Raw genomic sequence first — 57,671 nt, 5'->3', positions numbered from 1 at the left:
CACTTCGTGATCGGCAAGGCGTCGTTCGACACCAAGGCCCTCGCGGAGAACTACGGTGCCGCCTACGACGAGATCATGCGCGCCAAGCCGTCGGCCGCCAAGGGCCGGTACCTGAAGAAGGTCACCGTCTCGAGCCAGACCGGTCCGGGCGTCCCGGTTGATCCGGCCGTCAGCCGGAACTTCGCCGAGGCCCCGCAGGCCTGAGTTCCCCGTCGCAGCGCCCCCGGCCACCTCGTGGCCGGGGGCGCTGCGCATCGTCGTCGGTCGCCGTTCGCCTCGCCCGGCGGCGCGGCCCGCGCTAGCGTCATGCCCATGGAGCCTCGTGGACGCAAGATCAGCATCATCGGCGCCGGTGCGGTCGGCACCGCCATCGCCTATTCGGCCCTGATCCGCGGAGTGGCGCGGCAGGTGGCGTTGATGGACGTCAACGCCGAGAAGGTGGCCGCGGAGGTCCTCGACCTCTCGCACGGCCTGGAGTTCGTGCCGCGGGCCGCGGTCACCGGCGGACCGGATCCGTCGGTGTGCGCCGGCTCGGACGTCATCCTGTTCACCGCCGGCGCCAAGCAGAAGCCCGGGCAGAGCCGGCTCGAACTGGCCGAGGCCACCATCGCACTGACCCGCACCGCGCTTCCGCCGATCGTCGAGGCCGCCCCGGACGCGATCGTCGTGATGGTCACCAATCCGGTGGACGTGGTCACCTACGCCGCCTTGAAGTTCACCGGGCTGCCGCGCACCCGGCTCTTCGGCTCGGGCACGGTCCTCGACTCCTCGCGGCTGCGCTTCCTGCTCTCCGAGCACTGCGGGGTGTCGGTGCAGAACGTGCACGCCTACATCGCGGGCGAGCACGGCGACTCGGAGGTCCCGCTCTGGTCGTCGGCCACCATCGGCGGCGTCCCGCTGCTCGACTGGGAGCCGCTGCCCGGCCGCGAACCGCTCTCGGCGGCCGCACGCGAATCCATTCACGCCGAGGTGGTCGGCACCGCGTACCGGATCATCCAGGGCAAGGGCGCCACCAACTACGCCATCGGGCTGGCCGCGGCCCGCATCGCCGAGGCGGTGCTGGCCGACGAACACCGGGTGCTGCCGGTCTCGACCCTGCTCGACGAGCCGGTGCACGGCATCGCCGATGTCTGCCTCTCGCTGCCCACGGTGGTCGACGCCGACGGCGCCGGCCGGCGGCTGCCGGTGTCGATGTCGGCCGACGAACTGGCCGCGCTGCGGGCCTCGGCAACCACTCTGCAGGACCTGCAGCGGCGTTTCGGGCTCTGACCGCCCCGGCCTGTGGACGCGGCCGCATCGTCGGCCGGGACTGTGGACGGCGGCGCGGCCGGCCGGCGCGGCGATCGCTACCGTGGCACACATGACCGACGAGAAACTGCTCACCCGGATCGGTGGTCTGCTGCGCCAGGCCGAGGGCACCGACAACGAGCACGAGGCGCAGGCCTTCATGGCCGCGGCCCAGCGGCTGGCGACGGCATCGTCGATCGATCTGGCGGTGGCCCGCGCGCACGATCCGGCGCTGCGTAAGCGGTCGGTGCCGATCACCCGGAAGATCACCGTGGGCCAGGCCGGCAAACGCGGGCTGCGGACCTTTGTGCAGCTGTTCGTGCAGATCGCCCGCGCCAACGACATCACCTGCGATGTGGCGTCGAACTCCACCTACGTCATCGCCTACGGCTTCGAGGCCGACATCGATGCGGTGCAGGCGCTGTACGCCTCGCTGGTGGTGCAGATGGTCGCGGCGAGCAGCGCCTACCTGAAGTCCGGCGAGTACAAGAACCAGACGGCCCGGCAGGTGGTGACCCGCACGGAGGGGCGCCGGCGTCGCCGGGTGGTCGAGGAGAAGCCGCTCTCGCCGATCACCGCCCGGCTCAACTTCCAGTCGGCCTTCGCCGAGCGGATCGGGGCCCGGCTGGCCAGGGCCCGGGACGAGGAACGCGAGCAGGCTCTGGCCCGGGACCAGGCCGAGGGCGCCGCGCGGTCGTCCACGGCGATCGCCCTGCGCGACAAGGAGATCGAAGTGGCCGACTACTACTCGAGCGCCTCGCAGGCACGCGGCACCTGGCGGCCGAGCAGCGCCAGCGCGGGATACTCGTCGGCGGCCCGCCGGGCCGGGGACCGGGCCGGACGTCGTGCCAGACTCGGGACCGAGCGCGAATTCGGCGCTCCCCGGGGAGCTTTGGGGCAGTGACCCGCGATGCCGCCCGCAGCCGGTTCTACGCCACTGAACGGCTGGTCCTGGACCTGGTGGAGCGGGCGGGCCCGGCCCACACCGTCCAGCTGGCCGGGACCACCCTGACGCTGCCCGTCGAGGCGCGCTTCGGCTCGGTCGAGGACATCCAGGAGTACGCGGATCGCGTGCTCGCGCTGCCATCGGTGCGTGAGCACTTTCCGCGTGCGCAGATCCCGATCACGGTGCGGCGCCGCAGATCCGGTGCCGCCGCCCACTATTCGCCGGGGTCCGCGGAGATCGCCGTTCCGGACGATCGCGACGGCCGGTGGGCGCTGCGCGAGCTGGTCGTCCTCCACGAGCTGGCCCATCACCTCGACGATGGCGACGGACCTGCGCACGGCCGCGCCTATGCGAACACGCTCATCGACCTCGTCGGGCTCGTCCTCGGACCCGAACTGGCCCTGGTCTACCGGGTCCTCCTCGGTGATGCCGGGCTGCTGTAGCCCGGGGAGCGGGCAGCCCACGACCCGCGTCGCTGCCTCACTTCCAGTTCGCGGCCTGGGCTCAGGCCGCGAACTCGAAACACGACCGCGAGATCAGCCCGCGGTCATCGGGCGCAGCTGACTCTCGGTGGGCACCGGCTCCGCACCGAGGTCCCCGTCGGTGAGGAAGGTCAGGTAGCTCGGCTTGTTGGGATCGAGCACCAGCTGCTGGCGGCGTCCGCGGGCCTTGATCAGGTCCGGGACGATGGTCAGGTAGCGCGGCAGCGAGGCGGCGTACACGTCCACCCGCAGCCGGTGGCCGGGCGCGAGCACCGCGTCGGTGGGCACCGTGTCGACGTCGATCCGCACCGGCTCGTCGGGCGGTACCGGCAGACGCCGCTCCCGGGTGAGGAAGTGCACCGCGTCGATCAGGGTGCCGCCCTCGGCGTAGGTGCAGCGGGAGGTGTCCAGTGCCCGGTTCGAGGCGGTCAGCGCACCGTTGGTGAGCACCGTCGACGTGCCGTCCGGGGCCACGTCGTTGACGGTGACCGCCCAGATGCCCTCATGCGCGGTGGTCGAGACGTTCAGCCGCAGATTCATCGGACCGGAGAGCTGCGTGGGCCGGGTCACCGGTTCGCTGGTGAAGCTGAGCGCCCCCGCCTCCTGGAAGCTCGCATCGGTGGAGAACTTCTCGCCGAACGCGATCGGCAGGCCGGCGAGCACCTGCGACAGATCACGGGAGACGAAGCCGCGCAGGTCGGGCCGGATCCGCAGCGACCGGCGGCGGGACGCGGCGGTGGTGCCGAGCCGGCCGTCGTGCCGGGCGTGCGGCGCGGTGCCCGACTCCTCCTCGGTGAGGAACAGTCGCCGCGGCCGCACCTCGGCGCGCGGATAGCTGCTGCCGCACGACCAGCCGCCGCCCTGCTGCTGCATGGTGACCGGGCCGTAATCCTCCACACCGTTGTCGATGCCCTTGAGCCAGCGGTCGAACCAGGCGCGCTCGAGCACGTCCAGACGCGGCGGCTGACCGGCGCCGCCGTGGTCGCAGCCCGGATCGAGGTGGTAGCCGTCGGCGATCAGGGCCTGTTTGCGGCCCGGCTCCATCTGCAGCTGCGAGTACACGCGGGTGGCGCTGCGGCCGAACAGGTCGTGCCAGCCGCCGACGGTGAAGGTGGCGGCGGTGATCTTCTCCAGATCGGGGGCGCGCTCCGCGAAGTACGGGGCGTCGAAGATCCGGTCGTCGCGGGCGGTGAGGAAACCCCACAGCAGCGACGGGATCTCGCTGGCCGGCGAGGCGAGCCGGTCGTGCAGCCAGCGGGCCTGATCGCCGCGCAGGGTGTCGCCGAGCACCGTCGCCGGATTCGGCAGCCACTTGAGCGCGTTGACCATGGCCAGCCAGATCGGGATGAACGACGACGGCATGCCGCCGGTGATGTAGATGTCGCGGACCACGTCGGCGGTGCCCTCGACCGCGAAGATCGCCTTGAGCGGCTCCGGGTCGAGTGCCGCCGCCTGGATGGCGTTGATCGCCGAATACGACCAGCCGGCCATGCCGACGGCGCCGTCGCACCACTCCTGTTCGGCGATCCAGTCGATGAGCTCGACCGAGTCCTGCTGTTCGCGCGGGCTCAGGATCTCCCAGCGTCCGTGCGAGGCGCCGGTGCCGCGGACGTCCACCAGCACCTGCGCGTAGCCGGACTGCACCAGATTGCGGTTGATGCCGAAGACGTCCCACAGGCCCAGACCCAGGGTGCGCACGATGCGGCCGGCCCCGGCCAGCGGGCCGTCGTCGTAGCGCATAGAGCCGGTCACCGAGCGCACGGCGCGGCCGACGCCCGGGCCGTGCAGGAAGTTGTCCAGACCGTCGAGGACGGCCCGGTTGTACGGGTTGATGTTGAGGACGGCGGGGAAGGGGGCGCGCACCGGCTTGCCCAGGCGGGTGGCCGGGCGGACGACGGTGGCGCGCAGCCGCACGCCGTCGCTCATGGTGATCGTGACGCTGCGATCGATGTGCACCCGCGGATACGCCGGGCGCCCGTCGACGGCCTCGAGCCAGGCCATCGCATCGGCCCCGCCCTGCGCGTCCCGGTATTCGGGAACGGCGGTCACCCGGGTGCGCGCACCGGCGGCGGTACCGCGCTGCGGGCTCTGGTCGTCGAAGTCGAGCTCAAGCGTCACGAGTGCTTCCTCTCGTCCCGGCGCCTCTCGGGTGAGGCGCCGACCACGGCGGCGAAGGGGCCGTGATGTGTCACAGCTCACTTAACCGCCCGAGTACCAATTAAGCACGAGTGGTTTCCAGATTGTTAATCGGGGGTCACAGTATCGGTGTGTTCGGGTGACCGCGCCGTGACCGAGGCGGCGGCCGAGAGCACCATCGCGGCCGACAGCTGCACCGACAGATCGCGTTCGGGGACGGCCGAGGAGCCCACCGCGCCGCCGTCGAAGCGCCCGGCGGCGCCGGCCGCGTCCGGGATCACCGCCGGCCGACTCCAGTCCGCGGCGAACAACGGCCGCCCGGCGACCTCGGCGCGGCCCTCCCACGCCGCCTCCGCACTGGCCAGGACCAGGGATGCGGCCTGCCGGCGCAGGGCCTCGCCGCCCGGTGCCGTCTCGGGCAGGTCGGTGGCGATCAGTGCCAGGTAGCGGGCCAGAATTCCGGCGAACAGGCCGCCGTCGCCGCCCCCGCCGCCGCGGATCACCCCGTCGGTGGTGAGCTGCCCGGCCACCGCGGCCACCAGGGCGGTCATCCGGTTCAGGAAGCGCTCCTGCCCGGTGCTGCGGTACAGCTCCAGGTCCAGGCCCAGGGTGACGCCCTGACAATAGGTGTAGACGTTGCGCACCATCCGTCGCGAGCCGTCGGCCTCGAGCCACTCGCCGTCGGCGATCAGTCCGCTCGGCAGCAGCATGGTCGCGGCGATCCAGTCGCTCATCTGCGCGGCCCGCTCCAGCCGGCCCCGGCGCGCCAGGAAGATGCCCGCGGGGCCGTTGGCCGGCACATTGAAGAAGTGGTCGGTGACCCGCCACGGGATGCCGCCGCCGAGTTCCGGCGCCCAGGCGTCGGTGAAGACCCCGGTGAACAGCCGCTGGGCCCGCTCGTGGCGCAGCAGAGCCGGTGGGGCGCTGTGCCGGTCGAGACGTTCGACGGCCAGCGCCAGCCAGGCCATGTCGTCGTAGTAGTCGTTGCGCCAGCGCCCCGCATTGCGGATCCGGATGCCGCGCAGCAGGGCGCGGGCCTCGCCGGCGGCCCGGCGATCGCCGCGCGCGGCGGCATCGGCGAGTAGATCCACCAGGTGGGCCTGCCACCAGTAGTTCCACGACGCGGTCAGCCGCCGGCGCGAGCCGAAGCGGCCGGCCGGCGGCCAGGCGGGGGCGCCGATCCGGGTGCCCGGCACCACGTGACCGAGCCGGCGCAGATGGCGCTCGCGCAGGGCGTCGAGCGCCTCCTCGGCACGGCGGAGGATCCGGGCGGCGTCGTCGCCGGACGACGATTTGGCATCGGTGCGCATGGCCGTTTAGCCTAGAGGGCGGTGCGTCGGCCCATCGGGTCGGCGCGTCGAGTTCAACCAGAGACCGTTGGTCGTCGGGATGCGTCCCGATCGAAGGCCCGATGAGAATCGGCGGCCCACGCAGGATGAACGTGGAACACCCCGTCCGGCGTCGCCGCCGGAGACCGTGCGCCCCGTGCTTCCTGCCCGGGGCGTTTTTCTGTGTCGGGGGTTCTATCGATCGCCACCGCGTCACGTGCTCTGGGTCGCGACGTTCCGGTCTGGCCGGAACGCGGAGAAGACACGAGAGGAGGCGAAGTATGGCGAACCCCGAAAAGGTCACTGCGGTTGCAGAGATCGTCGAGCAGTTCAAGGGCTCCACTGCGGCGGTCATCACGGAATACCGTGGTCTGTCCGTCCCGCAGATCTCCGAGCTGCGTCGCTCGCTCGGCGACGGTGCCACCTACTCCGTCGCCAAGAACACCCTCGTCAAGCGTGCTGCCGCTGAGGCAGGCGTGGAGGGGCTCGACGAGCTGTTCACCGGTCCCACCGCGATCGCCTTCATCGAAGGTGAGCCGGTGGTGGCAGCGAAGGCCATCAAGACCTTCGCCAAGGAGAACAAGGCTCTGGTCATCAAGGGCGGCTACATGGACGGCAAGCCGCTGTCCATCGCCGAAGTTGAGGCCATCGCCGACCTGGAGACCCGCGAGGTCCTCCTGGCCAAGCTCGCCGGCGCCATGAAGGGCAACTTGGCACAGGCCGCCGGGCTGTTCAACCAGCCCGCTTCGCAGGTGGCGCGTCTCGCCGCCGCCCTGCAGGAGAAGAAGGGTGGCGAGGGCGAAGCCGCCTGAGCGACCTGACGATCACTCCACCCGGCCGGACCCCGGCCACATCCAGACGAGCCTGCACCGCAGGCAACCCGTAAGGGACTTAAAGGAAGGACGCCATCATGGCGAAGCTCACCGCTGACGAGCTCATCGAGCAGTTCAAGGAACTGACCCTGCTGGAGCTCAGCGAGTTCGTGAAGAAGTTCGAAGAGGTCTTCGAGGTCACCGCCGCCGCTCCGGTCGCCGTGGCCGCTGCCGGTGCCCCGGCTGCCGGCGGCGACGCCGGTGCCGCCGCCGAGCAGGACGAGTTCGACGTCGTCCTCGAGGGCGCCGGCGACAAGAAGATCCAGGTCATCAAGGTCGTCCGCGAGGTCGTCTCGGGCCTGGGCCTGAAGGAAGCCAAGGACCTGGTCGAGGGTGCCCCGAAGGCGCTCCTGGAGAAGGTCAGCAAGGAAGACGCCGAGGCCGCCAAGGCCAAGCTGGAAGAGGCCGGCGCCTCCGTCTCGCTGAAGTGACCTCGTCACTCAGGTGAGACCGTCGCCGTAGCGCGACTCCAGCCGATTACGGCTCAGCGCGAGGCCCGCAGGGATTCCCTGCGGGCCTCGCCGCATCCGCGGGGCCGGCGGGAATCGGCGGCGATCGGTGGCGCGGGCCCCCGGCCGGACCGTGCGCCGGGGGTGGGGGAGGACCTTTCGGGCGGGGCGAACGGGCCTCTGCGGCGCAGCTGGGCGGGTGTATCGGCGGGGTCTGCGGGCGTGACCCGATCGGGTGTGATCCCGCTCGCCCTCGGGTTCGGATCGGGGACACGTCTCACCTTGTGCGCCGCCGCTTCTTGGGTTACTCTCAGCGAGTCGAGAAGTTACCGCACGGTAGGTTTCACTCCTCTCCTCCAGGGGGGATGGCCGACCGCTCGGGCTCGTATCGCCGGGTGGGCGCTGTGCGTTAAAGTGACCGCAGCCACAAACGGCGCGCCGAGTTAGCGGAAACACCGCGAGGTGGTCGGGACCATCGCGACATCTTGTCGGCGCAGATGACACGTCTGGAGGGACGCAGTGGGAGTAGAGGTTGCAGTCGAGGGCTTGACTAAGTCGTTCGGCTCACAGAACATCTGGCGCGATGTGTCGCTGACCCTGCCTGCCGGCGAGGTGAGCGCGCTGCTCGGCCCGTCCGGTACCGGTAAGTCGGTCTTCCTCAAGACTCTGATCGGTCTGCTTCACCCCGAGCAGGGCTCGGTGGTCATCGACGGCACCGACATCACCCAGTGCTCGGCCAAGGAGCTCTACGAGATCCGCAAGCTGTTCGGCGTCCTCTTCCAGGACGGCGCGCTCTTCGGTTCGATGAGCCTCTACGACAACATCGCCTTCCCGCTTCGTGAGCACACGAAGAAGAAGGAAGACGAGATCCGCCGCATCGTCATGGAGAAGGTGGAGCTGGTCGGTCTGGCCGGCGCCGAGGACAAGCTGCCCGGCGAGATCTCCGGCGGTATGCGCAAGCGCGCCGGCCTGGCCCGCGCCCTGGTGCTCGACCCCCAGATCATCCTGTGCGACGAGCCGGACTCCGGTCTGGATCCGGTCCGCACCGCCTACATCAGCCAGCTGCTGATCGACATCAATGCCGAGATCGACGCCACGATCCTGATCGTGACGCACAACATCAACATCGCCCGGACCATCCCGGACAACATCGGCATGCTCTTCCGCAAGGAACTGGTCATGTTCGGCCCGCGCGAGGTGCTGCTCACCTCGGAGCAGCCGGTGGTCAAGCAGTTCCTGGCCGGTGACCGTTTCGGTCCGATCGGCATGTCCGAGGAGAAGGACGAGGCCGTCGCCGCCGCCGAGGCCGCCATGCAGGCCGCCGGCATCCACGGCGGTGGCACCCAGGACGACTTCAGCGAGATCATCCCGCAGGTCCAGCCCAACCCGGGGATGCCGGTGCGGAAGGCGGCGCTGCGGCACCGCCAGAACGTGCTGAACATCCTGGGCACTCTGCCGCCGCAGGCCCAGGCCGCGATCATCAAGTCCATCGAGCAGGAGGACCGTCGCGCGGCCGAGACCCCGGAGACCTCCGCCACCCTGGCCGCGATGGCCGGCCACGAGTTCCACGTCCCCAACGGGGTCGACTACGGCACCACCCGGGTCTCCACCCCGACGATGGTCGCCGAGACCGAGGTCATCGAGACCCCCACCGAGGTCATCGAGGACGTGTGGGTGCGCGAACAGGACTCGCCCACCGGCCCCATCGAGACCGTGGAAGAGACCGAGATCATCGACCGGGACGGCCGAGGGAGTAGTCAGGCATGACCAGTGCCACCACGCGTGGCGTCAACAGGATCGCGAAAGCCGGTGACGGGGCGTTAGCCCAGACCGGCAACATCGTTCAGCTCTTCGTCGACGTCGCACGCCAGCTGTTTGTGCGCCCCTTCCAGTGGCGTGAGTTCATTCAGCAGGCGTGGTTCATCGCCAGCGTCACGATTCTGCCGACGGCCCTGATCGCGATCCCCTTCGGCGCCATCGTCTCGCTGCAGACGGGCTCGCTGATCAAGCAGCTCGGTGCCGAGTCGTACACCGGCGCGGCGAGCGTTCTCGTGGTGGTGCAACAGGGGTCGCCTCTGGTGACCGTGCTGCTGGTCGCGGGTGCGGCCGGCTCGGCGGTGGCCGCGGACCTGGGGTCGCGGACCATTCGCGAAGAGATCGACGCCATGGAGGTGCTGGGCATCAACCCCGTCCAGCGCCTGGTGGTGCCCCGTGTGCTGGCCATGGTGCTGGTCGCGGTTCTGCTCAACGGCCTGGTGGCCGTCGTCGGTATCGCCGGCGGTTATGTCTTCAACGTGATGGTGCAGGGCGGTACGCCGGGTGCGTATCTCGCCTCCTTCAGCGCCCTGGCGCAGCTGCCCGACCTCTACATCTCCACCCTCAAGGCGGCGATCTTCGGTCTGCTCGCCGGTGTGGTGGCCGCCTACAAGGGGCTCAACCCGAAGGGCGGCCCGAAGGGCGTCGGTGAAGCGGTCAACCAGTCCGTGGTGATCAGCTTCCTGCTGCTCTTCTTCGCCAATCTGATCATCACTGCGGTGTTCCTGCAGATCGTCCCGCCGAAGGTAGGTTAGACGTGACCCGTGGTGTGACCGTCTCCAAGAGCAGGCCCGAGTACCTGCTGTACGAGACCAAGAAGCAGCTGGCCAAGCCGATGAAGCTGCTCGACGGTGCCGGCGAGCAGATGTCGTTCTACTCGCGCACGCTGGCCTGGATCCCGAAGACCCTCGTCCACTACACCCGCGAGGTGCTGCGGCTGCTGGCCGAGGTGGCCTTCGGTGCCGGTGGCCTGGCCGTCATCGGCGGCACGGTGGGCGTGATGATCCTGATGTCCGGCTTCACCGGTGTCGTGGTGGGCATGCAGGGCTACGCGGCCCTCGATCAGATCGGTTCGCAGGCCCTCACCGGCTTCCTGTCGGCCTATGTCAACACCCGTGAGGTGGCGCCGCTGGTCGCGGGTCTGGCGCTCAGCGCCACGGTCGGCTGCGGCTTCACCGCACAGCTCGGCGCCATGCGGATCTCCGAGGAGATCGACGCGCTCGAGGTGATGGCCGTGCCGTCGATCCCGTTCCTGGTGAGCACCCGCGTGATCGCCGGCTTCGTCGCCGTCATCCCGCTGTACGTGCTCGGCCTGATGGCCGCCTATCTGGCCTCCCGTGTGGTCAACACCGTCTTCAACGGGCAGTCCACCGGTTCCTACGATCACTACTTCAACTTGTTCCTGCCGCCGGCCGACGTGCTCTGGTCGTTCGGCAAGGTGCTGATATTCGCCTTCGTCATCATCCTGGTGCACTGCTACTACGGCTACTACGCCAGCGGCGGCCCGGCCGGAGTGGGCGTGGCCGTGGGACACGCGGTACGTGCAGCACTGGTGCTGATCGCCGTGCTGGACTTCTTCCTCGGCCTGGCGATCTGGGGCACCACGACGACGGTTCGAGTCGGAGGGTAGAGGAAACGTGGCAGCCACAATCAAACGCAGACTGCTCGGTCTGCTGTTCTTCGTCGTGGTCGCGGCCCTGCTGGCGCTGTCGATCCTGATCTACCAGGACCGCTTCAAGAGCTACACCGAAGTGGTCTTCGAGACCGGCAACGCCGGCAACGCGCTCACCAAGAACACCGACGTCAAGGCGCGCGGGGTGCTGGTGGGCACCGTGAAGGACGTGCAGGTCCAGGAGGGCGGCGACGTCCGCGTCAAGCTCGCCCTGGATCCGGACAAGGCCCGGGAGCTGCCGGCGGGCACCACCGGACGGGTGCTGCCCAAGACCCTGTTCGGTGAGCGCTACGTCTCGCTGGAGATCCCGAAGAACGGTTCGGGGCACCTGACCGCGGGCGCGGTGGTCAAGACCAACAGCGCCGGGAACGCTCCCGAGGTGGAGGATCTCTTCGATCATCTGCTGCCGGTCCTCGAGGCCATGCCTCCGCAGGACCTGTACGTCACGCTCACCTCGATCTCGCAGGCGATCGGCGGCAAGGGCCAGGAGCTCGGCCAGATGATCAACAACCTGAACACGATCTTCGAGCGGGTCAACGCCAACATGCCCGCTCTGCAGGGCACCCTCGAAGGCCTGGCCTCGTTCTCGCAGACCTACTCCGAGGCGCTGCCCAACATCATCGACGGCCTCGACACCCTCCGGGTGACCAACCGGACGATCGTCGAGAAGCAGGGCGACCTGCGCGGTCTGATCCAGACCCTCGGCGTCGCGGCCACCGACACCACCACGTTCCTCAACACCAACCGCAGGGACCTGATCCACCTCGGTGTGGACTCGGAGACGCTGCTGGTCCAGCTGGCCCGGCAGTCCCCGTCGTTCGGCTGCATGTTCAACAACTTCGCCACTCTGATCCCGGACTCGAAGAAGATCGTGGGCGTCGGGACCGAGAACCCCGGCGTGCGGGTCAACCTGCAGTTCGTCAACCCGCGCGGACGCTACCTGCCCAACCAGGACGAGCCGCGCATGTGGTGGACCGATCCGCCGGCCCGCTGCTTCGACCTGCCCACGGACGGCCGTCCGTTCCCGCAGTACCCGGGCGGGTCGCTGCCGGACGGCTCGTACCAGCCGCCGTCACGCAACCCCGGACCCAAGGTGGTCAAGGAGCTGCCGCAGCCGCAGTTCAGCGCAACCCCGGCCGGTGACGGCATGACCGATGAGGCCTACCTGAATCAGATGAAGCTGATCTACGGCGCCAGCAGCGGTGTGTACCCGTCCGAGGTGCCCACCTGGATCACCTACACCACCGCCGGTGCCCTGCAGGGAGCGGAGGTGAACCTCAAGTGAAGTCTCTGGTCGGCCCGCTGATCAAGCTGGGCGTCTTCGCCGTGGTCACCATCCTGGCCACCGCCGTTCTGGGCATGCTGATCGCCAACGCCGGTGGCGGTGGCGGCACCACCTACAAGGCGACCTTCAACGACGCGGCCATGCTCAACCCGGGCGATGATGTGCGTATCGCCGGTGTCCGGGTGGGGCAGGTCGAGTCGGTGAAGATCGTCGACCGCAACATGGCCGAGGTGGGCTTCAGCGTCGACCGGCGCAAGCTGCCCCGCGGCACCCAGGTCTACATCCGCTACCGCAACCTCACCGGCCTGCGGTATGTGGCGCTGGAGAAGGGCGCCGGCAGTCCCGAGGACACCGTCGGCAAGGGCTACACCTTCCGGTACGACTCGGATCCGGCCAAGACCAGCACCCATCCGGCGGTCAATCTGACCGAGCTGTTCAACGGCTTCCGGCCGCTGTTCAAGCAGATCACCCCGGAGGACGTGAACACGCTGGCCGAGACCACCATCAAGGTCTTCCAGGGCGACATGGACACCACCATCGGCGACCTGATCAGCCAGACCTCGGAGCTGACCAACTCGCTCGCCGACAAGGACAAGGTGATCGGCGAGCTGATCACCAACCTCACCAAGGTGCTCGACACGGTCAACAAGAACGACCAGCAGTTCTCCGCGTTGCTCACCAACACCGAGAAGCTGGTCGTGGGATTGGCCGCGCAGCGCGACTCGGTGGGTTCGGCGATCACCTCGGTGGCCGGACTGACCGACCTGACCGGGTCGCTGCTGCAGCAGACCCGGCCGTCGATCCAGGGCTCGCTGTCCTCGCTCAAGGTGCTCTCGGACAAGATCGCCGCGCGCGACGACGAGGTGAACCAGATGCTCGACAACCTGCCGGTCAAGCTCGAGAAGATCGGCCGTGCGGCCACCTTCGGCTCCTGGTTCCAGTTCTACCTGTGCGGTATCGACATCCGGGCGGGCAACGGCAAGTCGACGCAGCTCACGCAGCCGATCATCGGGCTGCCAGACATCAATCACGTGCTCTACACCAGTGCGGCACCGCGCTGCTGGCGGGACGGAAAGGTCAACGGGGGGTGACACACAGCGATGACACACTCTGAGAACACTCCGGAGGAGACCTCGGCGGCCGACGCGCCCACCGAGGTCATCCCGACCGAGCCGAAGAAGAGCCGGCGTTTCGCCGGCCGTCGCAGCGCCAAGAGCATCGGCGCCCTGGGCCTGGCGATGCTGATCATGGTCTCGGTGGCGTCCTTCTACCTGAAGGATCTGCCGCTGCTGGGCGCCGGCGCCCAGTACACCGCCGAATTCTCCGAGGCCGCCGGCCTGAAGAAGGGCAACGAGGTCCGGGTCGCGGGCATCAAGGTCGGTGAGGTCACCGGCGTCGGACTCGACGGCAACAAGGTGAACGTCGACTTCCGCGCCAACAACACCTGGATCGGCGATCGCACGCAGGCCTCGATCCAGATCAAGACGGTGCTCGGCCAGAAGTACCTGGCGCTGAACCCGCAGGGCAGCGAACTGCTCGATCCGGATACGCCGATCACCGACACGGTGGCCCCGTACGACGTCATCGAGGCCTTCTCCGACGCCGCCGACCAGATCGAGAACGTCGACACCAAGCAGGTCGCGAAGGCGCTCAGCAGCATCAGCAACGCCTTCGAACAGACCCCGAAGGACATCGGGCCGGCCCTCGACGGCGTCGCCCGGCTGTCCAACACGCTGGCCAGCCGCGACGACGAGCTGCGCAAGCTGCTCAAGGCCACCAAGGACTCGTCCAAGATCCTGGCCGACCGCAACGAGGAGTTCACCAAGCTCGTCGCCGGTGCCGGGGTGCTGCTGCAGGAGCTCAACAACCGCCAGCAGTCCATCTCGAAGCTGCTGTCGTCCACGGAGACCCTGAGCAAGGCGCTGACCGGGATCGTCAAGGACAACCAAGCGCAGATCGGTCCGGTGCTCGACTCGCTCAAGCAGGTCACCGACCTGCTCAAGGGCCAGAACGACAACCTGCGCAAGACCATTCAGAACATGGGGCCGTTCTACCGGCTCTACGCCAACGTGCTCGGCAACGGTCGCTGGTTCGAGTCGGTCGTGACCAACCTGCTGCCCCCGGCGCTGCCGGCGCAGAACACGCATCGGCCGCCCAACGCGCAGACCGAACTCAATAACGGCGGAACGGAGGCCGGCGGATGACCAGTCCTGACCAGACTGCGGAGAAGACCGGAATCTTCAGCACCCGCAACGTCGTGATCACCGCGCTGATCGCGATCCTCGCCCTGATCGTCGCCGCCATCGGCTGGTGGGCGTTCTCGGTGCTCTCGTCGACCAAGGTGAAGGCCACCTTCTCCTCGGCGGTGGGCATCTACGAGGGCAGCAACGTCCGCATCCTCGGCGTCGACGTGGGCAAGGTGACCAAGGTCGATCCGCAGGGCGAGAACGTCGTGGTGGAGATGCGCGTGGACCGCGGCGTCAAACTGCCGGCCGACGTGAAGGCCGTGCAGATCATCCCGTCGATCGTCGCCGACCGCTACGTGCAGCTGTTCCCGGCGTACGACGGGGGACCGGAGGCCGGCGACGACGTGACGCTCGGCACCGACCGCACCCGCGTGCCGGTGGAGATCGACCAGATCTACGCCAACCTGCAGAAGCTCTCCGATTCGCTCGGCCCGGAGGGGGCCAACAAGAAGGGCGCCCTGAGCGACTTCGTCGAGGTGGCCGCGAACAACCTGGACGGGAACGGCGCCAAGCTCGGCGATGCGATCACCAACCTGTCCAAGGCCGCCACCACGCTGTCGGACTCGCGCGGCGACATCAGCGACACGATCAAGAACCTCGACGTCTTCGTCAAGGCGCTGAACGAGAACGACGCGCAGGTGCGCCAGTTCAACACCCAGATGGCCTCGTTCAGCAGCTTCCTGGCCGGCGAACGCGACCAGTTGGGCAAGGCGCTCGACACGCTCTCGTACGCCCTGGTCGACGTGGCGGACTTCCTGCACGACAACTCCGACAAGCTCGGCCGCGCGGTCAACGACCTGCTGCCGACCGGGCAGGCGCTGCTCGACAACAAGGAAGGTCTGCTCGAGATCTTCACGGTGCTGCCGCTGACGGTGAACAACCTGATCAACGCCTACGACGCCGAGTCCGGCACGCTCGCCATGCGGCTGGCCATCCCGGACCTGCAGAACCCGCTCAAGACCAACTGCGGGCTGCTCGACATGAAGAAGCTGATGCCGGGCAACGAGCTGGCCGAGGACTTCAGCAAGAAGATGCGGCCGTTCATCACCCAGTGTGAGGACATCGCCGACCAGGTGAACGACGGTGTGCTGCAGCCGATGCTGCCGGTGCTGCCGTTCGGCATCATGAGCGGCAACAAGCTCCAGCAGAGTCCGGCGCCGGGCACTGTTCCGGGCAACCCCGATCCGGCACTTCCGGGAGGAAACTGATGACGTTCCGTAGAGCACTGCGCCTGCGCGGACTGCGTCGGAGCGCATCGGGAACCACCGGTTCGCGTACGGCGCGCGCCGGTTTCGGGGCCGCCCTGGTGGCGGTGGTGGTCGCCGCCAGCGGCTGCGGTCTCAACCCGCAGGCGCTGCCGCTGCCCGGCGGCGTCGACCTGGGCGACAACCCGCGCACCTACAAGGTCGAGTTCAGCAACATCCTCGACCTGGTGCCGCAGTCCGTGGTCAAGATGGACGGCACCCCGGTGGGCCGGGTGACCAAGATCGAGGTGCCTCAGGACTCCTGGAACGCGGTCGTGGAGATCAAGGTCCAGAACCGGGTCGACCTGTCCGACGAGGCCTTCGTCAGCATCCAGCAGACCAACCTGCTCGGTGAGAAGTTCGTCGCGCTGAGCGAGCCGGAGAACTCGGAGTCGCTGCCGCGGCAGAACCCGAGCCAGGTCATTCCGATCCAGGGCACCGACGGTGAACAGCGCACCCGCACCACCACCGACATCGAGCAGCTGCTCGGGGCGCTGTCCCTGCTGCTCAACGGCGGCGGCATCAACCAGCTCGAGCCGATCATCACCGCGATCAACACGGCCACCTCCACCGGCGACCAGCCGAGCAATGTGCGGGCCCTGCTCAAGTCGGCGGACACCCTGATCGCCGGCCTGAACGAGCAGCGCGACAACATCCTCGACGCGATCGACGGTGTGGCCGCCCTGTCCGAGCGGGCCGCAGGCCAGACCACGCAGATCGACCGGATCCTCAAGGAGCTGCCGGCCGGTGTGCAGGTGCTCGAGGAGCAGCGGCCGCAGTTCGTGGACCTGCTGACCAAGCTCGACGCGCTCGGCGACGCGGGCACCGCGGTGCTCAACAAGGCGCACAAGCAGATGATCAACGATCTGAAGGCGCTCAAGCCGATCCTCACCGAGCTGGCGAACTCCGCCGACGACGCGATCACCGCCTTCCCGTTGATGCTCACCCACCCGTACCCGGATGATCTGCTGCCCGGTGTGCACGGTGACTCGACCAACCTGTTCATGACCGTGGACCTGCGGCTGCTCAACCAGCTCGAGGCCCTCGGTGTGGGCCAGGGCAATCCGCAGTACCGGGCGCCGTCGGTGCACGCGCCGAAGATCAATCCGCTGAACCCGTACACCAACGGCAACGGCCCGCGATACGGCTGGCCGACAATCACCCTGCTGCCGCCGGGACCCAACTGGCGGAAGGGGCCCAACACCCCGCCCCCGCCGGGTGGTACGTACCCGATGAATCCGGTGCCGCAGAAAAAGAAGAAGAAGTCCAGTTCGTCGACGACCACCAAGAAGCCGGCGAGCACCACCAAGGGCGCCAAGAAGCCGGCCTCGGCCGGGCTGACCACCGATCCCGGTGACGGCTACATGAACGAGCTTGTCCGGGTGATCGGAGGCGACGATGCTCAGTAGGTTCGTCAAGATCCAGCTGATCGTCTTCACGATCGTCGGCCTGCTGGCCCTGGTCTACGTGGGCGCCACCTACGCCCGGCTCGACAAGCTGGCCGGACTGCGGCAATACGACGTCACCGTCCGGATGACCGGCGATCAGTCCGGCGGCATCTTCCCGAACGCCGAGGTCACCTACCGCGGCGTGCCGGTGGGTCGGGTGGGCGAGCTCAAGCTCACCGACAACGGCGTGGACGTGATCTTGGACCTCGACTCCAACGCCCCGAAGGTGCCGGACTCGGCCGTGGCCGTGGTGGCCAACCGATCGGCGATCGGTGAGCAGTTCATCGATCTGCAGCCGAAGAGCGGCAGCGGGCCGTACCTCAAAGGCGGCTCGGTGATCGACGCCTACAAGCTGCCGCCGCAGCTGCAGAACGTGCTCGACGATGCGATCACGCTGACCGAGTCGGTGCCGACCGATGATCTGCGGACCGTGGTGACCGAGCTGGGCAAGGCCTTCAACGGGCAGGCCGACAATCTGACCCGGCTGATCGATTCGCTCGAGAAGCTGTCGAAGACCGGTGTGGACGATCTGGATCAGACCATCTCGCTGATCCGCAACGCCGACCCGGTGCTCGGCACGCAGGCCGAGCAGTCCGATGAGATCCTCTCGTGGTCCAAGAATTTGGAGCTGATCACCGCGCAGCTGGCGTCATCGGATCCGGCGGTGCGCCGCATCCTCTCCGACGGTCAGCTCACCGCCACGGAACTGTCGTCGTTCCTGCAGAAGCACGGCGACAATGCGACGAAGCTGATTCACCAGCTCGGCGAGACGGTGCACACCATCGAACCGGCCACGTACGCCACCGGCGCACTGTTCGCCATGCTCTCGGCGATCTCGGCGGGCAGCCACAGCCCCGGCGGGGCCGACGGCCAGATCCACTTCGGCATCGTGCTCGAGACGAACAATCCGGCCGAGTGCACCCGGGGCTATGAGAGCACCGCGAAGATGATCAAGGACATCAAGGCCAAGAACCCGGACTTCGACATCAACACCGACGATTTCCCGTTCAACACCGAGGCCAACTGTGATGTCCCGGTGGGCAACCCGACCGGCGTGCGCAGCGCCAACCGTGCCGACCTGGCCAATCCGGCGTACCCGCAGCCGTGGGACAACATCCCCAAGAAGGATCCGGACAAGCTCAACCTGAACCCCGTCGCGCAGCAGATGGCCGCGCTGATGGGCATTCACGACAAGTGAGAACGACGATCCGCCGCCGCCGCTCGGACGGCGGCGGATCGGCGTCTTCACCATGCATTTCACCCGTTAGGTCGCAATTGAAGGATTCGGCCGCAAGTAGATACAGTGGCGGCCGATGACTGCAGAGAACACGAACGACCAGGACGGCGTCGCCGACGGCGACGACCCCACAGCCGGGTCGACCCCGGGGGAGTCGAGCACCGGGGAGTCGAGTGCCGGGGAGTCGAGTGCTGGGGCGGGAGAGGCCGCCGTGCCCGATGCCGCCGATCCTGACACCACCGACGTCACCGGCACGGACGTCACCGACACGGACGTCATCGACACCGACACGGACGTCATCGTCACCGACACCGACACCGACGTCACCGACACCGACGTCATCGACACCGGCGGCGATGACACCGTCGAGGCCGACGCCGCAGAGTCCGGATCCGGGACGGAGCCCGAGGCCGGCTCGCGCAAGGCCAAGCGGGCGGCCCGCCGCGAACGCAAGGCCGCCGAGCGCGCCGCCGCGGCGCAGATTCCCGACGGCGCCCTGGTCCGCAGGGAGACCACCCGGCACTGGGGCGTGAGCCTGCTGCTGGCCGTCGCCGTCGCCGTCCTGGTCGGTGCAGTGGCCTCGGTGGGCTACTTCAGCTACACCGCGGTGCGCGCCTACGTCTGGGAGGCCCCGGCCGCCACGGCCCGCGACGAATCGGTGGACGTGGCCGAGCAGACGATCCTCAACATCCTGCAGATCGACCCGAAGGACACCAAGGGCTGGCAGAAGCGGGTGGAGTCGACCCTCACCGGCGACGCCGCCTCGCAGATCAACGACGAACTGGTCGGCGGCCTGCAGAGTCAGCTGCAGCAGAACGGCCAGGATCAGGCCGCCACGCTCCGGGCGCGCATCTCCCGCTCGGCCGTCGTCGAACTCGACACCGACGAGAATACGGCGCAGGTGCTGGTCTACGCCGCGGTCACGCCGAGCAATGCGAACCAGACCGAGGGCGAGACGCCGATGGGCTTCGTGGTCAGCGTGGTCAAGCAGGGCGAGCACCGCAAGGTGAACAAGATCATTCCGATCAGCGCGATCGTGTACCAGGAGGCGGGCAACTGATGGCCGGCAAGGATCAGTCGCGCCCCGAGGGCGACAGCGCGGCGGAGTGGACCGAGGTCACCGAGCCGATCCCCGGTGACGACGCGGGTACCGGGATCGTCGAGACCGAACTGGACCTGTCCGGGGTCGCGCGGAAGCCGTCGGCCGCGAACGGGCCCGCCGGAGAGACCACCGCGAGCGGGCTCTCCGAAGAAACGGTCGTGCTGCCGACCGGCCCGGGGAAGCGGCCGGTGGCCGCCACGCCGGCCAGCGCGGCCGAGCGCCGCGGCTCCAAGCTGGCCGAGCGCAATCGCGCTCACCGTGAAGCCGTCGCCGCGCAGGAGCGGGCACAGGCGCCGGTGGTGCTGCGCGCCGAGCGTGACGAGGACCTCGACCGGCGCGGGGTCAAGCTCGCGACCGTGCTCATCGCGATCGCGGTGGTGCTGGCGGCGGTCGCCGCCGTACTGGCCTACCAGCCGGGCATCTCCAAGAGCGACAACGAGGCCTTCGTCGACACCTCCGCCACCAGCGAGCTGATCGGGCAGGCCAACGACATGGTCTGTGTGCCCTTCGCCTACGACTACCAGAAGTACGACGAATGGGCGGCGCGCGCCAAGGCCTCGCTCACCGGGACCGCGGCCAAGCAGTACACCGACTTCATCGACACCATCCGCGAGCAGACCCTGCAGGCCAAGAGCACCTCGGAGTGCAAGGCCGAGTGGGTGGGCGTGATGGATCTGGAGGGTGACTCCGCGGAGGTGCTGGCCCAGCTGATCATCAGCCAGACCACCAACGGGCAGATCGCCGGCTCGATGACCCCGCGTGCCCAGTTCCACTTCGTCAAGGTCGACGGGAACTGGAAGATCGGCGAGGTCAGCGACTTCTGATCGCACCCCCGCCGACTCGCGCAAGCCCGCCGGGCTCCCCGGGCGTCCGGTCGGCCGGCGGAGGGGCCCGGTTCTTTTCGGCCAATCCGCGCGTTCTGCTTGACGCGGCGGGCATCGGGGTACAGTCTGTTCACCAAGACCGGACGTGTTCAGCAGCCACTGCGCCGACCTGGTCGCCGACGGGTTGACATTCCCCGTCTATTTTCTGATACAGTTGGACGTTGCGCTGGCTGCTCCCTGTCCACTGTTTGTTTCCGCACGAGACACGATATGTCTCAGCCGTGGAATCGCCGTTGTTCATGGTTGCCTGACCAGCAGCAACGGCCCCAAGGCCATCGGCTCACGCCGACATATCGAACATTTCGTGTTGGAAGGACGCATCTTGGCACTCGACCGCCAGTCCACCTCAACCACCTCGGGCGGCAGCGCCGGAACCATTCCGGGAGCCCCGCGCCGCGTCTCCTTCGCCAAGATCAGCGAGCCCCTCGAAGTTCCGGGTCTGCTGGATCTGCAGCTGGACTCCTTCGAGTGGCTGATCGGGACGCCGGAATGGCGTGCCAGGGCGATCGCTCGGGGCGAGGACAATCCGGTCGGCGGACTCGACGAGGTCCTCCGCGAGCTGTCTCCGATCGAGGACTTCTCGTCGTCGATGTCGCTCTCGTTCTCTGATCCGCACTTCGACGAGGTGAAGGCCTCGATCGACGAGTGCAAGGACAAGGACATGACCTACTCGGCGCCGCTGTTCGTCACCGCCGAGTTCATCAACAACAACACCGGCGAGATCAAGTCGCAGACGGTCTTCATGGGCGAGTTCCCGATGATGACCGACAAGGGCAGTTTCATCATCAACGGCACCGAGCGTGTCGTCGTCAGCCAGCTGGTGCGCAGCCCGGGCGTCTACTTCGACGCCTCCATCGACAAGGCCACCGAGAAGACCCTGCACGCGGTCAAGGTGATCCCGAGCCGCGGCGCATGGCTCGAATTCGACATCGACAAGCGCGACACCGTGGGCGTGCGCATCGACCGCAAGCGCCGCCAGCCGGTCACCGTGCTGCTGCAGGCCCTCGGCGTGACCCGCGAGGAGATCGCCGAGCGCTTCGGCTTCTCCGAGATCATGATGTCGACCCTCGAGAAGGATCCCACCAACAACCAGGACGAGGCGCTGCTCGAGGTCTACCGCAAGCTGCGTCCGGGCGAGCCGCCGACCAAGGAGTCCGCGGAGAGTCTGCTGGAGAATCTGTTCTTCAAGGAGAAGCGCTACGACCTGGCGCGCGTCGGCCGCTACAAGATCAACAAGAAGCTCGGCCTGACCGACAATCCGATGAACGGCGAGTCGGTGCTCACCCGTGAGGACATCGTCACCACGGTCGAGTACCTGGTGCGTCTGCACGAGGCGGACACCGGCACGGCCAAGGCTCCGCTGATGACCGGCCCCGGCGGCATCGAGGTGCCGGTCGAGGTCGACGACATCGACCACTTCGGCAACCGTCGTCTGCGTACCGTCGGCGAGCTCATCCAGAACCAGATCCGGCTGGGTCTGTCCCGGATGGAGCGCGTCGTCCGCGAGCGGATGACCACCCAGGACGCCGAGGCGATCACCCCGCAGACCCTGATCAACATCCGTCCCGTCGTGGCGGCGATCAAGGAGTTCTTCGGCACCAGCCAGCTGTCCCAGTTCATGGACCAGAACAACCCGCTCTCCGGGCTCACCCACAAGCGCCGCCTGTCGGCGCTGGGCCCGGGCGGTCTGAGCCGTGAGCGCGCCGGCCTCGAGGTGCGCGACGTGCACCCGAGCCACTACGGCCGCATGTGCCCGATCGAGACCCCGGAAGGCCCGAACATCGGCCTGATCGGTTCGCTGTCGGTGTACGCCCGGGTCAACCCGTTCGGCTTCATCGAGACTCCGTACCGCAAGGTCGTCGACGGCAAGGTCACCGACCAGATCGAGTACATGACCGCCGACGAGGAGGACCGGTACCTGATCGGTCAGGCCAACACCTCCTACGACGCCGACGGCACCATCACCGATGAGCGCGTGCTGGTCCGGATCAAGGGCGCCGAGGTGGAGTTCGTGCAGTCGAGCCAGGTCGAGTACCTGGACGTCTCGCCGCGCCAGATGGTGTCGGTGGCCACGGCCATGATCCCGTTCCTCGAGCACGACGATGCGAACCGCGCGCTGATGGGCGCCAACATGCAGCGTCAGGCGGTGCCGCTGGTGCGCAGCGAGTCCCCGCTGGTCGGCACCGGCATGGAGCTGCGTGCCGCGGTCGACGCCGGCGACGTCATCGTCACCACCGAATCCGGTGTGGTCGAGGAGGTCTCGGCCGACTACATCACCGTGATGGCCGACGACGGCACCCGCCAGAGCTACCGCCTGCGCAAGTTCGAGCGCTCCAACCACGGCACCTGCGCCAACCAGGTCCCGATCGTGGACGAGGGCCAGCGCGTCGAGGCCGGCCAGGTGCTGGCCGACGGTCCGTGCACCGAACAGGGTGAGATGGCCCTCGGCAAGAACCTGCTCGTGGCGATCATGCCGTGGGAGGGTCACAACTACGAGGACGCCATCATCCTGAGCCAGCGGCTCGTGGAGGAGGACACCCTCACCTCGATCCACATCGAGGAGTACGAGATCGACGCCCGCGACACCAAGCTCGGTGCCGAGGAGATCACCCGGGACATCCCGAACGTCTCCGACGAGGTGCTCGCCGATCTCGACGAGCGCGGCATCGTGCGCATCGGCGCCGAGGTCCGCGACGGCGACATCCTGGTCGGCAAGGTCACCCCGAAGGGCGAGACCGAGCTGACCCCGGAGGAGCGGCTGCTGCGCGCGATCTTCGGTGAGAAGGCGCGCGAGGTGCGCGACACCTCGCTGAAGGTGCCGCACGGCGAGACCGGCAAGGTGATCGGCGTGCGCGTCTTCAGCCGCGACGACGACGATGACCTCGCCCCCGGCGTCAACGAGCTGGTCCGCGTCTACGTGGCCCAGAAGCGCAAGATCCAGGACGGCGACAAGCTGGCCGGCCGGCACGGCAACAAGGGCGTCATCGGCAAGATCCTCCCGCAGGAGGACATGCCGTTCCTGCCCGACGGCACCCCGGTCGACATCATCCTGAACACCCACGGTGTGCCGCGTCGTATGAACATCGGCCAGATCCTCGAGACCCACCTGGGCTGGGTCGCCAAGGCCGGCTGGAACATCGACGTCGCCGCGGGCGTCCCGGACTGGGCCGAGCGCCTGCCCGAGGACCTGTACTCGGTGGAGCCGGACACCAAGACCGCCACCCCGGTCTTCGACGGTGCCCGCGACGAGGAGCTGGCCGGTCTGCTCGGCTCCACGCTGCCCAACCGCGACGGCGAGGTGATGGTCAACAGCGACGGCAAGGCCACGCTGTTCGACGGCCGCTCCGGTGAGCCGTTCCCGTACCCGGTGGCCGTCGGCTACATGTACATCATCAAGCTGCACCACCTGGTGGACGACAAGATCCACGCGCGCAGCACCGGCCCGTACTCGATGATCACCCAGCAGCCGCTGGGCGGTAAGGCGCAGTTCGGCGGTCAGCGCTTCGGTGAGATGGAGTGCTGGGCCATGCAGGCCTACGGCGCGGCGTACACGCTGCAGGAGCTCCTGACCATCAAGTCGGACGACGTGGTGGGCCGCGTGAAGGTGTACGAGGCCATCGTCAAGGGCGAGAACATCCCCGAGCCGGGCATTCCGGAATCGTTCAAGGTGCTCCTGAAGGAACTCCAGTCGCTCTGCCTGAACGTGGAGGTGCTGTCCTCGGACGGCGCCGCCATCGAGATGGCCGACACCGACGACGAGGACCTCGAACGCGCCGCGGCCAACCTGGGCATCAACCTCTCGCGCAACGAGAGCGCGACTGTCGACGACCTGGCCAACTGACCGACCACTTATCTCTAGTTGGACAACTGAGCTACTGAAAGGCAACTAGTGCTCGACGTCAACTTTTTCGACGAACTGAAGATCGGCCTGGCAACGGTCGATGACATCCATGAGTGGTCGTACGGCGAGGTCAAGAAGCCGGAGACCATCAACTACCGCACCCTCAAGCCGGAGAAGGACGGCCTGTTCTGCGAGAAAATCTTCGGACCGACTCGCGACTGGGAGTGCTACTGCGGCAAGTACAAGCGTGTGCGCTTCAAGGGCATCATCTGTGAGCGCTGCGGCGTCGAGGTGACCAAGGCCAAGGTGCGCCGTGAGCGCATGGGTCACATCGAGCTGGCCGCCCCGGTCACGCACATCTGGTACTTCAAGGGTGTGCCGAGCCGGCTGGGCTACCTGCTCGACCTGGCGCCGAAGGATCTCGAGAAGATCATCTACTTCGCCGCCTACGTGATCACCTCCGTCGACGACGAGCTGCGGCACGCCGAGCTCTCGACCCGCGAGGCCGAGATCCAGGTCGAGCGCAAGGCCATCATGGACGACCTGGAGAGCGCGCTGGCCGAACGCCAGAGCAAGCTCGAGGCCGACCTGGCCGAGCTGGAGGCCGAGGGTGCCAAGGCCGACGCCAAGCGCAAGGTGCGCGACGCCGCCGAGCGCGAGCTCAAGCGCATGCGCGATCACGCCAACCGCGAGGTCGACGCGCTCGACGAGATCTGGGACAAGTTCACCAAACTGGCCCCGGGCGAGCTGATCATCGACGAGAAGCTCTACCGCGAGCTCGAAGACCGCTTCGGCGAGTACTTCGCCGGCTCGATGGGCGCCGAGGCCATCAAGAAGCTGCTCGAGAGCTTCGACATCGATGCCGAGGCCGACAAGCTGCGCGAGGTGATCCGCACCGGCAAGGGCCAGAAGAAGCTGCGCGCGCTCAAGCGCCTGAAGGTGGTCGCCGCCTTCCAGCAGTCGGGCAACAACCCGCGGGCCATGGTGCTCGACGCCGTGCCGGTGATCCCGCCGGAGCTGCGTCCGATGGTTCAGCTCGACGGTGGCCGCTTCGCCACCTCCGACCTGAACGACCTGTACCGCCGGGTCATCAACCGCAACAACCGCCTCAAGCGACTGATCGATCTGGGTGCGCCCGAGATCATCGTCAACAACGAGAAGCGGATGCTGCAGGAGTCGGTGGACGCCCTCTTCGACAACGGCCGGCGCGGCCGCCCGGTCAACGGTCCGGGCAACCGTCCGCTCAAGTCGCTGAGCGATCTGCTCAAGGGCAAGCAGGGCCGGTTCCGCCAGAACCTGCTGGGCAAGCGCGTCGACTACTCGGGCCGTTCGGTCATCGTCGTCGGCCCGCAGCTCTCGCTGCACCAGTGCGGTCTGCCCAAGCTGATGGCGCTCGAACTGTTCAAGCCGTTCGTGATGAAGCGGCTGGTCGACCTGAACCAGGCGCAGAACATCAAGTCCGCCAAGCGGATGGTCGAGCGTCAGCGCCCGGCCGTGTGGGACGTCCTCGAAGAGGTCATCGCCGAGCACCCGGTGCTGCTGAACCGTGCGCCCACGCTGCACCGCCTGGGCATCCAGGCCTTCGAGCCGCAGCTGGTGGAGGGCAAGGCCATTCAGCTGCACCCGCTGGTGTGTGAGGCCTTCAACGCCGACTTCGACGGCGACCAGATGGCCGTGCACCTGCCGCTGTCGGCGGAGGCGCAGGCCGAGGCCCGGATCCTGATGCTCTCGAGCAACAACATCCTGTCGCCGGCCTCGGGCCGTCCGCTGGCCATGCCGCGTCTGGACATGGTCACCGGTCTGTACTACCTGACCACCGAGAAGCCGGACGCCGTCGGCGCCTACACCGAAGCCGGCAAGGACGACGTCGAGCGCGGCGTCTACTCCAGCCCGGCCGAGGCCATCATGGCCGTCGACCGCGGCACGCTCAGCGTGCAGGCCCCGATCAAGGTGCGCCTGACCGACCAGCGTCCGCCGGCCGATGTCGAGGCCGAGCTGTTCGACGGTCAGTGGCGCAAGGGACAGGCCTGGGATGCCCGGACCACCCTGGGCCGGGTGCTCTTCAACGAGCTGCTGCCCAAGGACTACGCCTTCGTCAACGAGCAGATGCCCAAGAAGCGGCAGGCCGTGATCATCAACGATCTGGCCGAGCGCTACCCGATGATCGTGGTGGCGCAGACCGTGGACAAGCTCAAGGACGTGGGCTTCTACTGGGCCACCCGCTCGGGTGTCACGGTCGCCATGTCCGACGTGCTCGTGCCGCCGGCCAAGGCCGAGATCCTCGACGAGTACGAGGGCAAGGCCGACAAGCTCGAGCGCACCTACCAGCACGGCGGTATGACCAAGGACGAGCGCCGCGACGCGCTGGTGGAGATCTGGAAGGAAGCCACCGAGAAGGTCGGTGCCGCTCTCGAGGCGTACTACCCCGAGGACAACCCGATCACGATGATCCCGAAGTCCGGTGCCACCGGCAATATGACGCAGGTGCGCAACCTGTCGGGCATGAAGGGTCTGGTGACCAACCCGAAGGGCGAGTTCATCCCGCGTCCGATCAAGTCCTCGTTCCGTGAGGGCCTGACCGTGGCCGAGTACTTCATCAACACGCACGGCGCCCGTAAGGGTCTGGCCGACACGGCCCTGCGTACCGCCGACTCGGGTTACCTGACCCGTCGTCTGGTGGACGTGAGCCAGGACGTCATCGTGCGTGAGGACGACTGCGGTACCGAGCGCGGCATCAACGTGACCCTGGCCGAGGTGGCCAAGGACGGGCATCTGATCCGTGACGCGCACGTGGAGACCTCCGCGTTCGCCCGGACCCTGGCCGCCGACGCCGTCGACGCCAAGGGCAACGTGATCGTCGAGCGCGGCCACGACCTGGGCGACCCGACGATCACCGCGCTGCTCGAGGCCGGCGTCACCACCGTCAAGGTCCGTTCGGTGCTGACCTGTGCCACCGGCACCGGCGTCTGTGCACACTGCTACGGACGGTCGATGGCCACCGGCAAGCTCGTCGACATCGGCGAGGCCGTGGGCATCATCGCCGCCCAGTCGATCGGTGAGCCGGGCACCCAGCTGACCATGCGTACCTTCCACCAGGGTGGCGTCGGTGACGACATCACCGGTGGTCTGCCGCGTGTCACCGAGCTGTTCGAGGCCCGCGTGCCCAAGGGCAAGGCCCCGATCGCCGAGGTGTCGGGCCGGATCCGGCTCGAGGACGGCGAGCGCTTCTACAAGATCACGATCATCCCGGATGACGGATCGGAAGAGGTCGTCTACGACAAGCTGTCCAAGCGCCAGAAGCTGCGGGTCTTCACCGACGCCGACGGCAACGAGCGTGTCCTGGCCGACGGCGACCACGTGAACGTCGGCGAGCAGCTGATGGAGGGTGCCGCCGATCCGCACGAGGTGCTCCGCGTGATGGGCCCGCGTCAGGTGCAGATCCACCTGGTGAACGAGGTCCAGGAGGTGTACCGCCGTCAGGGTGTGTCCATCCACGACAAGCACATCGAGACGATCGTCCGCCAGATGCTGCGCCGGGTGACCATCATCGACTCCGGTGCCACCGAGTTCCTGCCCGGTTCGCTCACCGAGCGCGCCGAGTTCGAGGCGGCCAACCGGTCCGTGGTGTCCGAGGGCGGCGAGCCGGCCTCGGGTCGTCCGGTGCTCATGGGTATCACCAAGGCCTCGCTGGCCACCGATTCGTGGCTGTCGGCCGCGTCGTTCCAGGAGACCACGCGTGTCCTGACCGACGCCGCGATCAACAGCCGCAGCGACAAGCTGGTGGGCCTGAAGGAGAACGTGATCATCGGTAAGCTGATCCCGGCCGGCACCGGTATCAACCGGTACCGGAACATCCAGGTGCAGCCGACCGAGGAGGCCCGTGCGGCCGCCTACGCGCTGCCGGCGTACGACGACACCTACTACAGCCCGGACGGCGGCTTCGGCGCCCCGAGCGGTGCCGCCGTTCCGCTGGACGACTTCGACTACGGCGGGGACTTCCGCTAGGAACCCACCGCTGGTCGAGCCGGTCTCAACCGACGAACCCCCGATCCGCCTCGTGCGGTCGGGGGTTCGTCGGTTTCTCCGGAGCTTGTACCCCACCGACTTGGGTCCACCCCACCGACTATTCGGTGGGGTGGACCCAGGTCTGCGGGGCGGACCCAGGTCTGCGGGGCGGAACGGGGTCTGCGGGGCGGAACCGCTATGCGGCGAGCAGTCCGACGTGCCGGAGCCAGTAGCGCACCAGCGCCGGCACCCGGCCGCTGACCAGATCGCGCCAGATCACCCGGATCAGCTTGGGGCCCTGCGCCTCGATGCGGTCCTGGCGCACCTTCTCCCGCAGCACGGCGTCGCCCGCGGTGTCGCCGGGCCGGAGCAGCCGTCCGTACTTCACGAAGCCGTCGAACTCGAGCACCAGGCGCCGGTCCCAGTCGAAGTCGACGAAGGCATCGCGGCGGTCGGGCAGAGCGTACCGGACCTGCAGACGGGGGAGCGGCAGCCCGCCGTCGATCAGCTGGGCCCGGCACCAGGACTCCCCGACGGATCCGGCCAGCGGGTCGGCGTGACGCAGCGCGCGGTCCGCCATGGTCGCGCCCACCCGGCGACGTGAGTGCAGTTCGGCGGCGAGCTCCTCGCGGCTCGCCCCGCGGGCCAGTGCACCGTCGAACACGGTGAGCGCTCCGGCGAAGTCGGTGCTGCATGAGACCTCGACGGCGGTGCGCACCAGCGAGGTGACCCGGACGCCGTCGACGACGACGATCTGCCCGTCGTCGAGCGGGCCACGGTGCGCGTGGCGCTGCGCCCGCACCCCGCCGCCGTTCGCGACGGTGGTGTGGATCAGCGTCTGGTCGGCGTTCAGGCACGGGAGCCCGTGGACGGCCGCCGCGGACTGGTGGGAGAGCACGACCTCCGCGTCCCGGTAGGTGGCGGCGCCGAGGCTGCGCAGCCGGTACAGCGCATCGTCCCGCTCGGGACCGGGTGTGGGCAGATCGTCGACGACGCAATAGGCCCCGTACCCCAGATGGTGCAGGTCCCCGCTGCGCACCAGAGCCCGCAGCAGGTCATCGGTGAAGCCCGCGGCCAGGGCGTCGTCGCGCCGGATCAGTCCGTAGCCGTCCCGCGGCAGTGTCAGGTCCATACCCATTGGACGCAGTAGCCCGCCGGCAGGTTTCACGACACGCCCGGACTTCTGTTCGGCCCCACCGACTCGGGTCCGCCCCGCCGACTATTCGGTAGGGCGGACCCAAGTCAGCAGGGCGGACCCAGGTCGGTGGGGCGGAACGACGACGCCGATGCGGAGTCGGCGACGACGGGGAGTCAGGCGCCGATGGCGCGGGCGATCATCGGCCACGATTCGCGCAGGCCGGCGCTGAACAGGCCCCAGCTGTGCGAGCCGGTGGAGCGGACGCTGAACCGGTGCGCGATGCCCAGCGAGTTGAGCTTGTTGTGCATGTTGGTGGTGCAGGCCAGCGAGACCCCCTCGACCACGTCGCCGCCGAACAGTCCGCCGATGGCGGCCAGCGGACTGCCGTCGATGCTCCCCGGAACCCCGGAACCGGCGAACAGGAAGATGGTCTTGCCGCGCAGCTTGGCGGCGTTGACCACCGGATCGTGCTTGATCCAGGCCGCGCTGCCGGGCGGACCCCACATGTTGAGCGGATTGCCGCCGCCGCGCATCGGGACGGTGGTGTTGGAGAGCACGCCGAGCGGGTCGGTGGTGCCGGGGCAGCCGCTGTAGGAGGCCACGGCGCGGAACCGCCGCGGGGCCTGAATGGCCAGATCCAGGGCCGGACCGGCCGACATCGAAACGCCGCCGAGGGCATTGGTGCCGTTGGTGCGGAAGGCGCGGTCGATGGAATCGGGCAGTTCCCGCGTGTAGTAGGTCTGCCACTTGTTGCGGCCGAGGGCCGGGTCGTCGTGCTGCCAGTCGGTCATCATCGAGAATCGGCCGCCGATCGGCAGCACCACGTTGACCCGCTTGCCGGCGAAGAACTGCCGGACGCCGCCGTGGTGGTACCAGGAGATGCCGTCCTCGGCGCCGCCGGCGCCGGGCAGCAGATAGAAGGTGGGCAGTCCGGCCGGCTTGCCCGCCGGATGGAGCACATGCGCCTGCAGGGTGCGGTTCATCGACCGGGAGTGCACCGACACCAGGGTGATGGTGGGACTGAGCTCCTGGGTGCGCACCACCTGGGCCTGTGCCTGCGGGAGACCTGCCGGTGCCAGCGCCAGGGCGGTCACAGTGCCGGTGATCACGGCCAGACCGGCCCACAGCCGACGGATACGGGACTCTCTGCTGCGCTGCACAACTCTCATAGTGGTTCCGACCCTAAGCCAGGCTTCACATCTGTCACAACAGTCACAACGGGACTATCTCCGATCGTGCCCGGATCGTTTCTGTCGGGGTGCCGGACCGGAACCGCACGACCTAAGCTGGGCCGGACGGAGCACAGCGGGGAAGGGCGGTTCATGCGGTCTCTGCGCAGAGCGTGGCAACGCCGGCACGTCGCCCTCGACGAGCAGGAACGGTTGTGGGACGAGCACGCCCGCGGGGAGACCGAGACCCAGCGACTCGACCGCAACTGGACCGTCCTGGTGCAGGAACTGCGGGTGCTGCAGACCGGCGTGCAGATCCTGGCCGGCTTCCTGCTCATCGTCCCGTTCCAGTCGCGCTTCGACGTTTTGCACGGGGCGGGGGTCGCGGTGTATCTGGCCACCGTGGGTGCGGCGCTGCTGGCCGTCGCCTTCCTGCTCGCGCCGATCGCCGAGCACCGGGTGCTCTTCCGGCACCACAGCATGCACCGGCTGGTGGCCACCACGCACCGCGATGCGATGTCCGGACTGGCGTGCCTGGCGGTGGCGCTCGGCGGGGCGGCGGCGATCGTCGTGCTGGCCACCACCGAATCGGCCTGGGGTGCGGGTCTGGCGGCGCTGCTGGTCGCTCTGGTGCTGGGCCGGCTGTGGCTGTGGATCCCGCTGCGCACGCTGGCCGAGGCCACAGAGCGCGCCGAACGCGCCGAACGGAAGGAGCGGACCGAGCGGAAGGGCACGCCGGCCGACGGTGACCCAGAGGGGGCGGACGCAGAGAGGTCGGACGCAGAGGGGTCGGACGCAGAGGGTTAGACGCAGAGGGGTAGACGGACGAGGGGTAGACGCCGGGGTAGCAGAAGGTCGCCGGGACGAACGGTTACCGGCTGGAATCGGTCGAATGGGTGATTCCCGCAGTTCGGGCGAGAATTCGGGGTCACGATCGGAGAAGTTGGTTGAGTACACAACCACTCCGACAGTGAGGAGACCACCCGTGCCCGAGCATCACCTCAATCGCGCAGCCCGGCGGCGCGCGGCCAGACGTGGGGGCAATCGTAAGGCGGTCAAGATGATCGCCGTCCTCGGCAGTGCTGCAGTTCTCAGTGCGGGACTGCTCGCCGGACCCGGTGCGGCGCACGCCGCCGGTCCGCTGGACTCGCTCGGCGGCGCCGACGTGGGCGCCCTGCTCGACAACGAGATGATCACCGGCTTCGTGGAGATGTGCGGCAGCGGTGCACTCGCCTCCGCCGGCCAGGGCGGCACCACCTGGGACCCGGAGGACACCACCGACGGCGGGCTCCCGCCGGAGGCCATCGCCACCTGTACCGACTCCACCGGCACCGGCCTGGCACTGGTGCTGCCGGACCGCTTCGAGATCGGCCAGCTGGCCGAAGAGATGACCGTGGACCTGGGCGACGACATCCTCTTCTACACGATGGGCGAGCGCAACCTCTTCGAGCTTCTGGGCGGTGTGGTGCTGGGAAGCAGCACGATCAAGACCCTCGTGAACGGTCTCGTCGGTGTGCCGATCGATCCGGGGGCCTTCGACGAGTACGACTCCTACGACCAGATCCGGGCCGACGCGGCGCTGCCGTACGACCCGAAGTTCAAACGGGGCGAGTGCATTCGGTGGGGTGGATTCCTGGGCCTCGTTTGTCAGGAGTATGCCCGGATCGAGTACGACGGCAACGCCGCGAAGCGCGACAAGGCCATCAAGATGGCGGAGGCCCTGACCGGTCACACCTATGAGCCCGACGAACTGGGCCGGGTCATCCTCCCCGGGAAGACCGCACCCGAGGGCCGTTCGACGATCATCGGCGAGGGCATCAATGTGGCGCTCTCGATGCGCGGCGGCACCGCCGTCGCCGAAACCGGCAACGACCTCGCCCTCGCGCTGGCCGGCGCCGACAACGGTCTGCTCGCCCAGGCGTACGCGATGTACGGCATCGCGATCGCCGCGAACCTGGACACCTCCGACATCCGGTTCACCTGGTTCGGACAGGACGTCGACTTCAGCGCACTGCGGCCCCTCCTCGAATCGGATCTGGCGGCCGACGCCGGAGCTGGGGAGATGGGCGAGATGCTCGACGTGGTCGAAGGCCTCAACGGCCAGATTCCCGACCTCAAAGAGGTGTTCTGCTACGGCGTGAACGCCAAGGCCACCGCCGAGGCCTTCGGCAGCTGCAGCAACTTCCTGGGCACCTTCGACACCTATCAGGACCTGCGGCCGCTCTCCGACGGCTCCGGAACCTTCGACGGTGACGCGGTCGCGCGCCAGGAGCAGTACGGCATCCAGGACGTCTCCTCGCTCGTCTTCGGCAACGACGCCCTGCTCAATCAGCTCGCCCCGCTGCTCACCGGCGACGGCGAGTCCGCCTCGATGGATGATCTGCTCGCCTCGCCGTTCATGGCCGGCCTGCTGACCGCCCTGGTGTCCGAGGATCAGCGGATCAAGATCAGCAAGGACTTCGTCCGGTACACCAAGAACGTCGAGACCACCTTCGAGAAGGAGCCGGTGCTCGGCACCGACGGCACCCCGCTCTACCGCAACAGCGCCGGCCTGGAGCGGACGCAGGCGCAGATCGAGGACGACCCTGACCTCGACATCGCCGACTTCACCCCGGTCACCAAGACCAAGCTGACGCCGCGGATGGTCGGCGTCTACGAGGACACCTGGGAGGAGTACCAGTCGCCGGTCATGGTGGACGTCTGGGTGAACGCCGACGGCGAGGAGGTGCCGGAGGGCACCGAGGGTGCGGTGCAGAAGCAGGTCCAGAAGCAGACCGAGGACGGCGAGCCGGTCTTCGAAACCAAGACCCGCTACGTCCGGGTGCCGAAGATGATCACCCGGACCGACGACGACGGCGTCACCACGCAGGTGCAGGAGACCGTGCAGGCCACCGACGCCGACGGTCGACTGCTGTGGGATCCGGTGGTGGCCACCACGACCACGGCGCACTGGCTGACCAGCGACTACGGTCTGCGGGAACCGCTGGTGGTCTCCTGGCTCGGCCACGAGATCGTCTTCTTCCCGGCCGTGGAGGTCAACGGCACCACCCGGCCCAACCTGATCGGGCTGCCGGAGATCCGAGCGATCGCCGCCGACGCCGACAGCGGTCTGCTGCCCAAGATCTCACTGGTGCAGTGGGATCACCCGTTCGGCCTGGGCACCCTCTCGCTGGACAACCCGTTCGATCCGCTGGCGGTGGCCCGCAACTGGCGCAACACCGTCACTCTCGGCGACGACCTGAAGCTGATCGGTGACCTCGTCGGTCCGCTGCTCGGCTCCGGCAGCGACTCGGGTACCGATTCGGGTGGCACCGCGACCGAACCGGACGATGGAGAGGCCGGGCAGGGCGACGGCACCGCTGGGGAGGACGTCGTCGACGGAGAGGCTCCGGTCACTCTGCTCGCCGGGCGGCCGGCGACGGAGAGCGATCCGGCCGATGCGGCCGGAACCGGCACCGGTGCGCAGACCGGCGGGTCCGGCGCCGGCAGCGGCAGCGAGGCCTCCGGCACCGGAGCGGCTACCGGCACCGGCGAGTCCACCGGCACCGGCGAGTCCACTGGCACCGGAGGGACGGCCGCGGGCGGCGAGGGCTCCGGCGGTGAGGCGCCGCAGCCGGATCCGTCGCTCGGCACCGGGCAGAACGGCGGCCACGACACCACCGGTGCACAGGGCGAGGCCACCGGCGACGGCGGAAGCGACGAGTCCGGGGACACCACCGGGACCGACGCTCAGCCGTCCGGCGAGCTCGCCTCAGTGTCTGCGGGATCGGACTCCGGCGACAGCGAGGAGTGACCGACGGTCGCGGTGCCGGTGACTGCCCAGGCGGTCACCGGCACCGCGACCGTTCGGGGCCGGGTCACTTGGCGCGCGGAACGCGCAGCGCGCGCAGGCGTGCCTGCGGATCGACGTCCAGACCCACCCGGTCCCACGCCACACCCACCGAGACCACGGCGTAGGCGGAGGTGGGGAAGCGGTCGATCACGGCATCGGCGTCCAGCGTCAGCACGGTCTCCGGCAGGCCGGGGAAGTGTCCGACCACCAGCACGGTGCCCGCATCCGCCGGCGCCAGCAGGCGCACCGTCTCCAGGATGTCCGCGGGGGTGCCGCCGTAGATCTCCTCCGCGTACTGGACCGGCGCGCCGATGCCGGTGCGCTCGAGGGTCTCCCGGGTGCGCTGGGCGGTGGAGCACAGCACCGCGTCCACCTGCAGCCCGTCGTCGGCCATCCACCGTCCGGCCAGTGCGGCCTCCCGGCGGCCGCGGGCGGCGAGCGGCCGTTCGTGGTCCCAGACGCCGTCCGGATAGCCGGACTTCCCGTGACGCATCAGCACCAGGGTGCGGGCGGCCTCACTCATGCCGCGCCCGAGGTGCGCCCGGTGCGGGCCGACTGCCCGGTGCGGCCCGACTTCTCTGCGGCGATGGTCCGCAGCACCCGGACCGTCGCCCGCCAGGCGGCGGCCTCCTGCAGGTAGAAGTCGCGCTGGGCGTCGCCGTCGGGAATCTCCTCGGCCAGCTCACGCAGTTCCAGGTACTCGTCGTAGCACTGGGTGATGAGACTGTTGAGCCGCTCGCCGGCGCAGGCCTGCGTGATGGCCTCGGCCGACAGGGTCATCAGGCTTTCGAGTTCACTGCGGTACTGCATGGGTCAAACGGTAGCCGCGGCCCCTGACAATCCGGGGACGACGCGCGCCCTACTGTCCGATGTGGGCCGATTGTCCGACATGACAGTCGTGTCAGACCCCGATGCGAGAATGACGAAAGCCGGTCGGGGGACGGGCGCACTGCCCGTGCACTACTTCGATGAAAGGACCCCCGTGCGTGTGACCTCCCTCTTCGCGGCTCTCGCCGTGATCGTCGGCCTCTTCTCGGCCCCGCTGGCACCGGCCGTCGTGGCGGCTGCGCCGTCGGCCCGCCAGCAGGCGCTGACCGACCTGAACACCCTCGCCGTCAAGGGCCGCGCACCCAAGACCGGCTACGACCGCGCACTCTTCGGGCAGGCCTGGTCCGACGACGTCAGCGTGGCCGGCGGACACAACGGCTGCGACACCCGCAACGACATCCTGCGCCGCGACCTGACCGACATCACCGTCAAAGCCGGCACCCGCGACTGCGTGGTGCTCAGCGGCACCCTGGCCGATCCGTACACCGGGCAGACGATCCGGTTCGTCCGCGGCCCGGAGTCCAGCGCGGTGCAGATCGATCACGTCGTGGCCCTCTCGGACGCCTGGCAGAAGGGCGCGCAGGGCTGGAGTTCGGACAAGCGCCGCGACTTCGCCAACGATCCGGTCAACCTCCTCGCCGTCTCCGGAACCGCCAACCAGAGCAAGGGTGACGGCGACGCGGCCACCTGGCTGCCGCGCAACAAGGCCTACCGCTGCACCTACGTGGCCAAGCAGGTCACGGTGAAGAAGAAGTACGGGGTGTGGGTGACCGCCGCCGAGAAGGACGCGATCGCACGGATTCTGGGCGACTGCAACGGCGACGCCCCGCAGCAGACCCGGCCCGCGCCGGCCGTCCCGCAGCAGCAGCCCGACGAGGTGTACTACCGCAACTGCAGCGCCGCCCGCGCGGCCGGGGCGGCTCCGCTCCATCGCGGGCAGCCCGGCTACCGCTCCGGTCTGGACGGCGACGGCGACGGCATCGCCTGCGAGTGATCCGGCCATCTACCGGTCGCCGGGCGTTCACCGACCGGCCGTTCGGGCCGGGCGGCACGCGCTGTGATGGAAACCACAGTCGCCATGTGCCGCCCGCTCCGGCCGGCCGGTCCGGGCCGCGGCGCCGTCGCTGATCAGCCCAGCACAACTCGGCGATCCGCGGCCCGCTCCGGGCGGCCGCGCCGAGGGGTGTGCGGCGGCCGGATGCCGGTTTTCGGGGGCGGCCGGAGCCCGGGCGTCGTTACCGATTCGTAACGGGCGCGGAAGGGTGGCGATAATAGGAACGTTTGGGGCGGACGCCCCACGGTGAATGATCCCGCTCGGGTGCTCGCAGACGCGCGCGGAGGGGAGCGGATCGCGCCGCTGGAGAGGAGTACCTTCTTGTCTTTCAAGAGCCGTTTGGTGAAAGGCGCCGCCGCTGCGGTCGCCGCGGTGATGGCGACCGGTCTGATGGCCGGCGCCGCGGAGGCCAAGCCGTCCGCGCAGACCTGGTTCATCGACTCGTGTGGCATGCCCAGTCAGAGCGGTGGCGGCCACAACAAGGTCAAGGTGCGCGCCTGGACCAGGCCGCAGAACCGCAAGACCGTGGTCCTGCTCGACGGACTGCGCGCCACCAACAACAAGTCCGGCTGGGAGGACCGCACCACCGTCGGTCCGGATCTGGCGGCCAAGGGTGTCAATGTGGTGCAGCCGGTCGGCGGCTACATGAGCTTCTACACCGACTGGAACACCCCCGATAACTTCAGTAACCAGGGCTACCGGTACCGGTGGAACTGCGTCATCACCAAGAGCCTGGTGCGCGCCATGGACGGCCACGGACTGCGCGGCCCGTCCGGCCACTACGCCATCATGGGCCTGTCGATGAGCGGCAGCTCTGCCCTGATGATCGCCGCGAACAACCGGCGCAACTTCGATTCCGCGGGCTCGCTCTCGGGTCTGCCGGCGCTCAGCGTGCCCGGCATGCACACCGCCATCCGCGCGGCCATGCTCTTCCCGGCCCTCGACGGCGGCACCCCGGCGATGAACGCCGACGCGATGTGGGGCCCGCCCTGGAACGTCCGCTGGTACGAGAACGATCCGCTGGCCCAGGTGGGCCGGTTCCACGGCCTCAAGCTGTTCCTGAGCACCGGCAGCGGCATCCCCGGCTACACCGCCACCCCGCAGGCGCTGCTGAACAACCCGATGCTGCTGATCCAGGGTGCTCCGCTCGAACTGCTGGCGTCGAGCCAGACGCACCTGTTCGACCTGGCGACCACCGTCGCCGGCATTCCGCACAAGACCTACTACCCGGTGACCGGTCTGCACGACTGGGAGTACTGGCGTGACGCGGTCTGGAATGCCTACCACCAGGGCTTCTTCCGTGCCTGATCGGGCCGGTCGCCGGCTCGCCGTGAGCCTGGCCGGAGTGGCACTCGCCGCCGGCCTGCTCACGGCGTGCGGCGACGACGACAACGGCGCCGCCGCCCCGTCCAGCTCGGCCGGCGTCGGGTCCACGTCGACGACCGCCCCGTCCGGGTCCACCACGACCAGTTCGGCCGCGCCGTCGAAGCCGGCGGAGTCGAGCGAGCCGACGCAGGAGACCTCCAAGCCGGTCACCGAGCAGCCGGTCACCTCGCCCACGGATCTGCCCGACCAGACCGATCCGGAGACCGTTCCTGCCCCGGCCGGCGGTGCTCGTGGGAAGTTCCTGGACAAGGTCCACAAGGCCGACGTGACCGTCGACGACGAGTACGCGCTCTCGCTGGGCACCTCGGTGTGCGATGTGCGTAAGCGCAACGGCCAGAAGACCGCCGAACAGTATGCGGCGGCGGCGCTGAAGGCCGCCAACAACGGCAAGGAGCAGCCGGCGGCCGGTGTGCGCGACTTCGTCGCCGCCTCCGCAGTGCTCTGCTGAGCGTCCTGTCGAGCCTTGGGCCCGCCCTGGACACAACCCTTCCGGGTGTGTCCGGGGCGGGCCTAGCTTGTCTGGTATGACCTCAACACGTACCGCCGTCGAGATTCCCGCACCCACCCCGCAGACCCCGCTGAACGGGATCGTGGCGGCCACTGCCGAGGCGGTGGCGGCTAAGCCGGAGGCCGCGCTGGCGGTGATCGCCGCCGACGCGACCGCGGGCGAGGGAGTCGTCTCGCAGGTGCGGGCCCGCCGGTTCACGCTCACCGTGGACGAGCCGGCCGTGTTCGGCGGCGACGACACCGCCGCCAACCCGGTGGAGCACTATCTGGCGGCGCTGCTGTCCTGCCATGTGGTCACCTACCGGTTCTGGGCGCAGCGGCTGGGCGTGACGGTGGACGGACTCACGGCGCACGCCGAGGGCGATCTGGACGTGCGGGGCTTCTTCGGCCTCGACGACGCCGTGCGCCCCGGTTTCGGCGAGGTGCGGGTGCAGGTGCAGATCACCGGCCCCGAGCCGGCCGCCCGCTACGCCGAACTGCACGAGGCCGTGCAGGCGCACTGCCCGGTGCTGGATCTGACGGCCAATCCCACCCCGGTGGTCACCGAACTGGTGCTGGGCGCGCCGACGGCCTGAGCCCGCACAGACCTGCCCGCAGATTTTCGGCACTCTAGTGTGGCCTGGAGCCCACTTTCAGTGCCGAAGATTCCTGCGGACGACGAGACCGCGCCGGTACCGACCTAGATCGGTGCCGGCGCGGTCGTCGGTTCTGCTGGGCCTACGGGCCGCTGGGGGCGGCGGCGGTCAGCCTTCGGCGATGACGGCCTTGAGACCCTCGGCCCACTCTTCGGCGGCCTTGGCCGGCTTCACGGTCGAGGAGGCGTCGTGCCGGAAGTGCTCGCCCACCTCGGTCGCGCCCAGCTTGGTCAGCATCTCGGCCATGATCTCGCCGCCGCGGTTGAACGTGTCGTCGTAGACGGTGTCACCGAGACCGAACACGGCGAAGCGCAGACCGGACAGGTCCGGCTTGACGTCGTCGAGTTCGTCGGCGAAGGGGAGCGCCCCCGACGGCAGCTCGCCCTCGCCGTACGTGGAGCAGACCACGACGAGGAAGTCGTCGCTGTCGAGGTCTTCTGCCGCGTACTCGGACATGTCGTAGATCGACGGATCGAAGTCAGCTGCCAGCACGTCGGCGACGGCGTCGGCTACGAGTTCGCCGGTACCGGTCTCCGTGCCGTAAAGGATCACTGCTGCCATGATCGGTAAATCTCCTGGTCGGGGTATGTAAGCGCAGATTACGGTAGCGTAACCATTTCCGGTTAGTCGAATACCCCTCCGGGACTTTGGGCCCGCGCCGGAGGGGGCGGCCCGTTGCCGGGCCCGGACGGACCAGGACAAACGCCGTGTGCGCCCGTTGCTCCCTGTGATGCGGATCTCGGCGGACGACGCGCCGGGGCCGTGATCTTCACACCCGATCTGCGCCGGTCAGACGCCTTCTGCGCGTCGACTGGCGACGAGGGCGCCGGAACCGTGTTGAATGAGATCCAAGCGTGCGCGTGCGTCGTCGACGTTGCTGCCCGCCGGTGATGGAAAGAGGGAGTCACCGGCTGCTCTCTAGTGAAGGAGGTCCACTGTGGACTGGAGCAATTTCTGGAACGTCCTGTGGTACACGATCATCATCTTCGCGTTCATCGCGTACCTGATCGTGCTGTTCATGATCCTCACGGACCTGTTCCGCGACCACAAGCTGAACGCCGGCTGGAAGGTGGTGTGGATCATCTTCCTGATCATCTTCCCGTACCTCACGGCGTTCGTGTACCTGCTGGCCCGCGGTGCGGGGATGGCCGAGCGTCAGCAGAAGGCGAATGCGGCCGCCGATCAGGCCACCCGCGAGTACATCCGTTCGGCGGCGGGCACCGGCTCGCCGGCCGACCAGATCGCGACCGCCAAGTCGCTGCTGGACGCCGGCACCATCACCCCGGAGGAGTTCGAGTCGCTCAAGGCGCGCGCCCTGGCGGGCTGACGCCGGCAGTGCACCACGGTGCCCGGCCGACCCTCGTGGTCGGCCGGGCACCGTCGTTTCCGGGGTGCTGTCGTTTCCGGGGTGCTGTCGGCTCGTGGCCGCACCGGTTTCGGGGCCGTGACGGGGTGCCTCGCGGCGGCGCGGCAGAATTCCTCCGTTCGTACGACAGTGGCACCATCCGGCACGCTGTCGTGTCCGAAATCGGCAGGTCAGCGCCGATCTGCGAGGTTCGCCGGACTCGTCTTCGGCGGTGTCCGGCCTGAACTGCATCGATGTCGGCCCCATGAAAGCGCCGAAGGTTTTGGTTGCTGTGGCAACGATGTGGTGTGGTTAGTCGCGATTAACCCACTGTGGGCGGGGACACACCGGATTCCGAGAGGAACACCATGGCACGTTTCACCGGCGCTGACGGCCCGTCCGAGCAGCCCGCGACCCCCTCCCGACGCGGCTGGAAAGTCGGCGCCGTCGCCGCGATGACCGCCGGTTCGCTCATCGGCTATGCGGCGGTGGACGTTCCGCCGACACCGAGCGTGTCGCTCGACACTGCGCTCCTCGCGTCGACCGGCGAGCTCGGCGGAGTGGCGATCGATCCTGAAGGGCTCGTCACTGGGCTCCTCGGGAAGGAGGTCGGAAAGCAGCTCTGGGATGGCTTTTATCTGGGTTTCGTCAGCATCCCAGGTCTCAAAACGCAGGTCGGTGATACGACGGCCATTGCGATCCTTCCAGGCACGGCCATCGCCTTCGCGGCGAAGGGGGAGAGCGCGACTGCTCTCTCGGTCGGAGGAGTCGCGGTGGCGACCACCGACATCGACCTGGCCTCGTATATCGACTCGACGGTGATCCGGGCGGTCCTGGAGGCTTTGAAAGTCGACACCACGATCAACATCGGTCAGGTCTCGTGCTTCGGCCTGCTGGCGTTCGCGGATTCCTCCACTGAGGGCACCTGCCTCAATGTGCTCGGAACGTTCGACGCCGACTACCGAAAGGACGCCGGTGAGGTGTCCTTCGCCCTCACCAACCCGGTCGCGCTGCTCGGCCTGCTGACCGGTGAGAAGTCACTACTCGATCCGGTCAAGGACCTGCTGAACGGCCAGCCGCTTTCCAGGATCCTCACCGACGACTTCAGCCGCCTGACGCTCGGCGGTCCCGAGCTCGTCAAGCTCACCTCCGACTACGGTCTGCAGAACATCAGCGCGCTCGGCGGCGCGGTGGCGATCGGCTGGCTCGGCGGAAACCTCGTGCTGTTCCCGGTCGTCGAGGACGGCCTGCTGAAGGGCAACGTCAACTACCTCGGCCTGCCGACCCTCGCCTTCGACGGTTTCCCGAAGCTCGACGGCATCAGCAGCCTGCTGCCGTCGATCAGTGTCGGCGCGTTCTCCACGCCGTTCCCGGGTGTCGAGGTTCCCGGGTGGTCGAGCAGCGACCTGCTCGGCGGCGCCACCGCCACCTCGGCGGCCACCGGGGCCGCGCCGCAGGCGCGCACGCTCAGCGTGGTGAACGAGGCGCCGGCCGACCTGCCGGAGATCGAGGTCAACGACGCGGCTCCGCTGCCGGAGATCGAGTACAACACCGGCAACGACGATGCCGCCGAGACCGCAGACGGTGCCGACGACGACGTGCCGGTGCTCGACTCCACCGCTCAGACCGGTGACGAGGACGGGGACCAGGACGGCGGCGCGGACACCGAACTCGCCACCGACATCGGCGGCACCGGGTCGTCGGGCACAGACACCGGCAGCGGTGCGCAGGGCGGCTCGGAGGGCGACGCCGGGCAGGCCGCCGATACCGGCACCGGAACCGGCACCGGCAGCACTGCCGGCACCACCGCCGACGACTCGTCGGCAGAGCTGGTCGGCGCCGCGGGCTGAGCGCGCGCCGTCGACCGTCGGGACCCCGGAGCACGCCTCCGGGGTCCCGATTCCATTGCCGGCCCGCACACCCGGGAACACCGGCCCGCCTCCCGCGCGGAACCGGCGAGATCATTCGTGGAACGGACGGCGCGCCGCCACCGATGACTACAGTGGCAGGGAGCAAGGCGGTAGACGCTGAAAGGGGCCGCGCATGGCTACGCGGATCGACAGCTGGATCTGGGGCATCCGGCTGACCAAGACCCGCTCGGCGGCCGGAGCCGCCTGCCGCGCCGGCCACGTGCAGGTCAACGGCGTCACCGCCAAACCCGCCACCCCGGTCGCCGTCGGCGACGAAGTCCGGGTCCGGATCCACGGCCGCGACCGCATCGTCGAAGTGACCAAACTGATCAGCAAACGCGTCTCCGCGCCCGCGGCCGCCGAATGCTATCTCGACCACAGTCCGCCGCCCCCGCCGCGCGAAGTGCTCGCCGGCATCCCGCGCCGCGATCCCGGTGCCGGCCGACCCACCAAACGCGAACGGCGCCAACTCGATCGGCTGCGCAGTATGGACCTGCTGGTGCTGGCGGTCCTGGCGGTGATCGCCCTGCTGGTGAGCGGCTGCGGTGGCGACGGCGCCGATGCCGCCGACACCACGAGCACCCCCAAGGCCGGTGCGGGTCCCAAGTTCGAACGCTGCGGCGGGCTGACCCTCGACGAGGTGCAGGACGAGACCGGCGTCGGCGGGATGCGGCTCTACATCGACAACACCGCCGTCTGCGAATGGCGCACCGACGATTACAAACAGGGCGGCACCGTCTCGTTCAACTGGTACCGGGGGTCGCCGATCGGCCGCGAACGCGGACACGAGCAGCTCTCCGGCCGCGACCACGTCGAAGACCTCTCCATCGCCGGCTACCCGGGCTTCCTCGCCGTGCACAGCTCGATCTGCGAAGTGGGTGTCCAGTTCGAGGGCGACTTCATCGAGATCTCGGTGCGCGGCGACGACGGGGGCACCGGCACGTACGACACCGAGAAGTACTGCGACGGCGCCAAAGCGCTGGCCGCGAAGGCGATCGAGCGGGCGTCATGAGACTCGGGCAGCGCACCAAGAAGGCGATCGCCGCGGCGGCCGCCGCCGGGCTGCTGTTCGGCACTGCGGGCTGCACCGTGGACGGGACGCCGGTGCGGGTCGGCGGCGCCCCCGACACCGGGGCCGTGGACACCGACCAGTTCGAGGGCCTGCTCACCGAATGCAGCATCCTGCCCACCTCGGTGATCGCCGAGACCGTCGGCGGCAGCGTCGCCGATCCGGTGTTCTTCGGCGCCATCTGCCGCTGGGTGGTGGCTGGCGCCGGCATCACCGACGTGACCCTCGCCTGGTACGAGTGGGGCGATCTCAACCTGGAGAAGCAGACCGCCAAACGCCTCGGTTTCGAGACCGAGAACGTGCAGATCAAGTCGATGGCCGCGTTCACCCAGCGCGACCCGAAACGGTCGGGCGTGTGCGGGGTGACCGCCAAGTCGCCCGGCCGCGGCATCCTCACCTGGTGGGTGGAGCCGCAGGCGGGCGGCCAGGACGCCTGCACCTCGGCCACCAAACTCATGGAGCTGGTGCTCGACGCCGCCGGCTGACCCTCGGCCGCAGCCCGGACGGTCAGGACGGGATGCGCGAGAGGGAGACGGAGGAGGCCACCACGAGGCCGCCGTCGTCGCCGGGGATCAGCAGCCAGAGGAAGAGGCAGTCGTCGATCCGCATGCGGCGGACGGTGATCGGCGTCTGCGGGACGATCGGCCGCAGATACTCGATCACCAGCCGGTGCGGGCCGTCGAGCAGCTCGGCGTGATCGGCCAGCTCGTCCTCCACGGCCTCGAGGTAGGCGGCGTTGTTCAGGTGCCGGAACGGGTCGAAGTCGCTCACCCGCAGCACGTGCTCGCGGTCCGGACGATCACCGTGCTCGGGCGCCTTCTCCGGGTTCATCGCCTTCCAGCGCAGCCGGTCGACGTCGGTCATCTCGCCGAGCAGCTCCAGGGTCTCGTCGCAGATCCGCGACGGCAGCCCCTGATCGTTCACGTTGATCCAGAAGGCCTCGGTCTCCACCAGCCCGTCCGGCCGCAGCTCCGGATTGAAGCGGTTGGTCTCGCTGGTCGCGCGCAATGTGATCCGCATATTGGTCCAGCGGGTCGAGTAGGCCCCGCACCAGCGCTGCACGTGCACCTCGGACGGCCAGGTGATCGGCTCGAGCACGTCGATCACGGTGCGCCGGACGATCCAGAAGGGCTCGCTCTCGGCGAAGGATGAATCCCGGAGGTTGTCATTGGCGGCGTCTTGGAGGTAACGGGCCAGCGCATCGAGCCGGGCGCGCATCTGCTGGTCCACATCACCGGTACGAACTCGGTAAACCGTCTCAAAGACCGGGCCATCGGCCTTACGCTCAGGCAGAGTGCGGTACTGCGGCGCTGCGAGATTCGTCGGCGTGGGCACTGTCATCCGGGAGCCTTCCGGTTGGGAGATGTGGCGTGGATTACGGTACTCTGAGTGCAAAACTAGAACGTGTTCTTGTCAGGGAAGGCGAGGGATTGAGATGCCTCACGTGATCACACGTGCCTGCTGCAACGACGGCAGCTGCGTAGAAGTCTGCCCGGTCAACTGTATCCACCCGACGCCGGACGAGCCAGAGTTTCTGACAGCCGAGATGCTCTACATCGACCCGGACACCTGCATCGACTGCGGTGCCTGCATCGACGAGTGCCCGGTGAGCGCCATCGTGCCCGACGATCAGCTCGAGCTGACCGACGAGCCCTACCTGCGGATCAACGCCGACTACTACAAGGATCACGACGTCGAGGGCGGCTTCGCCAACCCGGTCAAGCAGCCCAAGCTGCCTGCCGAGGCGTCCCTGCGGGTGGCGGTCGTCGGGGCCGGCCCGGCCGCCTTCTACGCCGCCGGCGAACTGGTCAAGCGCAGCCAGATCAGCGTGGACATGTTCGACCGGCTGCCCACCCCCTACGGCCTGGTCCGGGCGGGTGTGGCCCCCGACCACGCCAAGACCAAGGGTGTGGAGAACACCTTCGCGAGCACCGAGAAGAAGAAGAACTTCACCTACCACCTCAACGTGGACGTGGGCACGCACATCACCCACGATGAGTTGGCCGAGCGCTACGGCGCGATCCTCTACGCCGTGGGCGCCGCCCACGACCGGCGCCTGGGGATCGACGGCGAGGATCTGCCCGGCTCGTTCCCGGCGACCGACTTCGTCGCCTGGTACAACGGTCATCCCGACTTCGCCGACCGCCGCTTCGATCTCACCGGCGAGCGCGCGGTGATCGTGGGCAACGGCAACGTGGCGCTGGACGTGGCGCGTGTGCTCCTCGAGGACGAGTCGGTGCTCGGCCGCACCGACATCGCCGATCACGCCCTCGAGGCGCTGAACTCGTCGTCGATCGAGGAGGTGGTGGTGCTGGGCCGCCGCGGCATCGAGAACGGCGCCTTCACCAACTCCGAATTCCTCTCCCTGGGCGACCTCGAGGGCATCGACGTGGTGATCGATCCGGCCGAGCTGACGCTCTCCGAGGAGACCGCCGCCGCCCTCGACGACGGCTCGCTGGACTCGGTGATCGAGACCAAGATCCGGCTGGCCCGCGAGTTCTCCGAACGTCCGGCCACCCCGGGCAACAAGCGCATCGTCTTCAGATTCCTCACCTCGCCGCAGGAGATCGTCGGCGCCGGCGCCGTGGAGAAGGTGGTCTGCGTCCGCAACGCCTACGGCGACGGCGCGGCGGTGGCGCCCACCGGCGAGACCTTCGAGATCGAGACCGGTTCGGTGATCCGCTCCATCGGCTATCGCGGTCAGGCGGTGCCCGGCCTGCCGTTCGACGACGACCGGGCGGTGGTGCCCAATGTCGAGGCCCGCGTCACCGACGGTCCGGGCGGGGAGGTGATCCCCGGGCTGTACGTGGCGGGCTGGATCCGCCGCGGACCCACCGGCGGCATCGGCCGCAACCGGATGTGCGGCGAAGAGGCTGCGAAGGCGATCATCAACGACCTGATCGACGAAAAGCTGCCCACCCCAACGGTTTCCGCCGACGACGTCGCCGATCTGGTGGCCTCGCGCGGGGCCGCCCGGGTGGACCTGCCGGCGTGGAAGCGGATCGACGCGGCCGAAGTGAGTGCCGGTCGCGCCGCCGGTCGTCGTAGGGTGAAACTCGTGACGATCGAAGAACTCGAAGCGGCCGCACTGAACCACGACTCGGCGGAGGCGGTTTGATGAGGATTGCGCTGCTGTCCTACCGCAGCAAGCCGCATTGCGGAGGACAGGGCGTTTACGTCCGTCATCTTTCGCGTGAGCTCGCTCTGCTCGGCCACCAGGTGGAGATCTTCTCCGGCCAGCCCTATCCGGAACTGGACCAGGCGGCCATCGACGCCGGGGTGACCCTGACCAAGGTGCCCAGCCTGGACCTGTACGGCGAGCCCGACCCCTTCCGCACCCCCCGTCTCCGCGAGTTCCGCGACTGGCTGGACGTGCTGGAGGTGGGCATGATGTGGACCGCCGCCTTCGGCGAACCGCTCACCTTCTCCAAGCGGGCGGCCCGGCTGCTGCGGTCGCGGCGCCGGGACTTCGACGTGGTGCACGACAATCAGTGCCTGGGCTACGGCCTGCTCGACATCCAGCGCGCCGGGTTCCCGCTGGTGGCCACCATCCACCACCCGATCACGCAGGACCGCTCGCTGGCCATCCGTGCGGCCAAGGGGCTGAAGAAGATCACCGCCTGGCGCTGGCATTCGTTCCTGGCCATGCAGGGCCGGGTGGCCCGCCGGGTCCCGTCCCTGCTGACCGTCTCCAAGACCAGCGAGGACGACATCCGCGAGGCCTTCAACATCCCCGAGGGCCGGCTGGTGACCATCCCGCTGGGCGTGGACATCGACGCCTTCGCCCCGCGAGGCGAGCGCACCCCCGGCTCCATCGTCTGCGTGGCCAGTGCCGACGCGCCGCTCAAAGGCGTCTCCTACCTGCTGCAGGCCTTCGCCAAGGTGGCCGCCGAACGCGAGGTCCACCTGACGCTGGTCTCCAAGCTCGATCCGGAGGGGCCGTCGGCCGCGCTGATCGACGAACTGGCCATCGGCGACAAGATCACCGTGGTCTCGGGCGTCGACGACGACGAGCTGGCCGCGCTGCTGGCCAGTGCCGAGATCGCGTGTGTCCCTTCGCTGTACGAGGGCTTCTCGCTGCCGGCCGTCGAAGCGATGAGCTGCGGGACCCCGCTGGTGGCCACCCGTGCCGGTGCCATCCCCGAGGTGGTCGGCGATGCCGCGCTGCTGGTGGAGCCGCGCGACGCGGAGGCCATCGCCGGGGCGTTCCTGGAACTGCTCGACGATCCCGACCGGCGCGAGCGGCTCGGTGCGGCCGGCCGCGACCGGGTCACCGAGCGGTACAGCTGGGCCGCGGTGGCCGCGGCCACCGCCGAGCGCTACCGCGAAGCCATCGAGCAGGCCACCGGCGCGCCGTTCGTCGACGGCGCCCCCACCGACACCGATACCGAGGCCGGCGATGCCGACCCGAGCGAGAGCGAGATGACCGCATGCTGACCGTCGACTTCGACAAACTGAACGTGGGACCGGGCGTCAAAGCCATCGACATCGGTGCCGGCCAGGGCCGCCACTCCTACGAGATGCTGCGCCGCGGCGCCGACGTGATCGCCTTCGACATGAGCGAGCAGGACATGTCCGACGTCTCCGAGATGTTCGGCGCACTGGTCGCCGCCGGCGAGGTCCCCGAGTACGCGCAGGGCCGCACCGAGGTGGGCGACGCCCTGGCACTGCCCTACGAGGACGAGTCCTTCGACGTGGTGCTGATGTCGGAGATCCTCGAGCACATCCCGTCCGACGAGGCCGCGATCTCCGAGATGGTCCGGATCCTGCGCCCGGGCGGCCTGGCCGCGGTGACGGTGCCGCGCTACTGGCCGGAGAAGGTCTGCTGGGCGCTCTCGGACGAGTACCACGAGGTGGAGGGCGGCCACGTGCGCATCTACCGGGCCTCGGAGCTGGCCGACAAGCTGGTCGCCGCCGGTCTGGAGGTGACCGGCTCGGATCACCAGCACGCCCTGCACGCGCCCTACTGGTGGCTCAAATGCGCTGTGGGCGTGGAGAACAACGACAACCCGCTGGTTCGCGGCTACCACAAGATGCTGGTGTGGGACATGATGAGCAAGCCGTGGCTGACCCGGGTGGGGGAGCAGGCGCTCAACCCGCTGTTCGGCAAGTCGGTGGCGATCTACCTGCGCAAGCCGGCTTGAGATCTGTGCCGTGACAGCTCCGCAAGGGTTCCCGATGCCGTCCGTTCCGGGCGTGCTGACCGCTGCCGAGATTCGGCGGACCGGTGAGGCGATCGCCGCGATGCAGGAGTCGTCCGGCGCGCTGCCGTGGTTCCCGGGCGGGCAGACCGATCCGTGGGATCACGTGGAGTCGGCGATGGCGCTCTCGGCGACCGGGCTGTTCGCCCGGGCCGAGGCCGCCTACGACTGGTCGCGCCGCACGCAGCGGCCGGACGGGTCGTGGCCCATTCGCACCGTCGCGGGGGTGGTGCAGGACCACGGCATCGACTCGAACTTCTGCGCGTACATCGCGGTCGGCGTCTGGCATCACTACCTGATCACCCGGGACCGGGACTTTCTGGAGCGGATGTGGCCCACCGTCTGGAAGGCGATCGAGCTGGTGCTGCGCTTCGCCCGCGACGACGGGGCATTCCGTTGGGGCGGAGACCATCTCACGCATGCGATGTTCGACGAGGCGCAGCTGACCGGCAACGCCAGCATTCATCAGGCGCTGGACTGCGCGGTGCGGATCGCCCAGGAGATGGGGCAGCCGGAGGAGGCCTGGGCGCGGGCGCACGCCGCCCTCGGTGCCGCCTTCCAGCGTGCCGACGAGGTCTTCGAGCCGCCCGGCGAACACTCGATGGACTGGTACTACCCGATCCTCGGCGGTGCCGTGCGCGGCCGCGCAGGCCAGGAGCTGATCGCGCGGCGCTGGGACGAGTTCGTGGTGCCCGGACTGGGCATCCGCTGCGTGGATCACCGGCCGTGGGTCACCGGCGCGGAGACCAGCGAACTGGCGCTGGCGCTCGACGCGCTCGGCGACACCGACGACGCCGTCGCGCTGATCGCGTCCATCCAGCATCTGCGTGATCCGGACGGGGCCTACTGGACCGGTCTGGTCTTCGCCGACGGCAAGCGCTGGCCGGTGGAGAAGTCGTGCTGGACCTCGGCCGCGGTGGTGCTGGCCGCCGACGCCGTCAGCCGCAGCACCCCGGGCAACGCCGTCTTCCGCGACGTGCGCGCCGAAATCCTCGCCGGCTGAACCGGCCGGCACCTCCGCCCCACGGACTTGGTTCCACCCCACCGACTATTCGGTGGGGTGGAACCAAGTCTGTGGGGTGGAACCGATCAGCTCAGTCGGCGGGGCCGTCGCGCATCATCTCTGGACAACTGTCCAGATCGCTGTCTATCATGCGATGCGGGTCACAGAGCGGCCCCTCAGTCAACGCGACAGCAGCATCGGAGGACCCGACGTGGAATTCGGGATCGTGCAGTTCACCAGCGACCGCGGCCTCAAGCCGCAGGTTCTCGCTCCGCTGATCGAGGAGGCGGGGTTCGCGTCGTACTTCGTTCCCGAACACGGTCACATCCCCACCAAGCGGGAGGCGGCCCATCCGGGCACCGGCGGCGCCGAACTGCCCGACGACCGCTATCTGCGCACCCTGGATCCGTGGACCACGCTGGCCGCGGCGGCGGCGGTCACCGAACGCATCCGGCTGGCGACGGCCGTGGCCCTGCCGGTGCAGTCCGACCCGATCACCCTCGCCAAGACGCTGGCCACCCTCGACCACATCTCCGGCGGCCGGGTCACCCTGGGCGTCGGCTTCGGCTGGAACCTCGACGAGATGGCCGACCACAAGGTGCCGCCCAAGCGCCGGCGCACCATGCTCCGCGAGTACCTCGAGGCCGCGCGGGCGCTGTGGACGCAGGAGGAGGCCGAGTATCACGGCGAGTTCGTCGACTTCGGGCCCAGCTGGGCCTGGCCCAAGCCGCCGCAGGGCACCCTGCCGGTGCTGGTGGGCGCCGGCGGCACCGAGAAGAACTTCAAGTGGATCGCGCGCAGCGCCGACGGCTGGATCACCACCCCCGGTGAGGCCGACATCGAGGGCTCGGTGAACCTGCTCAAGTCGGTGTGGGCCGACGCCGGCCGCGAGGGTGATCCGCAGATCGTCGTCCTGGACTTCAGGCCGGATCCGGAGAAGCTCGAGCAGTGGCGCCGGCTGGGCGTGACACAGGTGCTCTACGGGCTGCCCGACGACTCCGTCGAACGCGCCTCCGGCTATCTGCAGAAGCTGGCCGGGAAGCTGGGGCTGGCCCCGGCCGTCGTCTGAGCTCCAGCCGTCGTCTGGGCCGGTTCCGCTCCGCCTGCCGTGCGCGTCAGCCGGCCGGCGGCGCGGACAGGGCCGGCAGCAGATAGCGGCGCACATGCCGGGCCAGCGACTCCGGATCCTCCGGATCGAGGGTGCGGCCGGGCATGGTTCCCATGCTGATCAACATCCGGGCCAGCCATTCGCTCACCTCGTCCAGGTCGTGCCCGCCGTCGATCTCGCCGCGTTCGACGGCGGCGGCCACATACGGCCGCCAGAAGGCGGCCAGGTCGGGCACCAGGCCGTTCACCCCGGCGCCGGCGCAGGCCGCGTAGGCCTCGGGTTCCTCCCGCTGCAGCCGCATCAGCAGCGTGCCCGGATCGTCGTACGCGCCGCGGCCGATCCGCACGCCGGCCACCACCTGCTCGGCGAAGCCGTCGAGGGCGGAGAGCTCGTCCTGCGCCTCGGCGGAGAAGGTATCGGCCAGCCGCACGATGGCGGCGCCGATCAGCGAGTTCTTGTCGGGGAAATGCCGGTAGAGCCAGGCGCGTGAGATGCCTGCGCGTTCGGCCACCTGTGCCATGGCCGTACCCCGGATGCCCTTCTCGGCCAGCAGGGCCGCGGTGACCTCCACCAGCCGGTCCACCACGGCGCTCCCGGCGGGGGACTCGATGCTCACGGGTCGACCCTAGCAACCTCGAGTAGACAGATTTGGGAAAGTGTTCACCCCTGCTCGCGCAATGGGATAGACACAACGGGAGAAAGTGTCTACTGAAGGGTGACGACGTGACGCGCACGCTCCCGGCCACCGCGATCATCGGGGCCGGCATCAGCGGTCTGACATCGGGTAAACAGCTCACCGACTACGGGGTGCCGTACACCTGTTTCGAGACCTCCGACCGGATCGGCGGCAACTGGGCCTTCGAGAACCCCAACGGCTACTCGAGCGCCTACCGCTCGCTGCACATCGACACCTCCAAACATCAGTTGTCCTTCCGGGACTTCCCTATGCCCGAGGACTATCCGGACTTCCCGCACCACACGCAGATCAAGCAGTACCTCGACGACTACGCCGACGCCTTCGGGCTGCTCGGCAGCATCGAATTCGAGAACGGTGTGGAGCACGCCGAGCGGCTGCCCGGCGGGGGCTGGGAACTGACCACCCAGCGCGGCGAGACCCGGCGCTTCGACCTGCTGGTGGTGGCCAACGGTCACCACTGGGATGCCCGCTGGCCCGACTTCCCCGGGAACTTCGACGGCATCGAGATGCACGCCCACCACTACGTGGACCATCAGACCCCGCACGACTTCACCGGTAAACGGATCCTGGTGGTGGGGCTGGGCAACAGTGCGGCCGACATCTCCGTGGAACTGTCCTCGCGCACCCTGCGCAACGAGGTGACCCTGTCCACCCGCTCCGGCGCGTGGGTGGTGCCCAAGTACTACGGCGGCGAACCGGCCGACCGCTACTACCGCACCATTCCGCAGATCCCGCTGGCGTGGCAGCGCAAGCTCATGCAGCTGACCATCCCGATGGCCGGCCGTCCGGAGAAGTTCGGCCTGCCCACCCCGAACCACAAGTTCTTCGAAGCGCACCCCACCCAGTCACTGGAACTGCCGCTGCGCCTCGGCTCGGGCGACATCACGCCCAGGCCCGACATCAGCCGGCTCGACGGGACCACGGTGCACTTCGACGACGGCACCGCCGGCGACTTCGACATCATCATCTACGCCACCGGCTACAACATCACCTTCCCGTTCTTCGACGAGGATTTCATCTCCGCGCCGGGCAACCGGATCGACCTCTACAAGCGGATGTTCTACCCCGGATACGACGACCTGATCTTTCACGGCTTCGCCCAGGCCACCCCGACGCTCTTCCCGTTCGTCGAGGCGCAGGCCCGCTGCGTCGGCGCCTACGCGGTGGGGAACTACCGCCCGCCGTCGGTCGAGGAGATGCGCCGGGTGATCGACGCCGACATGCAGATGTACACCGGGCACATGCTCGACCGGCCCCGGCACACCCAGCAACTCGACTACTTCGTCTACGAACACGACATGCGCACCCGGGAACTGCCCGCCGGCCTCCGGCGCGCCCGCCGGGACGGCGGCATCCGCTGGGCGCAGGTGGCCGGTGACGGCCACCCCGGTATGAAGGAGCCGGCATGACCTACACCGCACTGACCTTCCCCTCCGACGGCGTCACCTGCGCCGGGCGCTTCTATCCCGGCGCCGCGCAATCCCCGTTCGACGACGACGGGCGCCGGCCGGTGGTGATCATGGCGCACGGCTTCGGCGGCACCGTCGACTCCGGTCTCGACCCCTTCGCGCAGGCCTTCGCCGACGCCGGCCTGGCCGTGCTGGCCTTCGACTACCGCGGCTTCGGTGCCTCGCAGGGCAGCCCTCGGCAGCGCATCCGGCTCGCCGACCAGGCGCAGGACTATTCCAGTGCCATCGCCGCGGCCGCCGCGCAGCCCGGTGTGGATCCGGAGCGGATCGTGCTGTGGGGCGTCTCGATGTCCGGGGGCACCGTGGTGCAGGTGGCGGCCGGCCGTACCGACGTGGCTGCGGTGATCGCCCTGGCCCCGCTGGTCAACGGGCTGGCGGCCGGGGTGCACGCCTACCCGCAGTCCGGCGCGCGGGCGATGGCCCGGTCGGCGGCCGCGGGGATGCGCAGCGCCGTCGCCGGCCGGCTCGGCCGCCCGGGCACGCTGATGCCGATCGTCGGCCGGCCGGGGGAGAACGCGGCCCTGACCGCACCCGGCTTCTACGAGGCCTATACCGCGATCGCCGGCCCCACCTGGCGCAACGAGGTCGACGCCACCGTCGGGCTGGAGATCGGCGGACTCAACGTCAACAAGGCGGCCGCCGCCGTCACGGCGCCGGTCCTGGTGCAGATCGCCGATCTGGATCAGGGGGCGCCGCCGCAGGCCGCGGCCAAGACGGCGTTCAAGGCCCGCGCCCAGGTCCGGCACTACCCGTGCGACCACTTCGACGTCTTCGCGCCCAACGACTGGTTCGCCCCCGCCGTGGCGCACCAACTGGCGTTCCTCACCCGGCAGCTCGCGCCGGCCGCAGCCCACCGCTGAGCACGGCGCCGCAGACGGACGCCGGCGCTCAGTACCGCGGAGACCGCGGAAGGCCGGGGGAGGACCCGGCCGGGTTCGGCCGGACCACCGCAGGCGAGGACATCGCAGGCGGGGACATCGCAGGCGGGGACATCCCGGGTTGGGACATTCCAGGAGGGGGCGCGGCAGGTGAGGGCATCGGGGTGCGCGGGACGGCGGGTGAGGACGCCTCGGATCCGGCCGTCGGCAGCGGCCGGTGCCGCACCAGCATCCCGATGACGACGAGGATCAGCAGCGCGGTGGTGGCCCCGCCCATCAGTAGGCCGGTTCCAGGAGCATGAACAGTGCGATCAGCGCGATCACCGGCACGATGACCAGCGTCGTCGCCAGTCCGCCGAAGGCCCCGGACTGCCGACCGTCGCCGCAGGCCACGTCGGACACCGTCTCCAGCGGAGTGGCCTGAGTGGTGTGGCCGTGCGGAATGAACCAGAAGACGGTGTTCGGCCGGGTCATCACCACCCGCCGGTCGGTCAACCGATTGAGGCCGCCCGGGCCGGCCGCCGATATCCGACAACCGGTGGAATCTGCGGTCAGCCGCGCGGCAGCGCCGCCCCCGGCTCACCCGAGTCCCGGCGCAGCACACGCAGCGAACCGGCGACGGCCACCTCGGTGAACTGCCCGGTGGCCAGCGCCTGGCAGTAGATCTCGTACGGCGGCCGGCCGCCGTCGGCGGGATCGGGGAAGACGTCGTGGATGAGCAGGGCGCCGCCGACGCGCACCCAGCGGGCCCAGCCGTCGTAGTCGTTCTGCGCGGCCTCCATCGAGTGCCCGCCGTCGATGAACACGAAGTCGGCCGGGCGGCCCCAGATCCTCGCCGCCAGCGTCGACGGCGCCAGCACCCCGACCACGGTCTGCTCAAGTCCGGCGTCGAACATGGTGCGCCGGAACCGTGCGGAGGTGTCCAGGGTGCCGGCGTGCGGATCCACCAGCGAGGTGTCGTGATACTCCCAGCCGGGCTGATGCTCTTCGGAGCCGCGATGGTGATCGACGGTCACCACGGCCGCGCCGAACGCCTCGGCGGCACTGCCCAGAAAGACCGTCGACTTGCCGCAGTAGGTGCCGATCTCCACGCCCAGACCCGCCGAATCCGGTTGCCCCAGATACTCTTTCGCGACGTCGAACAGGGCCAGCGCTTCGTCGAGCGGCATGAAGCCGGGGGCCTCCTCGGCCACCTTCAGACGCTCGGGCGAGGGGGCGGACGCGGCGTGGTCCGTGGACGGGGAAGTCATGCCGGGAATCCTAGCGGTCCCCCGACCGTACGAGCGCTAGGGTGGTCGGTATGAAAGCTCAGGTACTCACCGCTGAAACCGGACCGGAGGGCCTCGCCCTCACCGACGTCGAGAATCCGGTGCCGGGCCCGGACCAGGTGCTCGTCGACATCAAATCGTGCGGGGTGTGCTTCCCCGACCTGCTGATGTCGCAGGGGCTGTACCAGTTGCGCCCGCCGCTGCCCTTCACACCCGGCACCGAGGTGGCCGGTGTGGTGGCCCAGGCGCCGGAGGGCTCCGGCGTCTCCGTCGGCGACCGGGTGCTGGTCTCGTCGATGGTCGGCGGCTTCGCCGAGCAGCTGGTGGCCTCCCCGGAGCAGCTCATGCCGCTGCCGGCCGAGCTGACCTTCGACGAGGGCGCGGCGATGGGCATCAACTTCCAGACCGCGCTCTTCGCGCTCAAGACCCGGGCGCAGACCGCGCCGGGCGAGGTGGTGGCCGTGCTCGGCGCCGCCGGCGGCGTGGGCGTGGCGTCGATCCTGGTGGCCAAGGCGATGGGCGCCACGGTGATCGCCGTGGTGCACCGCACCGGTGCCGAGGAGATGCTCAAGGGTCTCGGCGCCGACGAGGTGGTCCAGCTGACCGACGGCTGGAAGGACAGGGTCCTCGAACTGTCCGACGGCGGCGTGGACGTGCTCATCGACCCGGTGGGCGGTGACGTCTTCGACGAGGCGCTGCGTACCGTGGGCACCGACGGCCGCTACGTGGTGATCGGCTTCGCGGCCGGGGGCATCCCGACGGTCAAGCTCAACCGCGTCCTCTTCCGCAACATCTCCATCGTCGGCGCAGCCTGGGGCGAGTACATCCGCCGCAATCCGGAGACCCTGCCGCTGCTGCACGACGAGCTGACCGAGATGATCGCCGCCGGTCTGCGTCCGCCGGTGAGCGAGATCTATTCGCTCGCCCAACTGCCCACGGCGCTCACCGATCTGGCGGAGGGCCGGGTGCGCGGCAAGGCCGTGATCCGTATCGCGGACTGACAGGCGACCCGGGGGCGACGACGATGACGGCCGATCAGGCGCCGGGAGGCTACCGGCGGGTGCGCTTCATCGGCTACGCCGTGCCGACCACACCTGCGCAGGTGGTGGCGGTGGGCGATCCGAACGGCACCGGCAACGTGGCCGGCACCTACCGGGCGGCCGAGGACTTCGCCGACGACGTCCGGCTGCGCGCGGGACTGCTCAAGCGGGCCGTCGACGCGGCCCGCGATGCGCTGCCGGACGCCGACGGGCAGGTGCTCAACGTCTTCGTCGCACCGGAGTTCTTCTGGCACGGCCTGCTCGGCCCGTACGTGCACGCGCTGGACGAGCCGGATCCGGCCGGGCACATCCTGGCCGTACTCGAGGAGCTCTTCCCGGCGGCCGACTATCCGCACTTCCTGCTGGTGCTCGGGTCGGCGATCTCGGCGCAGGTCGCCGACCTGGACGCCGTCCTGAACAGTACGTCGACGGCGGTGCGCAACGACGTGGTCCGCACCCTGGGCGAGGCCTGGGCGCGGGCCGACGGCCCGCTGGCGCTGGTGGTCTACGACGCCCTCGTCGACTTCATCAAGAACTGCCACGCCTATCCGCAGGTGCAGGTCCGCAACCGGGCCTTCGTGCTCGGGCCGGGCGCCCTGAGCGGGGTGCGCGGCGACTTCCGGGCCCGAGCGGTGACTACCGAGAAGTTCTTCGCCTCCAACGAGGATCTGCTGCTGTGGGATGTGACCGGCCGGTCGGTGATCACCGAGCAGATGAGCGCCTATCCGGTCCTCGACACCTCCGGCGGCGACCTCAAATCCGCGGCGCACGATCCGTATGCGATCTTCTCGGTGCCCGGCGAGCGACCGGTGACCGTCGGGGTGGAGATCTGCCTGGACCACGCCGATCACCGGCTGCGCCGGGGCGTCGTGCGCAGCCGGTGGCCCGAGGCGGCGACCGGGCTGGAACTGCATCTGCTCCCGTCCTGCGGAATGTCCATCCACGGCTCGGCGGTGGCCGCGGCGGCCGGCGGATGGGTGTTCAACTGCGACGGCCAGTACGGCCTCGGCGACCCGGAACAGGCGGGCCGCCCGCAGCGCGGGACGCTCGGTGCGGTGCCCTGCGACTACGTCGACTACCTCGACGCGTCGGGGGCCGGTGCACACACTCAGCTGGCCCGGGTCCGACGGCCGGCGTCCGGGGCCGACGTCCGCGGGCCGGGTTCGACCGACGCGGTCTTCGCCCCCGCCGCGGGCGCCTCGGTCACCGTGATCCCGGTGGCCTCCGGCCCGGACGTCGAGCGCTGTTTCGCGGGCGGTCCGGGTGCGGTGCACGTCTACGGTGCCGACCACCCGCTGCCGCTGCACGGGGACGTCTGACAGGGGACGCCTGGCCGGTACGGCCGCGAGCGGTCAGCGCGCGACGAGAGGGTGCACACGCCCAGCCGCTACGAGTGGGTAGTCAGCCACGACCGGCTGCGGCTCGCCGACTACCACGTCCGGCCGCCAGGGCTAGTCGCCTATGGGCTCCTACGCGACAAGCTGAAGTGGAAGCTCCGCGACGAGCTGGCGCGCCTCAGCGACGAGCTGCTAGTCCGCCGTGGCCTTCGCGCGACTGGCTAGCGCCGGCATGGCCGGTCCGCAGGGGACAGTCTGCAGGGGCACGTCGCCGTCGCCCACCAGCCGTGGCATCTGCACGTGGCGTGGGCCTGGCGGGCGCTTTGTCGCGAGCTGCAGGCCCGGCCTCCGGTGGCCCTAGTGCCACTGGCTCCGCGGGCGCCGCCCCCGCTTCTGGCGCAGCCAGCTTGGGCCGGGCGCCTGCAGCCGGGGCCTGCGGCCGGCAGCCTGGGCCCGGTCGACTCACACACGTGGCCGGGGGCTGCGCAGCTCCATCAGCTGCATCAGCGTCCCGTGGC

At 69.0% G+C, this 57,671-nt stretch carries 49 protein-coding genes (1 of these 49 running past the window's edge); 38 read left to right on the top strand and 11 right to left on the bottom strand.

Annotation, left to right across the window (positions count from 1 at the left end):
• From rplA to ACJMNC_RS12440, 4 genes are all read left to right on the top strand, one after another.
• Positions 1 to 204, top strand: partial view of a 50S ribosomal protein L1 gene (gene rplA, locus ACJMNC_RS12455; RefSeq protein WP_408948281.1) — the 3' portion only. 513 nt of this gene lie to the left of the window's left edge; 204 of the gene's 717 nt are visible here — the last part of the coding sequence; its start codon lies beyond the left edge, outside the window; the stop codon is at positions 202 to 204.
• Between the two features lie 108 nt (positions 205 to 312).
• Complete coding sequence (locus ACJMNC_RS12450) at positions 313 to 1,269, top strand: L-lactate dehydrogenase (protein WP_408948280.1); 957 nt, start codon at positions 313 to 315, stop codon at positions 1,267 to 1,269.
• Positions 1,270 to 1,360: 91 nt separating this feature from the next.
• Positions 1,361 to 2,191 (top strand): DUF2786 domain-containing protein, encoded by an 831-nt coding sequence (locus ACJMNC_RS12445; RefSeq protein WP_408948279.1) that lies wholly within the window; start codon positions 1,361 to 1,363, stop codon positions 2,189 to 2,191.
• Positions 2,188 to 2,676, top strand: a complete 489-nt coding sequence (locus tag ACJMNC_RS12440) for a TIGR04338 family metallohydrolase (protein ID WP_408948278.1) — start codon at positions 2,188 to 2,190, stop codon at positions 2,674 to 2,676. The genes ACJMNC_RS12445 and ACJMNC_RS12440 overlap by 4 nt, the downstream gene beginning before the upstream one ends.
• Before the next feature lie 93 nt (positions 2,677 to 2,769).
• On the opposite strand, the gene ACJMNC_RS12435 is transcribed toward ACJMNC_RS12440, so the two are convergent.
• Both ACJMNC_RS12435 and ACJMNC_RS12430 read right to left on the bottom strand, forming a co-directional pair.
• On the bottom strand, positions 2,770 to 4,833 hold the full coding sequence (locus tag ACJMNC_RS12435; protein WP_408948277.1) for a CocE/NonD family hydrolase: 2,064 nt from the start codon (positions 4,831 to 4,833) through the stop codon (positions 2,770 to 2,772).
• 125 nt (positions 4,834 to 4,958) lie between these two features.
• Entirely contained in the window at positions 4,959 to 6,161 is a 1,203-nt protein-coding gene (locus ACJMNC_RS12430) for a glycoside hydrolase family 76 protein (protein WP_408948276.1), read from the bottom strand.
• A 299-nt stretch (positions 6,162 to 6,460) separates the two neighbouring features.
• Between ACJMNC_RS12430 and rplJ the strand changes: the two genes are divergently transcribed.
• From rplJ to ACJMNC_RS12355, 15 genes are all read left to right on the top strand, one after another.
• Positions 6,461 to 6,991 (top strand): 50S ribosomal protein L10, encoded by a 531-nt coding sequence (gene rplJ, locus ACJMNC_RS12425; protein WP_408948275.1) that lies wholly within the window; start codon positions 6,461 to 6,463, stop codon positions 6,989 to 6,991.
• A 98-nt stretch (positions 6,992 to 7,089) separates the two neighbouring features.
• Positions 7,090 to 7,482 carry a 50S ribosomal protein L7/L12 gene (gene rplL, locus ACJMNC_RS12420; RefSeq protein WP_408948274.1) on the top strand — a complete coding sequence of 131 codons (393 nt, stop codon included), beginning with the start codon at positions 7,090 to 7,092 and terminating at the stop codon, positions 7,480 to 7,482.
• Positions 7,483 to 8,019: 537 nt separating this feature from the next.
• The gene (locus ACJMNC_RS12415; RefSeq protein ID WP_408948273.1) at positions 8,020 to 9,267 is read left to right on the top strand and encodes an ABC transporter ATP-binding protein; all 1,248 of its coding nucleotides are present in this window, start codon (positions 8,020 to 8,022) and stop codon (positions 9,265 to 9,267) included.
• Positions 9,264 to 10,070, top strand: coding sequence for an MlaE family ABC transporter permease (locus ACJMNC_RS12410; protein ID WP_408948272.1), 807 nt, complete (start codon positions 9,264 to 9,266; stop codon positions 10,068 to 10,070). The genes ACJMNC_RS12415 and ACJMNC_RS12410 overlap by 4 nt, the downstream gene beginning before the upstream one ends.
• Before the next feature lie 2 nt (positions 10,071 to 10,072).
• Complete coding sequence (locus tag ACJMNC_RS12405; protein WP_408948271.1) at positions 10,073 to 10,945, top strand: MlaE family ABC transporter permease; 873 nt, start codon at positions 10,073 to 10,075, stop codon at positions 10,943 to 10,945.
• Between the two features lie 7 nt (positions 10,946 to 10,952).
• The gene (locus ACJMNC_RS12400; RefSeq protein ID WP_408948270.1) at positions 10,953 to 12,272 is read left to right on the top strand and encodes an MCE family protein; all 1,320 of its coding nucleotides are present in this window, start codon (positions 10,953 to 10,955) and stop codon (positions 12,270 to 12,272) included.
• The gene (locus ACJMNC_RS12395; protein WP_408948269.1) at positions 12,269 to 13,363 is read left to right on the top strand and encodes an MCE family protein; all 1,095 of its coding nucleotides are present in this window, start codon (positions 12,269 to 12,271) and stop codon (positions 13,361 to 13,363) included. The genes ACJMNC_RS12400 and ACJMNC_RS12395 overlap by 4 nt, the downstream gene beginning before the upstream one ends.
• Positions 13,364 to 13,372: 9 nt before the next feature.
• Positions 13,373 to 14,476: an MlaD family protein gene (locus ACJMNC_RS12390; RefSeq protein WP_408948268.1), complete on the top strand. Its 1,104-nt coding sequence runs from the start codon at positions 13,373 to 13,375 to the stop codon at positions 14,474 to 14,476.
• The gene (locus ACJMNC_RS12385; protein ID WP_408948267.1) at positions 14,473 to 15,726 is read left to right on the top strand and encodes an MCE family protein; all 1,254 of its coding nucleotides are present in this window, start codon (positions 14,473 to 14,475) and stop codon (positions 15,724 to 15,726) included. Before ACJMNC_RS12390 ends, ACJMNC_RS12385 begins: the two co-directional genes overlap by 4 nt.
• Positions 15,726 to 17,171, top strand: coding sequence for an MCE family protein (locus tag ACJMNC_RS12380; protein ID WP_408948266.1), 1,446 nt, complete (start codon positions 15,726 to 15,728; stop codon positions 17,169 to 17,171). The genes ACJMNC_RS12385 and ACJMNC_RS12380 overlap by 1 nt, the downstream gene beginning before the upstream one ends.
• Positions 17,161 to 18,408: an MCE family protein gene (locus ACJMNC_RS12375; RefSeq protein ID WP_408948265.1), complete on the top strand. Its 1,248-nt coding sequence runs from the start codon at positions 17,161 to 17,163 to the stop codon at positions 18,406 to 18,408. Before ACJMNC_RS12380 ends, ACJMNC_RS12375 begins: the two co-directional genes overlap by 11 nt.
• A 115-nt stretch (positions 18,409 to 18,523) precedes the next feature.
• Positions 18,524 to 19,507: a hypothetical protein gene (locus tag ACJMNC_RS12370; RefSeq protein WP_408948264.1), complete on the top strand. Its 984-nt coding sequence runs from the start codon at positions 18,524 to 18,526 to the stop codon at positions 19,505 to 19,507.
• On the top strand, positions 19,507 to 20,373 hold the full coding sequence (locus ACJMNC_RS12365; RefSeq protein WP_408948263.1) for a hypothetical protein: 867 nt from the start codon (positions 19,507 to 19,509) through the stop codon (positions 20,371 to 20,373). Before ACJMNC_RS12370 ends, ACJMNC_RS12365 begins: the two co-directional genes overlap by 1 nt.
• A gap of 382 nt (positions 20,374 to 20,755) precedes the next feature.
• Positions 20,756 to 24,274, top strand: coding sequence for a DNA-directed RNA polymerase subunit beta (locus ACJMNC_RS12360; RefSeq protein ID WP_408948262.1), 3,519 nt, complete (start codon positions 20,756 to 20,758; stop codon positions 24,272 to 24,274).
• Between the two features lie 48 nt (positions 24,275 to 24,322).
• Entirely contained in the window at positions 24,323 to 28,279 is a 3,957-nt protein-coding gene (locus tag ACJMNC_RS12355; RefSeq protein WP_408948261.1) for a DNA-directed RNA polymerase subunit beta', read from the top strand.
• 196 nt (positions 28,280 to 28,475) lie between these two features.
• Here ACJMNC_RS12355 and ACJMNC_RS12350 read toward each other — a convergent pair whose 3' ends face one another.
• Both ACJMNC_RS12350 and ACJMNC_RS12345 read right to left on the bottom strand, forming a co-directional pair.
• The gene (locus ACJMNC_RS12350; protein ID WP_408948260.1) at positions 28,476 to 29,411 is read right to left on the bottom strand and encodes a hypothetical protein; all 936 of its coding nucleotides are present in this window, start codon (positions 29,409 to 29,411) and stop codon (positions 28,476 to 28,478) included.
• A gap of 179 nt (positions 29,412 to 29,590) precedes the next feature.
• Positions 29,591 to 30,586: an alpha/beta hydrolase gene (locus ACJMNC_RS12345; protein WP_408948259.1), complete on the bottom strand. Its 996-nt coding sequence runs from the start codon at positions 30,584 to 30,586 to the stop codon at positions 29,591 to 29,593.
• Positions 30,587 to 30,739: 153 nt separating this feature from the next.
• Here ACJMNC_RS12345 and ACJMNC_RS12340 point away from each other — a divergent pair, with 153 nt between their 5' ends.
• Together ACJMNC_RS12340 and ACJMNC_RS12335 are read left to right on the top strand one after the other, a co-directional pair.
• A complete protein-coding gene (locus ACJMNC_RS12340; protein WP_408948258.1) occupies positions 30,740 to 31,393 on the top strand; it encodes a DUF6328 family protein in 654 nt (217 codons plus the stop codon).
• Positions 31,394 to 31,646: 253 nt separating this feature from the next.
• Positions 31,647 to 34,379: a hypothetical protein gene (locus tag ACJMNC_RS12335; protein WP_408948257.1), complete on the top strand. Its 2,733-nt coding sequence runs from the start codon at positions 31,647 to 31,649 to the stop codon at positions 34,377 to 34,379.
• A gap of 64 nt (positions 34,380 to 34,443) precedes the next feature.
• On the opposite strand, the gene ACJMNC_RS12330 is transcribed toward ACJMNC_RS12335, so the two are convergent.
• Both ACJMNC_RS12330 and ACJMNC_RS12325 read right to left on the bottom strand, forming a co-directional pair.
• Entirely contained in the window at positions 34,444 to 34,941 is a 498-nt protein-coding gene (locus tag ACJMNC_RS12330; protein WP_408948256.1) for a SixA phosphatase family protein, read from the bottom strand.
• Positions 34,938 to 35,228 (bottom strand): hypothetical protein, encoded by a 291-nt coding sequence (locus tag ACJMNC_RS12325; protein ID WP_408948255.1) that lies wholly within the window; start codon positions 35,226 to 35,228, stop codon positions 34,938 to 34,940. The genes ACJMNC_RS12330 and ACJMNC_RS12325 overlap by 4 nt, the downstream gene beginning before the upstream one ends.
• Before the next feature lie 109 nt (positions 35,229 to 35,337).
• On the opposite strand from ACJMNC_RS12325, the gene ACJMNC_RS12320 reads away from it, so the two are divergent.
• The 4 genes from ACJMNC_RS12320 to ACJMNC_RS12305 all read left to right on the top strand — a co-directional run bounded on the left by ACJMNC_RS12320 (position 35,338) and on the right by ACJMNC_RS12305 (position 38,768).
• A complete protein-coding gene (locus ACJMNC_RS12320; RefSeq protein ID WP_408948254.1) occupies positions 35,338 to 36,240 on the top strand; it encodes a DUF1524 domain-containing protein in 903 nt (300 codons plus the stop codon).
• A gap of 435 nt (positions 36,241 to 36,675) precedes the next feature.
• Positions 36,676 to 37,608, top strand: a complete 933-nt coding sequence (locus tag ACJMNC_RS12315; protein WP_408948358.1) for an alpha/beta hydrolase — start codon at positions 36,676 to 36,678, stop codon at positions 37,606 to 37,608.
• Complete coding sequence (locus ACJMNC_RS12310; RefSeq protein WP_408948253.1) at positions 37,601 to 38,134, top strand: DUF732 domain-containing protein; 534 nt, start codon at positions 37,601 to 37,603, stop codon at positions 38,132 to 38,134. Before ACJMNC_RS12315 ends, ACJMNC_RS12310 begins: the two co-directional genes overlap by 8 nt.
• Before the next feature lie 76 nt (positions 38,135 to 38,210).
• A complete protein-coding gene (locus tag ACJMNC_RS12305; protein ID WP_408948252.1) occupies positions 38,211 to 38,768 on the top strand; it encodes an OsmC family protein in 558 nt (185 codons plus the stop codon).
• Between the two features lie 168 nt (positions 38,769 to 38,936).
• Here the strand turns inward: ACJMNC_RS12305 and ACJMNC_RS12300 are convergent, their stop codons facing one another.
• Positions 38,937 to 39,389, bottom strand: a complete 453-nt coding sequence (locus ACJMNC_RS12300; protein WP_408948251.1) for a flavodoxin domain-containing protein — start codon at positions 39,387 to 39,389, stop codon at positions 38,937 to 38,939.
• A 376-nt stretch (positions 39,390 to 39,765) separates the two neighbouring features.
• Here ACJMNC_RS12300 and ACJMNC_RS12295 point away from each other — a divergent pair, with 376 nt between their 5' ends.
• The 4 genes from ACJMNC_RS12295 to ACJMNC_RS12280 all read left to right on the top strand — a co-directional run bounded on the left by ACJMNC_RS12295 (position 39,766) and on the right by ACJMNC_RS12280 (position 43,637).
• Entirely contained in the window at positions 39,766 to 40,155 is a 390-nt protein-coding gene (locus ACJMNC_RS12295; protein WP_408948250.1) for an SHOCT domain-containing protein, read from the top strand.
• A 386-nt stretch (positions 40,156 to 40,541) separates the two neighbouring features.
• On the top strand, positions 40,542 to 42,023 hold the full coding sequence (locus ACJMNC_RS12290; protein ID WP_408948249.1) for a hypothetical protein: 1,482 nt from the start codon (positions 40,542 to 40,544) through the stop codon (positions 42,021 to 42,023).
• A 193-nt stretch (positions 42,024 to 42,216) separates the two neighbouring features.
• Positions 42,217 to 43,095 (top strand): DUF3558 family protein, encoded by an 879-nt coding sequence (locus ACJMNC_RS12285; protein WP_408948248.1) that lies wholly within the window; start codon positions 42,217 to 42,219, stop codon positions 43,093 to 43,095.
• Entirely contained in the window at positions 43,092 to 43,637 is a 546-nt protein-coding gene (locus ACJMNC_RS12280; RefSeq protein ID WP_408948247.1) for a DUF3558 domain-containing protein, read from the top strand. Before ACJMNC_RS12285 ends, ACJMNC_RS12280 begins: the two co-directional genes overlap by 4 nt.
• A gap of 22 nt (positions 43,638 to 43,659) precedes the next feature.
• Here the strand turns inward: ACJMNC_RS12280 and ACJMNC_RS12275 are convergent, their stop codons facing one another.
• Positions 43,660 to 44,493 carry an acyl-[acyl-carrier-protein] thioesterase gene (locus ACJMNC_RS12275; protein WP_408948246.1) on the bottom strand — a complete coding sequence of 278 codons (834 nt, stop codon included), beginning with the start codon at positions 44,491 to 44,493 and terminating at the stop codon, positions 43,660 to 43,662.
• 94 nt (positions 44,494 to 44,587) lie between these two features.
• Here ACJMNC_RS12275 and ACJMNC_RS12270 point away from each other — a divergent pair, with 94 nt between their 5' ends.
• From ACJMNC_RS12270 to ACJMNC_RS12250, 5 genes are all read left to right on the top strand, one after another.
• On the top strand, positions 44,588 to 46,270 hold the full coding sequence (locus ACJMNC_RS12270; protein WP_408948245.1) for a 4Fe-4S binding protein: 1,683 nt from the start codon (positions 44,588 to 44,590) through the stop codon (positions 46,268 to 46,270).
• Entirely contained in the window at positions 46,270 to 47,589 is a 1,320-nt protein-coding gene (locus ACJMNC_RS12265) for a glycosyltransferase family 4 protein (RefSeq protein ID WP_408948244.1), read from the top strand. The genes ACJMNC_RS12270 and ACJMNC_RS12265 overlap by 1 nt, the downstream gene beginning before the upstream one ends.
• On the top strand, positions 47,583 to 48,296 hold the full coding sequence (locus ACJMNC_RS12260) for a class I SAM-dependent methyltransferase (protein ID WP_408948243.1): 714 nt from the start codon (positions 47,583 to 47,585) through the stop codon (positions 48,294 to 48,296). The genes ACJMNC_RS12265 and ACJMNC_RS12260 overlap by 7 nt, the downstream gene beginning before the upstream one ends.
• Before the next feature lie 34 nt (positions 48,297 to 48,330).
• Positions 48,331 to 49,356: a prenyltransferase gene (locus ACJMNC_RS12255; RefSeq protein WP_408948242.1), complete on the top strand. Its 1,026-nt coding sequence runs from the start codon at positions 48,331 to 48,333 to the stop codon at positions 49,354 to 49,356.
• A 211-nt stretch (positions 49,357 to 49,567) separates the two neighbouring features.
• Entirely contained in the window at positions 49,568 to 50,425 is an 858-nt protein-coding gene (locus ACJMNC_RS12250; protein WP_408948241.1) for an LLM class F420-dependent oxidoreductase, read from the top strand.
• 46 nt (positions 50,426 to 50,471) lie between these two features.
• Here ACJMNC_RS12250 and ACJMNC_RS12245 read toward each other — a convergent pair whose 3' ends face one another.
• Positions 50,472 to 51,080: a TetR/AcrR family transcriptional regulator gene (locus ACJMNC_RS12245; protein WP_408948240.1), complete on the bottom strand. Its 609-nt coding sequence runs from the start codon at positions 51,078 to 51,080 to the stop codon at positions 50,472 to 50,474.
• 107 nt (positions 51,081 to 51,187) lie between these two features.
• On the opposite strand from ACJMNC_RS12245, the gene ACJMNC_RS12240 reads away from it, so the two are divergent.
• Both ACJMNC_RS12240 and ACJMNC_RS12235 read left to right on the top strand, forming a co-directional pair.
• Positions 51,188 to 52,570, top strand: coding sequence for a flavin-containing monooxygenase (locus ACJMNC_RS12240; protein WP_408948239.1), 1,383 nt, complete (start codon positions 51,188 to 51,190; stop codon positions 52,568 to 52,570).
• Positions 52,567 to 53,490 (top strand): alpha/beta hydrolase, encoded by a 924-nt coding sequence (locus ACJMNC_RS12235; RefSeq protein WP_408948238.1) that lies wholly within the window; start codon positions 52,567 to 52,569, stop codon positions 53,488 to 53,490. Before ACJMNC_RS12240 ends, ACJMNC_RS12235 begins: the two co-directional genes overlap by 4 nt.
• 294 nt (positions 53,491 to 53,784) lie before the next feature.
• On the opposite strand, the gene ACJMNC_RS12230 is transcribed toward ACJMNC_RS12235, so the two are convergent.
• Positions 53,785 to 53,982: a hypothetical protein gene (locus tag ACJMNC_RS12230; protein WP_408948237.1), complete on the bottom strand. Its 198-nt coding sequence runs from the start codon at positions 53,980 to 53,982 to the stop codon at positions 53,785 to 53,787.
• 77 nt (positions 53,983 to 54,059) lie between these two features.
• Positions 54,060 to 54,758 (bottom strand): class I SAM-dependent methyltransferase, encoded by a 699-nt coding sequence (locus ACJMNC_RS12225; protein WP_408948236.1) that lies wholly within the window; start codon positions 54,756 to 54,758, stop codon positions 54,060 to 54,062.
• Positions 54,759 to 54,808: 50 nt separating this feature from the next.
• Between ACJMNC_RS12225 and ACJMNC_RS12220 the strand changes: the two genes are divergently transcribed.
• Both ACJMNC_RS12220 and ACJMNC_RS12215 read left to right on the top strand, forming a co-directional pair.
• Positions 54,809 to 55,777, top strand: coding sequence for an NADPH:quinone oxidoreductase family protein (locus tag ACJMNC_RS12220; RefSeq protein ID WP_408948235.1), 969 nt, complete (start codon positions 54,809 to 54,811; stop codon positions 55,775 to 55,777).
• A gap of 23 nt (positions 55,778 to 55,800) precedes the next feature.
• A complete protein-coding gene (locus ACJMNC_RS12215; protein ID WP_408948234.1) occupies positions 55,801 to 57,135 on the top strand; it encodes a hypothetical protein in 1,335 nt (444 codons plus the stop codon).
• Positions 57,136 to 57,671: the final 536 nt, after the last annotated feature.

Origin of the sequence: Gordonia sp. VNK21 (genome assembly GCF_046098115.1) — a bacterium.
Classification (GTDB): Bacteria; Actinomycetota; Actinomycetes; order Mycobacteriales; family Mycobacteriaceae; genus Gordonia.
The sequence above is the reverse complement of the archived record's forward strand: the minus strand, read 5'-3'. Positions and strand labels throughout refer to the sequence as shown.

Coding starts and splice junctions, on each gene's coding strand:
- ACJMNC_RS12220 (WP_408948235.1), top strand. CDS start 54,809: ATGAAAGCTCAGGTACTCACCGCTGAAACCGGACCGGAGGGCCTCGCC.
- ACJMNC_RS12320 (WP_408948254.1), top strand. CDS start 35,338: ATGACGAAAGCCGGTCGGGGGACGGGCGCACTGCCCGTGCACTACTTC.
- ACJMNC_RS12230 (WP_408948237.1), bottom strand. CDS start 53,982: ATGACCCGGCCGAACACCGTCTTCTGGTTCATTCCGCACGGCCACACC.
- ACJMNC_RS12345 (WP_408948259.1), bottom strand. CDS start 30,586: ATGAGAGTTGTGCAGCGCAGCAGAGAGTCCCGTATCCGTCGGCTGTGG.
- ACJMNC_RS12305 (WP_408948252.1), top strand. CDS start 38,211: ATGACCTCAACACGTACCGCCGTCGAGATTCCCGCACCCACCCCGCAG.
- ACJMNC_RS12275 (WP_408948246.1), bottom strand. CDS start 44,493: ATGACAGTGCCCACGCCGACGAATCTCGCAGCGCCGCAGTACCGCACT.
- ACJMNC_RS12430 (WP_408948276.1), bottom strand. CDS start 6,161: ATGCGCACCGATGCCAAATCGTCGTCCGGCGACGACGCCGCCCGGATC.
- ACJMNC_RS12235 (WP_408948238.1), top strand. CDS start 52,567: ATGACCTACACCGCACTGACCTTCCCCTCCGACGGCGTCACCTGCGCC.
- ACJMNC_RS12370 (WP_408948264.1), top strand. CDS start 18,524: ATGACTGCAGAGAACACGAACGACCAGGACGGCGTCGCCGACGGCGAC.
- ACJMNC_RS12255 (WP_408948242.1), top strand. CDS start 48,331: ATGCCGTCCGTTCCGGGCGTGCTGACCGCTGCCGAGATTCGGCGGACC.
- rplL (WP_408948274.1), top strand. CDS start 7,090: ATGGCGAAGCTCACCGCTGACGAGCTCATCGAGCAGTTCAAGGAACTG.
- ACJMNC_RS12410 (WP_408948272.1), top strand. CDS start 9,264: ATGACCAGTGCCACCACGCGTGGCGTCAACAGGATCGCGAAAGCCGGT.
- ACJMNC_RS12270 (WP_408948245.1), top strand. CDS start 44,588: ATGCCTCACGTGATCACACGTGCCTGCTGCAACGACGGCAGCTGCGTA.
- ACJMNC_RS12450 (WP_408948280.1), top strand. CDS start 313: ATGGAGCCTCGTGGACGCAAGATCAGCATCATCGGCGCCGGTGCGGTC.
- ACJMNC_RS12215 (WP_408948234.1), top strand. CDS start 55,801: ATGACGGCCGATCAGGCGCCGGGAGGCTACCGGCGGGTGCGCTTCATC.
- ACJMNC_RS12315 (WP_408948358.1), top strand. CDS start 36,676: ATGGCGACCGGTCTGATGGCCGGCGCCGCGGAGGCCAAGCCGTCCGCG.
- ACJMNC_RS12445 (WP_408948279.1), top strand. CDS start 1,361: ATGACCGACGAGAAACTGCTCACCCGGATCGGTGGTCTGCTGCGCCAG.
- ACJMNC_RS12330 (WP_408948256.1), bottom strand. CDS start 34,941: ATGAGTGAGGCCGCCCGCACCCTGGTGCTGATGCGTCACGGGAAGTCC.
- ACJMNC_RS12375 (WP_408948265.1), top strand. CDS start 17,161: ATGCTCAGTAGGTTCGTCAAGATCCAGCTGATCGTCTTCACGATCGTC.
- ACJMNC_RS12290 (WP_408948249.1), top strand. CDS start 40,542: ATGGCACGTTTCACCGGCGCTGACGGCCCGTCCGAGCAGCCCGCGACC.
- ACJMNC_RS12260 (WP_408948243.1), top strand. CDS start 47,583: ATGCTGACCGTCGACTTCGACAAACTGAACGTGGGACCGGGCGTCAAA.
- ACJMNC_RS12390 (WP_408948268.1), top strand. CDS start 13,373: ATGACACACTCTGAGAACACTCCGGAGGAGACCTCGGCGGCCGACGCG.
- ACJMNC_RS12380 (WP_408948266.1), top strand. CDS start 15,726: ATGACGTTCCGTAGAGCACTGCGCCTGCGCGGACTGCGTCGGAGCGCA.
- ACJMNC_RS12335 (WP_408948257.1), top strand. CDS start 31,647: ATGATCGCCGTCCTCGGCAGTGCTGCAGTTCTCAGTGCGGGACTGCTC.
- ACJMNC_RS12300 (WP_408948251.1), bottom strand. CDS start 39,389: ATGGCAGCAGTGATCCTTTACGGCACGGAGACCGGTACCGGCGAACTC.
- rplJ (WP_408948275.1), top strand. CDS start 6,461: ATGGCGAACCCCGAAAAGGTCACTGCGGTTGCAGAGATCGTCGAGCAG.
- ACJMNC_RS12340 (WP_408948258.1), top strand. CDS start 30,740: ATGCGGTCTCTGCGCAGAGCGTGGCAACGCCGGCACGTCGCCCTCGAC.
- ACJMNC_RS12285 (WP_408948248.1), top strand. CDS start 42,217: ATGGCTACGCGGATCGACAGCTGGATCTGGGGCATCCGGCTGACCAAG.
- ACJMNC_RS12325 (WP_408948255.1), bottom strand. CDS start 35,228: ATGCAGTACCGCAGTGAACTCGAAAGCCTGATGACCCTGTCGGCCGAG.
- ACJMNC_RS12265 (WP_408948244.1), top strand. CDS start 46,270: ATGAGGATTGCGCTGCTGTCCTACCGCAGCAAGCCGCATTGCGGAGGA.
- ACJMNC_RS12225 (WP_408948236.1), bottom strand. CDS start 54,758: ATGACTTCCCCGTCCACGGACCACGCCGCGTCCGCCCCCTCGCCCGAG.
- ACJMNC_RS12350 (WP_408948260.1), bottom strand. CDS start 29,411: ATGGACCTGACACTGCCGCGGGACGGCTACGGACTGATCCGGCGCGAC.
- ACJMNC_RS12365 (WP_408948263.1), top strand. CDS start 19,507: ATGGCCGGCAAGGATCAGTCGCGCCCCGAGGGCGACAGCGCGGCGGAG.
- ACJMNC_RS12280 (WP_408948247.1), top strand. CDS start 43,092: ATGAGACTCGGGCAGCGCACCAAGAAGGCGATCGCCGCGGCGGCCGCC.
- ACJMNC_RS12385 (WP_408948267.1), top strand. CDS start 14,473: ATGACCAGTCCTGACCAGACTGCGGAGAAGACCGGAATCTTCAGCACC.